This window comes from Streptomyces sp. NPDC002867 (genome assembly GCF_053591895.1).
Window position 1 is genome coordinate 226515 of record NZ_JBSFUR010000002.1, and the last position, 57671, is coordinate 284185.

Annotated in this window: 45 protein-coding genes and 1 pseudogene (1 of these 46 only partly in view); 28 read left to right on the top strand and 18 right to left on the bottom strand. The window is 72.3% G+C overall.

Annotated elements, in window-relative coordinates:
- Positions 1 to 307: 307 nt before the first annotated feature.
- The 5 genes from pdhA to ACWD0A_RS02630 all read left to right on the top strand — a co-directional run bounded on the left by pdhA (position 308) and on the right by ACWD0A_RS02630 (position 5931).
- Positions 308 to 1456: a pyruvate dehydrogenase (acetyl-transferring) E1 component subunit alpha gene (gene pdhA / locus ACWD0A_RS02610; RefSeq protein ID WP_451293861.1), complete on the top strand. Its 1149-nt coding sequence runs from the start codon at positions 308 to 310 to the stop codon at positions 1454 to 1456.
- A gap of 2 nt (positions 1457 to 1458) precedes the next feature.
- The gene (locus tag ACWD0A_RS02615) at positions 1459 to 2439 is read left to right on the top strand and encodes an alpha-ketoacid dehydrogenase subunit beta (RefSeq protein WP_451293863.1); all 981 of its coding nucleotides are present in this window, start codon (positions 1459 to 1461) and stop codon (positions 2437 to 2439) included.
- 14 nt (positions 2440 to 2453) lie between these two features.
- Complete coding sequence (locus tag ACWD0A_RS02620) at positions 2454 to 3854, top strand: dihydrolipoamide acetyltransferase family protein (RefSeq protein ID WP_451293865.1); 1401 nt, start codon at positions 2454 to 2456, stop codon at positions 3852 to 3854.
- Between the two features lie 110 nt (positions 3855 to 3964).
- Entirely contained in the window at positions 3965 to 4627 is a 663-nt protein-coding gene (locus ACWD0A_RS02625) for a GntR family transcriptional regulator (protein WP_451293867.1), read from the top strand.
- On the top strand, positions 4624 to 5931 hold the full coding sequence (locus ACWD0A_RS02630; RefSeq protein ID WP_451293869.1) for an MFS transporter: 1308 nt from the start codon (positions 4624 to 4626) through the stop codon (positions 5929 to 5931). The genes ACWD0A_RS02625 and ACWD0A_RS02630 overlap by 4 nt, the downstream gene beginning before the upstream one ends.
- A 58-nt stretch (positions 5932 to 5989) precedes the next feature.
- Here the strand turns inward: ACWD0A_RS02630 and ACWD0A_RS02635 are convergent, their stop codons facing one another.
- On the bottom strand, positions 5990 to 6814 hold the full coding sequence (locus ACWD0A_RS02635; protein WP_451293871.1) for a maleylpyruvate isomerase family mycothiol-dependent enzyme: 825 nt from the start codon (positions 6812 to 6814) through the stop codon (positions 5990 to 5992).
- A 169-nt stretch (positions 6815 to 6983) separates the two neighbouring features.
- Between ACWD0A_RS02635 and ACWD0A_RS02640 the strand changes: the two genes are divergently transcribed.
- A complete protein-coding gene (locus ACWD0A_RS02640; protein WP_451293873.1) occupies positions 6984 to 7790 on the top strand; it encodes a carbon-nitrogen family hydrolase in 807 nt (268 codons plus the stop codon).
- Position 7791: 1 nt separating this feature from the next.
- On the opposite strand, the gene ACWD0A_RS02645 is transcribed toward ACWD0A_RS02640, so the two are convergent.
- Positions 7792 to 8286 (bottom strand): LURP-one-related/scramblase family protein, encoded by a 495-nt coding sequence (locus ACWD0A_RS02645; RefSeq protein ID WP_451293875.1) that lies wholly within the window; start codon positions 8284 to 8286, stop codon positions 7792 to 7794.
- Positions 8287 to 8339: 53 nt separating this feature from the next.
- On the opposite strand from ACWD0A_RS02645, the gene ACWD0A_RS02650 reads away from it, so the two are divergent.
- Together ACWD0A_RS02650 and ACWD0A_RS02655 are read left to right on the top strand one after the other, a co-directional pair.
- Positions 8340 to 8648, top strand: a complete 309-nt coding sequence (locus ACWD0A_RS02650) for an antibiotic biosynthesis monooxygenase family protein (RefSeq protein ID WP_307714492.1) — start codon at positions 8340 to 8342, stop codon at positions 8646 to 8648.
- Between the two features lie 81 nt (positions 8649 to 8729).
- Complete coding sequence (locus ACWD0A_RS02655) at positions 8730 to 10544, top strand: NHL domain-containing thioredoxin family protein (RefSeq protein ID WP_451293877.1); 1815 nt, start codon at positions 8730 to 8732, stop codon at positions 10542 to 10544.
- 69 nt (positions 10545 to 10613) lie between these two features.
- Here the strand turns inward: ACWD0A_RS02655 and ACWD0A_RS02660 are convergent, their stop codons facing one another.
- Positions 10614 to 11909, bottom strand: a complete 1296-nt coding sequence (locus tag ACWD0A_RS02660) for a M18 family aminopeptidase (RefSeq protein WP_451293879.1) — start codon at positions 11907 to 11909, stop codon at positions 10614 to 10616.
- Positions 11910 to 12062: 153 nt separating this feature from the next.
- The gene (locus tag ACWD0A_RS02665; protein ID WP_451293881.1) at positions 12063 to 13889 is read right to left on the bottom strand and encodes an acyl-CoA dehydrogenase; all 1827 of its coding nucleotides are present in this window, start codon (positions 13887 to 13889) and stop codon (positions 12063 to 12065) included.
- Between the two features lie 131 nt (positions 13890 to 14020).
- On the opposite strand from ACWD0A_RS02665, the gene ACWD0A_RS02670 reads away from it, so the two are divergent.
- From ACWD0A_RS02670 to ACWD0A_RS02680, 3 genes are all read left to right on the top strand, one after another.
- On the top strand, positions 14021 to 14473 hold the full coding sequence (locus tag ACWD0A_RS02670; protein WP_177149390.1) for an SseB family protein: 453 nt from the start codon (positions 14021 to 14023) through the stop codon (positions 14471 to 14473).
- Between the two features lie 120 nt (positions 14474 to 14593).
- Entirely contained in the window at positions 14594 to 15577 is a 984-nt protein-coding gene (locus ACWD0A_RS02675; RefSeq protein ID WP_451293883.1) for a pirin family protein, read from the top strand.
- 90 nt (positions 15578 to 15667) lie between these two features.
- Entirely contained in the window at positions 15668 to 16768 is a 1101-nt protein-coding gene (locus tag ACWD0A_RS02680; RefSeq protein ID WP_451293885.1) for an AI-2E family transporter, read from the top strand.
- Here the strand turns inward: ACWD0A_RS02680 and ACWD0A_RS02685 are convergent.
- A complete protein-coding gene (locus tag ACWD0A_RS02685; protein WP_451293887.1) occupies positions 16702 to 18822 on the bottom strand; it encodes a SpoIIE family protein phosphatase in 2121 nt (706 codons plus the stop codon). The genes ACWD0A_RS02680 and ACWD0A_RS02685 overlap by 67 nt on opposite strands.
- A gap of 192 nt (positions 18823 to 19014) precedes the next feature.
- Between ACWD0A_RS02685 and aspS the strand changes: the two genes are divergently transcribed.
- Positions 19015 to 20793: an aspartate--tRNA ligase gene (gene aspS / locus ACWD0A_RS02690; RefSeq protein WP_451293889.1), complete on the top strand. Its 1779-nt coding sequence runs from the start codon at positions 19015 to 19017 to the stop codon at positions 20791 to 20793.
- Positions 20794 to 20906: 113 nt separating this feature from the next.
- Here aspS and metG read toward each other — a convergent pair whose 3' ends face one another.
- Positions 20907 to 22511, bottom strand: coding sequence for a methionine--tRNA ligase (gene metG, locus ACWD0A_RS02695; protein WP_451293891.1), 1605 nt, complete (start codon positions 22509 to 22511; stop codon positions 20907 to 20909).
- Positions 22512 to 22640: 129 nt separating this feature from the next.
- Complete coding sequence (locus ACWD0A_RS02700) at positions 22641 to 24203, bottom strand: VWA domain-containing protein (protein ID WP_451293893.1); 1563 nt, start codon at positions 24201 to 24203, stop codon at positions 22641 to 22643.
- A 284-nt stretch (positions 24204 to 24487) separates the two neighbouring features.
- Here ACWD0A_RS02700 and ACWD0A_RS02705 point away from each other — a divergent pair, with 284 nt between their 5' ends.
- On the top strand, positions 24488 to 26539 hold the full coding sequence (locus ACWD0A_RS02705; RefSeq protein ID WP_451293895.1) for a PhoX family protein: 2052 nt from the start codon (positions 24488 to 24490) through the stop codon (positions 26537 to 26539).
- Between the two features lie 13 nt (positions 26540 to 26552).
- Here the strand turns inward: ACWD0A_RS02705 and ACWD0A_RS02710 are convergent, their stop codons facing one another.
- Both ACWD0A_RS02710 and ACWD0A_RS02715 read right to left on the bottom strand, forming a co-directional pair.
- Positions 26553 to 27512 carry a hypothetical protein gene (locus ACWD0A_RS02710; RefSeq protein ID WP_451293897.1) on the bottom strand — a complete coding sequence of 320 codons (960 nt, stop codon included), beginning with the start codon at positions 27510 to 27512 and terminating at the stop codon, positions 26553 to 26555.
- A 142-nt stretch (positions 27513 to 27654) separates the two neighbouring features.
- On the bottom strand, positions 27655 to 29133 hold the full coding sequence (locus ACWD0A_RS02715; protein ID WP_451293899.1) for an APC family permease: 1479 nt from the start codon (positions 29131 to 29133) through the stop codon (positions 27655 to 27657).
- A 197-nt stretch (positions 29134 to 29330) separates the two neighbouring features.
- Between ACWD0A_RS02715 and ACWD0A_RS02720 the strand changes: the two genes are divergently transcribed.
- A complete protein-coding gene (locus tag ACWD0A_RS02720; protein ID WP_177149399.1) occupies positions 29331 to 29726 on the top strand; it encodes an RNA-binding S4 domain-containing protein in 396 nt (131 codons plus the stop codon).
- Here the strand turns inward: ACWD0A_RS02720 and ACWD0A_RS02725 are convergent.
- From ACWD0A_RS02725 to ACWD0A_RS02735, 3 genes are all read right to left on the bottom strand, one after another.
- Positions 29721 to 31709, bottom strand: a complete 1989-nt coding sequence (locus ACWD0A_RS02725; RefSeq protein WP_451293901.1) for an FUSC family protein — start codon at positions 31707 to 31709, stop codon at positions 29721 to 29723. The two genes, ACWD0A_RS02720 and ACWD0A_RS02725, sit on opposite strands and share 6 nt — an antisense overlap.
- 59 nt (positions 31710 to 31768) lie before the next feature.
- Entirely contained in the window at positions 31769 to 32014 is a 246-nt protein-coding gene (locus ACWD0A_RS02730; RefSeq protein ID WP_307717780.1) for a DUF2630 family protein, read from the bottom strand.
- A 470-nt stretch (positions 32015 to 32484) separates the two neighbouring features.
- Positions 32485 to 33510 (bottom strand): endonuclease/exonuclease/phosphatase family protein, encoded by a 1026-nt coding sequence (locus tag ACWD0A_RS02735; RefSeq protein WP_451293903.1) that lies wholly within the window; start codon positions 33508 to 33510, stop codon positions 32485 to 32487.
- Positions 33511 to 33694: 184 nt separating this feature from the next.
- Between ACWD0A_RS02735 and ACWD0A_RS02740 the strand changes: the two genes are divergently transcribed.
- The 5 genes from ACWD0A_RS02740 to ACWD0A_RS02760 all read left to right on the top strand — a co-directional run bounded on the left by ACWD0A_RS02740 (position 33695) and on the right by ACWD0A_RS02760 (position 37993).
- Positions 33695 to 34102, top strand: coding sequence for a hypothetical protein (locus tag ACWD0A_RS02740; RefSeq protein ID WP_451293905.1), 408 nt, complete (start codon positions 33695 to 33697; stop codon positions 34100 to 34102).
- Positions 34103 to 34354: 252 nt separating this feature from the next.
- On the top strand, positions 34355 to 34894 hold the full coding sequence (locus ACWD0A_RS02745; RefSeq protein WP_451294049.1) for an NADPH-dependent FMN reductase: 540 nt from the start codon (positions 34355 to 34357) through the stop codon (positions 34892 to 34894).
- A 98-nt stretch (positions 34895 to 34992) separates the two neighbouring features.
- Positions 34993 to 35964 carry an ATP-binding cassette domain-containing protein gene (locus ACWD0A_RS02750; protein WP_451293907.1) on the top strand — a complete coding sequence of 324 codons (972 nt, stop codon included), beginning with the start codon at positions 34993 to 34995 and terminating at the stop codon, positions 35962 to 35964.
- Positions 35961 to 36818 (top strand): ABC transporter permease, encoded by an 858-nt coding sequence (locus tag ACWD0A_RS02755; protein WP_451293909.1) that lies wholly within the window; start codon positions 35961 to 35963, stop codon positions 36816 to 36818. The genes ACWD0A_RS02750 and ACWD0A_RS02755 overlap by 4 nt, the downstream gene beginning before the upstream one ends.
- A 98-nt stretch (positions 36819 to 36916) precedes the next feature.
- A complete protein-coding gene (locus ACWD0A_RS02760) occupies positions 36917 to 37993 on the top strand; it encodes a MerR family transcriptional regulator (protein WP_451293911.1) in 1077 nt (358 codons plus the stop codon).
- 72 nt (positions 37994 to 38065) lie between these two features.
- Here the strand turns inward: ACWD0A_RS02760 and ACWD0A_RS02765 are convergent, their stop codons facing one another.
- The 4 genes from ACWD0A_RS02765 to ACWD0A_RS02780 form a co-directional block, all read right to left on the bottom strand.
- Positions 38066 to 41242: an ATP-binding protein gene (locus ACWD0A_RS02765; protein WP_451293913.1), complete on the bottom strand. Its 3177-nt coding sequence runs from the start codon at positions 41240 to 41242 to the stop codon at positions 38066 to 38068.
- A gap of 128 nt (positions 41243 to 41370) precedes the next feature.
- Positions 41371 to 41817, bottom strand: coding sequence for a universal stress protein (locus ACWD0A_RS02770; RefSeq protein WP_451293915.1), 447 nt, complete (start codon positions 41815 to 41817; stop codon positions 41371 to 41373).
- A 71-nt stretch (positions 41818 to 41888) separates the two neighbouring features.
- Positions 41889 to 42512, bottom strand: a complete 624-nt coding sequence (locus ACWD0A_RS02775; RefSeq protein ID WP_451293917.1) for an FMN reductase — start codon at positions 42510 to 42512, stop codon at positions 41889 to 41891.
- On the bottom strand, positions 42509 to 43636 hold the full coding sequence (locus ACWD0A_RS02780) for an LLM class flavin-dependent oxidoreductase (protein WP_451293919.1): 1128 nt from the start codon (positions 43634 to 43636) through the stop codon (positions 42509 to 42511). Before ACWD0A_RS02780 ends, ACWD0A_RS02775 begins: the two co-directional genes overlap by 4 nt.
- A gap of 148 nt (positions 43637 to 43784) precedes the next feature.
- Between ACWD0A_RS02780 and ACWD0A_RS02785 the strand changes: the two are divergent.
- Positions 43785 to 43916 (top strand): annotated as a pseudogene (locus ACWD0A_RS02785) (DUF6126 family protein); the annotation flags it as partial.
- Between the two features lie 39 nt (positions 43917 to 43955).
- On the opposite strand, the gene ACWD0A_RS02790 reads toward ACWD0A_RS02785, so the two are convergent.
- Together ACWD0A_RS02790 and ACWD0A_RS02795 are read right to left on the bottom strand one after the other, a co-directional pair.
- Positions 43956 to 44744, bottom strand: a complete 789-nt coding sequence (locus ACWD0A_RS02790; RefSeq protein WP_451293921.1) for a bestrophin-like domain — start codon at positions 44742 to 44744, stop codon at positions 43956 to 43958.
- Between the two features lie 46 nt (positions 44745 to 44790).
- Positions 44791 to 45432 carry a hypothetical protein gene (locus ACWD0A_RS02795; protein WP_451293923.1) on the bottom strand — a complete coding sequence of 214 codons (642 nt, stop codon included), beginning with the start codon at positions 45430 to 45432 and terminating at the stop codon, positions 44791 to 44793.
- Between the two features lie 192 nt (positions 45433 to 45624).
- Here ACWD0A_RS02795 and ACWD0A_RS02800 point away from each other — a divergent pair, with 192 nt between their 5' ends.
- From ACWD0A_RS02800 to ACWD0A_RS02835, 8 genes are all read left to right on the top strand, one after another.
- On the top strand, positions 45625 to 47667 hold the full coding sequence (locus ACWD0A_RS02800) for an FAD-dependent oxidoreductase (RefSeq protein ID WP_451293925.1): 2043 nt from the start codon (positions 45625 to 45627) through the stop codon (positions 47665 to 47667).
- 185 nt (positions 47668 to 47852) lie between these two features.
- Positions 47853 to 48734, top strand: a complete 882-nt coding sequence (locus ACWD0A_RS02805) for a septum formation family protein (protein ID WP_451293927.1) — start codon at positions 47853 to 47855, stop codon at positions 48732 to 48734.
- A gap of 75 nt (positions 48735 to 48809) precedes the next feature.
- The gene (locus ACWD0A_RS02810; RefSeq protein WP_451293929.1) at positions 48810 to 49367 is read left to right on the top strand and encodes a PadR family transcriptional regulator; all 558 of its coding nucleotides are present in this window, start codon (positions 48810 to 48812) and stop codon (positions 49365 to 49367) included.
- Positions 49368 to 49471: 104 nt separating this feature from the next.
- Complete coding sequence (locus ACWD0A_RS02815) at positions 49472 to 49804, top strand: hypothetical protein (protein ID WP_451293931.1); 333 nt, start codon at positions 49472 to 49474, stop codon at positions 49802 to 49804.
- Entirely contained in the window at positions 49798 to 51153 is a 1356-nt protein-coding gene (eccD, locus tag ACWD0A_RS02820) for a type VII secretion integral membrane protein EccD (RefSeq protein WP_451293933.1), read from the top strand. The genes ACWD0A_RS02815 and eccD overlap by 7 nt, the downstream gene beginning before the upstream one ends.
- Before the next feature lie 52 nt (positions 51154 to 51205).
- Positions 51206 to 52567, top strand: a complete 1362-nt coding sequence (locus ACWD0A_RS02825) for a MinD/ParA family protein (protein ID WP_451293935.1) — start codon at positions 51206 to 51208, stop codon at positions 52565 to 52567.
- 13 nt (positions 52568 to 52580) lie between these two features.
- On the top strand, positions 52581 to 56555 hold the full coding sequence (gene eccCa, locus ACWD0A_RS02830; protein ID WP_451293937.1) for a type VII secretion protein EccCa: 3975 nt from the start codon (positions 52581 to 52583) through the stop codon (positions 56553 to 56555).
- Positions 56556 to 56627: 72 nt separating this feature from the next.
- A protein-coding gene (locus tag ACWD0A_RS02835; RefSeq protein WP_451293938.1) for a DUF6177 family protein crosses the window boundary here: on the top strand, positions 56628 to 57671 show its 5' portion. Its footprint extends 375 nt past the window's final position; the window shows 1044 of its 1419 coding nt (coding positions 1-1044); it begins with the start codon at positions 56628 to 56630; its stop codon lies off the right edge, out of view.

The following is a 57671-nucleotide window of genomic DNA, read 5'->3' on the forward strand; positions in this document are numbered from 1 at the left end:
ACTCTTCCCGTGCCTGGGGTGTGCGGGATAACGTGCCTTCGTTCCGGCGGTCCGCACGGCCCTGACCAGTGGCGTTCCCGCATTTCCTCGATTTACTTGGAAATCCAAGCAAAATCGCAGGTCAAATGGGGTTTCGCAGGAGTACTGCGCACTGGGTAACGTGCCTTTGACAGGACGTTCGCCGGGGCACCTGTCACGCCCGAATCCGGCCGCGTCGCACCCACCCCGTGCACCGGTCCGGACGCGGGCGAGCCGCACTGGCCACACCGGCGGACCCCGGGGGCCGGACCGACGGAGGAGCACGCACGTGACCGTGGAGAGCACTGCCGCGCGCAAACCGCGACGCAGCAGCAAGCGCGTCAGCGCCGCGAAGAAGCCACAGAGTTCCGAGCCCCAGCTCGTACAGCTGCTGACGCCCGAGGGTGAGCGCGTCCAGCACCCGGACTACGACATCGACCTGAGCGCCGAGGAACTGCGCGGGCTGTACCGCGACATGGTCCTCACGCGCCGGTTCGACGCCGAGGCCACCGCCCTGCAGCGCCAGGGCGAGCTGGGCCTGTGGGCCTCGCTGCTGGGCCAGGAGGCCGCCCAGATCGGTTCGGGACGCGCCCTGCGCGACGACGACTACGTCTTCCCGACCTACCGCGAGCACGGCGTCGCCTGGTGCCGCGGGGTCGACCCGACGAACCTGCTGGGCATGTTCCGCGGTGTGAACCACGGCGGCTGGGACCCGAACAGCAACAACTTCCACCTGTACACGATCGTCATCGGCTCGCAGACGCTGCACGCCACCGGCTACGCGATGGGCGTGGCCAAGGACGGCGCCGACTCGGCCGTGATCGCGTACTTCGGCGACGGCGCGTCCAGCCAGGGCGACGTGGCCGAGTCCTTCACCTTCTCCGCGGTCTACAACGCCCCGGTCGTGTTCTTCTGCCAGAACAACCAGTGGGCGATCTCCGAGCCGACCGAGCGCCAGACCCGCGTCCCGCTCTACCAGCGTGCGCAGGGCTACGGCTTCCCCGGCGTCCGCGTCGACGGCAACGACGTCCTCGCCTGCCTCGCGGTCACCCGCTCCGCGCTGGAGCGCGCCCGCCGAGGCGAGGGCCCGACCCTGGTCGAGGCGTTCACCTACCGCATGGGCGCCCACACCACCTCCGACGACCCGACCCGGTACCGGCACGACGAGGACCGCGCTGCCTGGGAGGCCAAGGACCCGATCCAGCGCCTGCGGACGTACCTCGAGAACGAGGGCCACGCCGACGCGGCCTTCTTCGCCGCTCTGGACGAGGAGAGCGACGTGCTCGCCAAGCGGGTGCGCGAGGCGGTACGGGCCATGCCCGACCCCGACGACATGGCGATGTTCGACCACGTGTACGCGGACGGGCACGCGCTCGTCGACGAGGAGCGCGCGCAGTTCGCCGCCTACCAGGCGTCGTTCGTCGAGGAGGGCAAGTAGTCATGGCGGTACAGAAGCTCCCGCTCGCGAAGGCGCTCAACGAGTCGCTGCGCAAGGCCCTGGAGACCGACCCCAAGGTCCTGATCATGGGCGAGGACGTCGGCAAGCTCGGCGGCGTCTTCCGCATCACCGACGGGCTGCAGAAGGACTTCGGCGAGGACCGGGTCATCGACACCCCGCTCGCCGAGTCCGGCATCGTCGGCACCGCGATCGGCTTGGCCCTGCGCGGCTACCGCCCGATCGTGGAGATCCAGTTCGACGGCTTCGTCTTCCCGGCGTACGACCAGATCGTCACCCAGCTCGCGAAGATGCACGCCCGCGCACTCGGCAAGATCAAGCTGCCCGTCGTCGTCCGTATCCCCTACGGCGGCGGCATCGGCGCGGTCGAGCACCACTCCGAGTCACCCGAGGCGCTCTTCGCGCACGTCGCGGGCCTCAAGGTGGTCTCCCCGTCCAACGCCTCCGACGCCTACTGGATGCTCCAGCAGGCCGTCCAGAGCGACGACCCGGTGATCTTCTTCGAGCCGAAGCGGCGCTACTGGGACAAGGGCGAGGTCGACACCGAGGCGATCCCCGGCCCGCTGCACACGGCGCGCGTCGCCCGGGCCGGCACCGACATCACCCTCGCCGCCTACGGCCCGATGGTGAAGGTCTGCGTCGAGGCCGCGGCCGCGGCGGCCGAGGAGGGCAAGTCGGTCGAGGTCCTCGACCTGCGCTCCATGTCCCCGATCGACTTCGACACGATCCAGACGTCCGTCGAGAAGACCGGCCGGCTGGTCGTGGTCCACGAGGCCCCCGTCTTCTACGGCTCCGGCGCGGAGATCGCCGCCCGTATCACCGAGCGGTGCTTCTTCCACCTGGAGGCCCCGGTGCTGAGGGTCGGCGGCTTCCACGCCCCGTACCCGCCGGCCCGCCTGGAGGAGGATTACCTTCCGGGACTGGACCGGGTGCTGGACGCCGTCGACCGCTCGCTCGCGTACTGAGGAGTGCCGTGACCATGACCGCAGACACCTCCCTGCGCTTCCGCGAGTTCAAGATGCCCGACGTGGGCGAGGGACTCACCGAGGCCGAGATCCTCAAGTGGTACGTCCAGCCAGGTGACAGCGTCACCGACGGCCAGGTCGTGTGCGAGGTCGAGACGGCGAAGGCGGCCGTCGAGCTGCCGATCCCGTACGACGGCGTCGTCCACGAGCTGCGTTTCGAGGAGGGCACGACCGTCGACGTCGGCACGTCGATCATCACGATCGACGTGGCTCCCGGGTCGGGGCCGGCCGAGGAGCCGCCCCCGGCGGCCACCGAGCCGTCGCTCGCCGCCGCCGAGCCGCAGCCCGAGCCGGAGCCGGAGGCCAAGCCGCAGGGCCGCCAGCCGGTCCTCGTGGGCTACGGCGTCGCCGAGTCGTCGACCAAGCGCCGTCCGCGCAAGGCGCCGGCCGGAGCCGTCCCCGAGCAGGCCGCCGCGGCCGCGATCCAGGCCGAGATGAACGGGGCCGCCCCGGCTCGCCCGCGTCCGCTCGCCAAGCCGCCGGTGCGCAAGCTCGCCAAGGACCTGGGCATCGACCTGGAGGCGGTCACGCCCACCGGCCCCGACGGGATCATCACCCGCGAGGACGTGCACGCCGCCGCGGCACCCGCACCGGCCGCCGCCCCCGAGCCGGTGGCGGCCGAGGCTCCGGCTCCCGTGTCCGTCGCCGCCGGCGCTCGTGAGACCCGTGTCCCGATCAAGGGCGTACGGAAGGCGACCGCTGCCGCGATGGTCGGCAGCGCCTTCACCGCGCCCCATGTCACCGAGTTCGTCACGCTCGACGTGACGCGCACGATGAAGCTGGTCGAAGAGCTGAAGGCCGACAAGGACATGGCGGGGCTGCGGGTCAACCCGCTGCTGCTGATCGCCAAGGCCCTGCTCGTCGCCATCAAGCGGAACCCGGGCATCAACGCGGCCTGGGACGAGGCCAACCAGGAGATCGTCCAGAAGCACTACGTCAACCTGGGCATCGCCGCGGCCACCCCGCGCGGTCTGATCGTGCCGAACATCAAGGACGCGCACGACAAGACCCTGCCGGAACTGGCCGAGGCGCTGGGCGAACTCGTGGCCACCGCGCGCGAGGGCAAGACCACCCCGGCGGCCATGCAGGGCGGCACCGTGACCATCACCAACGTCGGCGTCTTCGGCGTAGACACCGGCACGCCGATCCTGAACCCCGGCGAGTCCGCGATCCTCGCGGTCGGCGCGATCAAGCTCCAGCCGTGGGTCCACAAGGGGAAGGTGAAGCCTCGCCAGGTCACCACGCTCGCGCTCTCCTTCGACCACCGACTGGTCGACGGCGAACTGGGCTCCAAGGTCCTCGCCGACGTCGCGGCGATCCTGGAGAACCCGAAGCGGCTCATCACCTGGGCCTGACAGGCCTGTTCCACGTGAAACATCCCCGGTGAAGCCGCCGGGCACGGAAACCCCGTCCGTATCGCGGACGGGGTTTTCTGGTTGAAGTCTGTTGTATCTATGCTGTGTGCATGCCTGCCGCCTCCGCGCCCCCCGTCAGACAGCCCCCGGCCGCCGACCGCGTCTACACCCACATCAAGCAGGCCGTCCTCGACCGTCAGTACGAGGGCGGGACGCTCCTCACGGAGGGCGAGCTGGCCGAGGCCGTCGGCGTCTCCCGCACCCCCGTGCGCGAGGCACTCCTCAAGCTCGAGGTCGAAGGGCTCATCAAGCTCTACCCGAAGAAGGGCGCGCTGGTCCTCGCCGTCTCCGCGCAGGAGATCGCGGACGTCGTCGAAACCCGGCTGCTGGTGGAGGAGTTCGCCGTGCGCAAGGCCGTGCCCGCGCCCGCCGCGCTCATCGCCCGCCTCCAGGAGATCCTCGACGAGCAGCAGCGGCACGCCGCCGCCGGTGACCTCGCCGCCTTCGCCGTCAGCGACCGCTGCTTCCACGCCGAGATCGTCCGCCACGCGGGCAACGAGATCCTCTCCAAGCTCTACGACCAGCTGCGCGACCGCCAGTTGCGCATGGGCGTCGCGATCATGCAGGCACTCCCCGACCGGGTCACCAGGAACCACACCGAGCACGCCGAGATCCTCGAGAGGATCCGGGCCGGTGACGTGGACGGCGCCGCCGCGTGCGTGCGCGCCCACCTCGGCCGCGTCAAGGTGCTGGTGCGGGGTGAGGAACGGTGAGCGCGTCCTCCTGCGAGGCGTCCCTCCCCAGTGATCCCCCCGGCGGCCGACGGGCCGCCGCCGTCTGGGGCATCGGCGTCGCGGTCTACTTCGTCGCCGTCATCTTCCGTACGTCCCTGGGCGTCGCCGGACTCGACGCCGCCGACCGCTTCGACGTCAACGCCTCGGCCCTGTCGGCCTTCTCCATCCTGCAGCTGCTCGTCTACGCGGGCATGCAGATACCCGTCGGCCTGATGGTCGACCGGCTTGGCACCAAGAAGGTCCTCACCATCGGCGTGGTGCTGTTCACCGTCGGCCAGCTCGGGTTCGCCCTCTCGCCCTCGTACGGCATGGCGCTCGCGTCCCGCGTGCTGCTCGGCTGCGGCGACGCCATGACGTTCATCAGCGTGCTGCGCCTCGGCACCCGCTGGTTCCCCGCCCGGCGCGGTCCCCTCATCGCGCAGATCGCCGCGCTGTTCGGCATGGCGGGCAACCTGGTCTCCACCCTCGTCATCGCCCGCATGCTGCACGGCGTGGGCTGGACCGCCACCTTCGCCGGCAGCGCCGCGGCCGGCCTCGTCGTGCTCGTCCTGATGCTGCTCTTCCTCAAGGACCACCCCCAGGGCCACGAGCCGCCACCCGTCCGGCACGCGGGCGCCGGGTTCGTACGGCGCCAGATCGCCGCGTCCTGGCGCGAGCCGGGTACCCGGCTCGGCATGTGGGTGCACTTCACCACCCAGTTCCCCGCCATGGTGTTCCTGCTGCTGTGGGGGATGCCGTTCCTCGTGGAGGCGCAGGGTCTGACGCGTGAGAGCGCCGGCGCTCTGCTGACTCTTGTCGTGGCGTCCAATATGGTCGTCGGCCTCGTCTACGGGCAGATCATCGCGCGCCACCATGCGGCACGCACCCCCCTGGCGCTCGGCACCATAGGCGCCAGCGCCCTGCTCTGGGCGGCCACCCTCGTGTACCCCGGCGACACCGCCCCCCTGTGGCTGCTCATCACCCTGTGCACCGTGCTGGGCGCCTGCGGCCCCGCCTCGATGATCGGCTTCGACTTCGCGCGGCCCGCCAATCCGCCCGAACGTCAGGGGACGGCGTCCGGCATCGTCAACATGGGCGGTTTCGTCGCCTCGATGACCACGCTGCTCGCGGTGGGCGTGCTGCTGGACGCGACCGGGGACGACTACCGGATCGCGTTCTCGTCCGTCTTCGTGCTCCAGGCCCTGGGGGTCGCCCAGATCCTGCGGCTGCGGGCGCGCACGGTGCGGCGCGAGCGCGAGCGCCTGGTGGCGAGCCGGGTGGAGGCCGTGCACGTGCCGGTCTGACGGTCGCCCGCCACGGGCGACGGCGGGGGCGGGTGTGCCCGCCCCCCTGGCGCCTTGGTCAGGGCGTGACCGCGATGACGCGCAGGATCGCCTCAGCCGCCTCCGCGTCGCCGTCGACCTTGACCCGGTCCGCCACGGCCGCGGGCCGCACCCGGCCGCATGCCAGCCGGTAGAACGTCTCCCAGTCCGTCGTGAACGTCACCAGCGGGCCCAGCGACGGCGAACCGTCCACCGAGCCGCGCCCGTCGGCGTCCACCCGCACGGTCCGCAGGAACTCCACCGGGCCGCTCACGTCGAAGACCACGGCCGAATTCGGCGGCGTGCCCGCGTCCTTGGCCACCACCTTGGGCAGGGCCTCGAGCAGGCAGTCCCGCGTCACGTAGGCACCCGGCGAGTCCAGGTTGCCCGGCTTGCCGAGCGCCACGCGCAGGTCCTGCTCGTGCACCCACGTGTCGAACGCGCGCATGCGGTAGGCGAGTTCGAGGGTCTGCTCGGCCCCCAGCGGGGCCCGGACCGGAGTGTCGGGGGCGCGGTTCTCGTTGCGCAGCTGACGGGCCCGGCGGATCATCGTGTACTCGAGCTCGGCCGTCATCTCCGGGGAGGTGTGGTGCCGGCGCACATCGACCTGCATCTCCATGTAGCGCGCGAAATCGCTCCGCACGTGGTAGAGATCGCGCGGCAGCGAGTGGATCGGGCGCGGGTCGCCGAGCATCTCGCACTCCATGCCGATGACGTGCGACACGATGTCCCGCACCGACCAGGCCGGGCACGGCGTGGCGCGGTTCCACTCCCCCTCGGGGAGCGGCTGCACCAGCTCGGCTATCGACTCGACTGCGTGGGTCCAGGCATCGGCGTAGTTCTGGAGGCTGGGATGGACGGTCACGGGACCCCTCGGCGGTCGTACGCGGGCAAACTGGACTGGCGGCGGTCTGTGGGGGTCCGGGGGTGGCCCCCGGATGAGCACAGTACGCTGCCCGAAGGCACCCCGGCAGTGCTTTCGTGTGACGATCGTAGGCCCGAGTTGACAGCTCGAATGCCAGGACGGTGGTAGTGTGCGCGCCTCGCTCGTGCAGATCGCAGTAGACCCGGACGAATCGGTCGATTCCCGCAGGCGCCGCGTCGCCGCGCTGGTACGCGAGCAACGGGACGCCGACCTGGTGATCCTTCCCGAGCTCTGGCCCGTCGGCGCCTTCGCCTACCAGCAGTTCGAGGCGGAGGCCGAGACGCCGGCCGGGCCGACGTACGCGGCGATGGCCGGAGCCGCGCGCGACGCGGGCGTCTGGCTGCACGCCGGCTCGATCGTCGAGAGGGCCGGTGACGGCACGCTCTACAACACCGCACTCGTCATCGCGCCCGACGGCCGGCCGGCCGCCGCCTACCGCAAGATCCACCGTTTCGGCTTCGACAAGGGCGAGGCCGTGATGATGGGCGCCGGCGAGGAACTGGTGACCGTGTCCGTGCCCGGTGCGCTCACCCTCGGCCTCGCCACCTGCTACGACCTGCGCTTCCCCGAGCTGTTCCGCGGCCTCGTCGACGCCGGCGCCCAGGCGCTCGTCGTCCCGGCCGGCTGGCCGGCCCGCCGCCGCGAGCACTGGACCCTGCTGGCCCGCGCCCGCGCCGTCGAGAACCAGGCGTACGTGCTCGCCTGCGGGACCGCGGGCACGCACGCCGACGTCGAACAGGCCGGGCACAGCATCGTCGTCGACCCCTGGGGCGAGGTCCTCGCCGAGGCCGGCCCGGACGAGGAGGTGCTGACCGTGGACCTCGACCCGTCGAAGGTGGAGAAGACCCGGGAGCTCTTCCCGGCGCTCAAGGACCGCCGCCTGGGCCTGCCGGTCCCGCCGGGCCGGTCCGGGTAGCTCACCCCTCCTCCCGCTCCTTCTCCGCCATCCGGATCACGCACACCGCGACGGCGATGAGCAGCGCGGCGTCCGCGTCCTCCCGCACGACGTCCACGCCGTACGTGTCCCGCGGCGTCAGCCACCGCCGCGAGATGTGCGCCAGCAGTTCGCCCTCGTACTCGACGGCGAACTCCCGGTCCAGGATCCGCCCGCTGACGTCCAGCCCGGTGCCGTCAGAGAGCGTGACCCGGTAGTGGTTGCGCAGCAGCGACAGCCGCTTCCTGCGGATCGTGGCGAGCGCGGCCCCGTCCCGCTCGATCGTCATGGCGTCCCGCAGGCCGAGCAGCTTCTGCCGCAGCGTGACGAGCACGTACCCGCTCGGGTCCTTGAGCTCCAGCGTGTCCCGCAGCCGCAGCGCCTTTCCGTCCACGAGGAAGGCGTGCCGTCCGTGCTCGTCGTCGATCCAGTAGTCGTCGCCGATCGCGAAGATCTTGTCCCGCACCAGGTAGGTCATGGGCGCACGGATTCCCGAATGAACTGACCGGTATGCCGGATTAGCCTGGTGGTATGAGAGAGGAACTCAAGCACTGGTCCTCGGGGAACTGGCACGTCACAGAAGGGAAGGCCGACGATTTCATCGACGCCTGGACGGAATTCCTGGCGTGGACCAAGGGCGCCAACGAAGGCTTCGTGAAGGCCCGCCTCATCCGCGACCTGTCCGACCCGAACCACTTCGTGTCCTTCGCGGCATGGCGGAGCCCTGAGGCGACGTCCGAGTGGCAGGGCAAGCCCGAGTTCGCGGACCTCTTCGGGAAGTGCCGGGCACTGTGCGACGACATGACGAGCGGGATCTACGAGTCCACGGTGACGCTCTGACGGCGCCGCGGGGTCACGATCCGGCACCCGGGGGCGCACGGCCGTGATCCGGCGTTCGCACCCGGATGGCAAGCTTGAACCATGAACGATGCCGCCCCGGCGCCCACCCCCGCGCCCGCGCCCCGCCGTGCCCGTGTCCGTGCTCCCGAGCTGATCGGCAAGGGCGGCTGGCTGAACACAGGTGACAGGCAGTACACCCTCGCGGACCTGCGAGGGCGCATTGTGATCCTCGATTTCTGGACCTTCTGCTGCATCAACTGCCTCCACGTCCTCGACGAGCTCCGCGAGCTCGAGGAGAAGCACCGCGACACCGTGGTGATCATCGGCGTGCACTCGCCGAAGTTCGTCCACGAGGCCGAGCACCAGGCCGTCGTCGACGCCGTCGAGCGGTACCAGGTCCACCACCCCGTCTTGGACGACCCCGAGCTCGCGACGTGGAAGCAGTACGCCGTACGGGCCTGGCCCACGCTCGTCGTCATCGACCCGGAGGGGTACGTCGTCGCCCAGCACGCGGGCGAGGGGCATGCGCACGCCATCGAGAAGCTCGTGGAGGAACTGGAGGCCGAGCACGCGGCCAAGGGAACGCTGCGGCGTGGTGACGGGCCCTACGTGGCGCCCGAGCCCGTGGCCACCGATCTGCGTTTCCCCGGCAAGGCGCTGCTGCTGCCGTCGGGCAACTTCCTCGTGTCCGACTCGACCCGGCACCAGCTCGTGGAACTGGAGCCGGACGGCGAGAGCGTCGTGCGGCGGATCGGGGAGGGCCAGTTCAATGAGCCGCAGGGGCTCGCGCTGCTTCCCGACGGCCGCGTCGCCGTCGCGGACACCGTGAACCACGCCATCCGCGCCTACGACCCCGAGACCGGTGCGATCGAGCTCCTCGCCGGGACCGGGAAGCAGTGGTGGCAGGGGTCGCCGACCTCGGGGCCCGCGCTGGAGGTCTCGCTGTCGTCGCCGTGGGACGTGGCCTGGTGGGACGGCAGGCTGTGGATCGCGATGGCCGGCGTGCACCAGCTGTGGACGTACGATCCCGAGGCGGGCACCGTGCAGGTCGCCGCGGGCACGACCAACGAGGGCCTGGTGGACGGCCCGGCGGCCGAGGCGTGGTTCGCGCAGCCGTCCGGGCTCGCCGCGACCGAGGACCGGCTGTGGATCGCCGACTCGGAGACCTCGGCGGTCCGCTTCATCGACCGGGACATGCAGGTCCGCACGGCCGTCGGCACCGGTCTGTTCGACTTCGGGCACCGCGACGGAGACGCCGGACAGGCGCTGCTCCAGCACCCGCTGGGCGTCACCGCGCTGCCCGACGGCTCGGTGGCGGTCAGCGACACGTACAACCACGCGCTGCGGCGCTTCGACCCGGCGACGAACGAGGTCACCACGCTGGCCACCGACCTGCGGGAGCCCAGCGGGGCCGTGCTCGTGGGCGACGACATCGTGGTCGTGGAGTCGGCCCGGCACCGGCTGACCCGGCTGCGGCTGCCGGAGGAGGCCGTGCGCGTGGAGGGCGTCGCCCACCGCACCCAGCGCGCCGCGACCGACGTCGCGCCGGGCGCGCTCCGGCTGGACGTCGTCTTCCAGGCCCCGGCCGGCCAGAAGCTCGACACCCGCTACGGGCCCTCGACCCGCCTGCTGGTCTCCTCCACCCCGCCCGAGCTGCTGCGCGCGGGCGAGGGCGCGGGGACGCATCTGAGCCGGGAGCTGGAGCTGAACCCGGAGATCACCGAGGGCGTCCTGCACGTCTCGGCCATGGCCGCGTCCTGCGACGACGATCCGGCGAACGAATACCCGGCCTGCCATGTGCACCAGCAGGACTGGGGCGTTCCGGTGCGCCTCACCGCCGGCGGTGCCGACCGGCTGCCGCTCGTCCTGGCGGGGATGGACCCGGCGGCCGGGTAGACCGAGACAGGTCCCGAGGCGGTCAGTGGGCCCTGGCCGCCTCGGCGAGGCCCTTCATCAGGTCGTCGCTCAGCCCTCCAGGAACGCCACCAGCGCGTTCGCCAGCAGGTACGGGTCGTCCGCGCCGCACAGTTCGCGGGCGCTGTGCATCGACAGGATCGCGACGCCGATGTCCACGGTCGCGATGCCGTGCCGGGCCGCGGTGATGGGGCCGATCGTGGTGCCGCACGGCATCGCGTTGTTCGACACGAACGTCTGCCACGGCACGCCGGCCTTCTCGCAGGCCGCGGCGAACACGGCCCGGCCGCTGCCGTCGGTGGCGTAGCGCTGGTTGACGTTGACCTTGAGGATGGGGCCGCCGTTGGCGCGGGGGTGGTGCGTGGGGTCGTGGCGCTCGCCGTAGTTGGGGTGGACGGCGTGGCCGGTGTCGGAGGAGAGACAGATGGTCCCGGCGAAGGCGCGGGCCCGGTCCTCCAGGGTGCCGCCGCGCGAGAACACCGAGCGCTCCAGCACCGAACCGAGCAGCGGTCCCTCGGCGCCGGTGTCGGACTGGGAGCCGTTCTCCTCGTGGTCGAAGGCGGCGAGGACGGGGATGTACGGCAGCTCGCCGGAGGCGGCGACCGCGGTCAGGGCGGCCGTGCCCGCGTGGACGGACAGGAGGTTGTCCATACGGGGGCCGGCCAGGAGCTCGCGGTCGCGGCCGAGGTAGGCGGGCGGTTCGATGGCGTGGACCATCAGGTCCCAGCCGGTGACCTCGCCCTCGCCGACGCCCGACTCCTCCTCCAGGAACCGGATCAGGTCGCCCTCCTCGACGTCGCCGAGGCCCCAGACGGGCTGCATGTGGCGCTGGCGGTCCAGCTTGAGGCCGTCGGTGTTGACCGAGCGGTCCAGGTGGACGGCGAGCTGGGGGACGCGGAGCAGCGGGCGGTCGACGTTGACGAGCCGGTGCGAGCCGTCGCGCAGGGTCAGCCGGCCGGCCAGGCCCAGGTCGCGGTCGAGCCAGGTGTTGAGGAGCGTCCCGCCGTAGATCTCGACGGCGACCTGCCGCCAGCCGTGGGAACCGGTGTCCGGCAGGGGCTTGACCCGCAGGTTGGGGGAGTCGGTGTGGGCGCCGACGATGCGGAAGGGGGTGTGGGCCGAGGCGCCTTCCGGTACGTACCAGGCGATCAGCGCGCCGCCGCGCAGAACGTACCGGCCGCCTGCGGAGCCGTCCCAGGAATCGGTCTCCAGCAGGTGGCGGAAGCCGGCCTTCTCCAGCCGCTCGGCGGCCTCGGCCACGGCGTGGTACGGCGAGGGTGCTGCCGTCAGGAAGGACATGAGGTCGTCGGTGTGACCGCGGTCGAAGCGGGGGGATGGGCTGCTCATGGGTTCACCTTAACGAGGGGTGTACGTGCGCCGGTTGCCGATGCGCGGCACCCCAGGTGGGCGGCCCTACGGGCTCCGCCGCGACGGTCTACGCGGCAGGGCCGCCGCCCGACGAGGTCGTGGCGGCGGCCCTGTGCGACGGTGCGGACGAGGTCAGAACGCGGCCTCGTCGAGGTCCATCAGCGAGCCGTCGACGGTCTCGGCGAGCGCGCGCTCGACGGAGACGCCCGGCAGGACGTTGGCGGCGAAGAACTTCGCGGCCGCGATCTTGCCCTGGTAGAACGGCACGTCCTTGGCGGACGCGGTCGGCAGCTTCTCGGCGGCCACGGCGGCGCCGCGCAGCAGCAGGTAGGCGACGACGACGTCACCGGAGGCCATCAGCAGGCGGGTGGTGTTGAGCCCGACCTTGTAGATGTTCTTGACGTCCTCGCCGGTGGCGATCAGGTCGTTCGTCATGGTGCCGACGATCGCCTCCAGGTCGACGGCCGCCTTGGCGAGCGCGTCGCGGGCCGGGGCGAGCTCGTCGCCGCCGGGGCCGACCGCGAGGAACTTCTTGATCTCCTCGGACAGCGCGTTCAGCGCCTGGCCCTGGTCGCGGACGATCTTCCGGAAGAAGTAGTCCTGGCCCTGGATGGCGGTGGTGCCCTCGTAGAGGGTGTCGATCTTGGCGTCGCGGATGTACTGCTCGACCGGGTACTCCTGGAGGTAGCCGGAGCCGCCGAAGGTCTGCAGCGACTGGGCCAGCTGCTCGTAGGACTTCTCCGAGCCGTAGCCCTTGACGATGGGCAGCAGCAGGTCGTTCAGCGCGACGAGGTTCTTGGCGTCCTCGCCGGCGGCCTCCTTGACGGCTATGTCGTCCTGGAGCGCGGCGGTGTAGAGCACCAGGGCGCGCATGCCCTCCGCGTAGGACTTCTGCGTCATGAGGGAGCGGCGCACGTCGGGATGGTGCGTGATGGTGACCTTGGGCGCGGTCTTGTCCGCGAAGTTCTTCAGGTCGGGGCCCTGGACGCGCTCCTTGGCGTACTCCAGCGCGTTCAGGTAGCCGGTGGAGAGGGTGGCGATGGCCTTCGTGCCGACCATCATCCGGGCGAACTCGATGATCATGAACATCTGGCGGATGCCGTCGTGCTTGTCGCCGATCAGCCAGCCCTTGGCGGGGTGCTGGTCGCCGAACGTCATCTCGCAGGTGTTGGAGGCCTTCAGGCCCATCTTGTGCTCGACGTTCGTCGCGTACACGCCGTTGCGCTCGCCCAGCTCGCCGGTCTCCCAGTCGAAGTGGTACTTCGGAACGAGGAAGAGGGACAGGCCCTTGGTGCCCGGACCGGCACCCTCGGGACGGGCGAGGACGTAGTGGAGGATGTTCTCCTCCATGTCGTGCTCACCGGAGGTGATGAAGCGCTTCACGCCCTCGATGTGCCAGGAGCCGTCCTCCTGCTGGATCGCCTTGGTGCGCCCGGCGCCGACGTCCGAGCCGGCGTCCGGCTCGGTGAGGACCATGGTGGAGCCCCAGCGCTTGTCGACCGCGATCTGGGCGACCTTCTTCTGCGCCTCGTTGCCCTCCGCGAAGAGGACGCCGGCGAAGGCGGGGCCCGAGGAGTACATCCAGACGGCCGGGTTGGAGCCGAGCAGCAGCTCCGCGTAGGACCAGATCAGGGAGCGGGGCGAGGTGGTGCCGCCGATCTCCTCCGGCAGGCCCAGGCGCCAGTACTCCGAGTCCATGAAGGCCTCGTAGCTCTTCTTGAAGGAGGCCGGGACCGGGGCGGTGTTGGTGGCCGGGTCGAACACCGGCGGGTTGCGGTCGGCGTCCGCGAAGGACTCGGCCAGCTCGTTCTCCGCGAGGCGGGCGATCTCCTCGAGGATCGACTTGGCCGTGTCGACGTCCATCTCCGCGAACGGGCCGGTGCCGTACAGCTTGTCGCGCCCGAGGACCTCGAAGAGGTTGAACTCGATGTCGCGGAGATTCGACTTGTAGTGCCCCATGGCGACGGCTCCGTAAGGATCGGAAGATGGACTTGTCGTCCACGTACCAGTAAGTAGCTTCGATGATGCTACCCGCCGGTAATAAGATGCAACCCCTATCGGGGCAACTGTGACTCGTTACTCTTGCGCTCATGTACGGCTACGACCAGACCCCGGGCGCACAGCAGCAGCAGTACGTGCCGCAGCAGCCCTCCTACGGAGAGCAGCCGCTGTACCCCGAGCCGTCGCCGCCGTCCCTGGCCGACGCGGTGCGGGCCTTCACGACGGGATCGATGTCGGCCGAGGACTTCCAGCAGATCTTCGCGACGTCGAAGGTCTACTGCCCGCGCGGCGACAACCCGGGCTTCCTGGCGCTGCACAACACCCAGCAGCCGGTCATCCCCATGTTCACGTCCCTCAAGGAGCTCCGCCGCTACGCGGGCAAGGACTCCAAGTACTTCGTCATCACCGGCGCCGAGGTGATCGACCTGCTGCCGACGGGGTACGGCTTCGTGCTCGACATGGAGGGTGACCACCGGATGGTCTTCGACGCGAAGGCCGTGGAGCAGATGGTCGACTTCGCCATGCGCCGGATGTACGGATAGCGGCCGGCGGTCAGGCTGTGGGACCGGGACGCCCGGGAGGAATTCCTCCCGGGCGTTCGTCGTTCCCGATGGCAAGAAGTTAAGTATTCAACTAAGCTGGTCGCACAAGGAGGTCCCGCCATGCCTGCAGTGACTGTCGAGAACCCGCTCACCCTGCCGCGCGTCGCCGCGCCCGCCGACGCCGTGTCCCGGCCGGTGCTCGCCGTGACCACGGCGCCCAGCGGCTTCGAGGGTGAGGGCTTCCCGGTGCGACGCGCGTTCGCCGGGATCAACTACCGCCACCTCGACCCGTTCATCATGATGGACCAGATGGGCGAGGTGGACTACGCGCCGGGTGAGCCGAAGGGGACTCCCTGGCACCCGCACCGCGGCTTCGAGACCGTCACGTACCTGATCGACGGGACCTTCGTCCACCAGGACAGCAACGGCGGCGGTGGCACCATCCAGAACGGTGACACCCAGTGGATGACCGCCGGCTCCGGCCTGCTGCACATCGAGGCCCCGCCTGAGCAGCTCGTCATGTCCGGCGGCCTGTTCCACGGGCTCCAGCTGTGGGTGAACCTGCCCGCCAGGGACAAGATGATGGACCCCCGCTACCAGGACATCCGCGGCGGCCAGGTCCGGCTGCTGACCTCGGCCGACGGCGGTGCGCTGCTGCGGGTCATCGCCGGTGAGCTGGACGGTCACGAGGGGCCGGGCATCACCCACACCCCGATCACGATGATCCACGCGACGCTGCGCCCGGGGGCGCAGATCCGGCTGCCGTGGCGCGAGGACTTCAACGGCCTGGCGTACGTCCTCGCCGGACGCGGCGCGGTCGGCGAGGAGCGGCGGCCGATCCACATCGGCCAGACCGCGGTGTTCGGCGCCGGCGGCGTCGTCACCGTCTGGGCGGACGACACCCAGAACGGCTCGCACACCGGCGACCTGGAGATCGTGCTGCTGGGCGGCGCGCCGATCCGCGAACCGATGGCGCACTACGGGCCGTTCGTGATGAACACCCGCGAGGAGCTCCAGCAGGCTTTCGAGGACTTCCAGAAGGGCCGGCTCGGTACGATCCCCGCCGTCCACGGCATGCAGGAGTCCGGGCCGACCGTCGCCTGACGGCGGACCGCCGCCAGGGGGCTGACGCCGCGTCACCCCCCTGGCCGCTCCGGCAGGACGCGGAACGGGGGGCGTGATCGGCTGGGCACCGTGCAGACCCCTCACGTCCGGCCCGTCCTCCCCGACCCCGTGCGCCGACTCGCGGCCTGGTGCGTGGTCGTGCTGCTGCTGACGGGGGTCGCGGCGGTCGGCGTCTGGCTGGTCATCACGTTCAAGACGGCCGTCACGCCGGTCCTGCTGGCGCTGCTCGGCACCGCACTGCTCGGACCGCTGTACCGGCGGCTCCTGCGCATGAAGGTGCGGCGCTCGCCGGCCGCCGGCTTGACGTGCGCGGCCGTGCTCGCGGTCGTCGGCGGCGCGGCCTACATCGTGGTCAACGCGCTGCTGGAGACCGGCGACCAGATCATCTCCTCGCTCCGGCGGGCCGCCCAGGACCTCGCCGAGCACTTCGGCGCGGCGGGCACCTCGCTCGACGACGTGGCGGCCAACGCGAAGGAGCTGCTGAGCAAGTTCGGCGGGACGGCCGCGTCCGGCGTGATCTCGGGACTGAGCGTGGTCGGCGAGATGATCGCCGTCGCCGTGCTGGCGCTGCTGCTCGTCTTCTTCTTCCTGCGCGACTCCGACCGCGCCGTCCTCACCCTGCGCTCCCTCGTCCCGCGCTCCACCGGCGACATCGCGGAGGCGATGGCCCGCCGCGCCTTCGAGGCGGTCGAGGGCTTCATGCGCGGAACCACCTTCATCGCGCTGATCGACGCCCTGTGCATCACCGTCGGGCTGCTGATCCTGCGCGTGCCCGGCGCGGTCGGGCTCGGGGCGCTGGTGTTCGTCGGCGCCTACATCCCGTACCTGGGCGCCTTCATCTCCGGCGCCGTCGCCGTACTCGTCGCGCTCGCCGACCGCGGATTCGTGATCGCGCTCTGGGTTCTGGGCATCGTGCTCGCCGTCCAGGTGCTCGAAGGCCACGTGCTCCAGCCGATGATCCAGAGCCGTACGGTCCAGATGCACCCGGCCGTGGTGATGCTGGCGATCACGGCCGGGGCGAGCCTCGCCGGCATCCTCGGGATGCTGCTCGCCGTGCCCGTCACCGCCGCCGCCTTCGGCGTGGTCGGCGAACTGCGGGCCCGTTACGCCCCGTCCGCCCCGTCCGCCCCGTCCGGCCCGTCCGGGCCCTCGCCCGCGGCCGGCTCGTAGAGCTCGAACCAGATCGACTTGCCCTCGCCTCTCGGGTCCACGCCCCAGACGTCCGCCAGCACCTCCATCAGCACCAGGCCGCGCCCGGACGACGCCATCTCGCCGGGGCGGCGCTTGTGGGGGAGCTCGTCGCTCGGATCGGTGACCTCCACGCGCAGCCTGCGGCCCTTCTCCCCGTGGGCGACCTCGGCGGCCAGCAGGGCGTTGCCGTCCGTGTGGACGAGCACGTTGGTGACCATCTCGGAGACCATCAGCACCGCGGAGTCGATCTGCTCCTCGTCCGACCAGTCGTGCAGCAGCTCGCGCACCTGCTGCCTCGCCGCCGCGATCCGCTCCGGCTGGGCCTGCGCGACGCTCATCGCCGTGCGACGGGTGGGCCGCCGGGCGGGCTCGGCCTCCCGGGTGAGCAGCAGGACCGCGATGTCGTCCTCGCGCCGGTCGGCCAGCGGGCCGGTCGTGTAGTGCGAGGTCGGTCCGTGGACGGCCTGGACGAGGGTGTCGGCGAGATCCTCCAGGGCCCGGCCCGCGTTCTCCTCCAGCACGGCCCGCAGCCGCGCCCAGCCGGTCTCCAGGTCGTGCCCGCCGGTCTCCAGGAGCCCGTCCGTGCAGATCATCAGCGTCACGCCGGCCTCCAGGACGAACCGGGTCGTCGGATAGTCCGTGTCCGCGTCGATGCCGAGCGGCAGTCCGCCCTCGGTGGCCCGGAGCAGCACGGTGCCGTCGGAGGTGATCACGGCGGGCTCGGGATGGCCCGCGCGGGCGATCTCGACCAGGCCGGTGGACGGCTCGACCTCCAGGTAGAGGCAGGTGGCGAACCTGGGGCCCGCGTGGTCGCCGGTCTCGTGCGCGTCCGTGACGCCGTGCAGGAAGCGGGAGGCACGGGAGAGGACCGCATCGGGCCGGTGGCCCTCGGAGGCGTACGCGCGCAGGGCGATCCGCAGCTGGCCCATGAGCCCTGCGGCGCGCACGTCATGGCCCTGCACGTCGCCGATGACCAGCGCCACCCGTCCCGACGGCAGCGGGATCATGTCGTACCAGTCGCCGCCGACCTGGAGTCCGCCGCCGGTGGGCACGTACCGGGCGGCCACGGTCATGCCCGGGATGCCGGGGCCGAGCGTCGGCATCATCGTGCGCTGGAGGCCGAGCGAGAGTTCCCGTTCGGATTCGGCGGCCCCGGCGCGGGCGAGCGCCTGGGCGAGCATGCGGGCCACGGTGGTCAGCACCGAGCGCTCGTCAGGGGTGAAGGCGACCGGGTGGCGGAAGGCGGCCATCCACGCGCCGATGGTGCGCCCGGCGACGATCAGCGGCAGGAAGGCCCACGACCGGCGGCCGAAGCGCCGGGCGAGCGGCCAGGTGACGGGATAGCGGCGGCGGTAGTCGTCCGGCGTCGGCAGGTAGATCGCGCGGCCGGTACGGACGACCTCGGAGGCCGGGTAGTCGGTGTCCAGCGGCAGGTCGCTGAAGGGCTCGTCGTCGCCCTCGCCGTGCCCGTGGTGGCCGATGATCGTCAGCCGGTCGCCGCGGACGCCGAAGACGGCGAGTCCGTCGGGCGAGAAGCCCGGCATGGACAGGGACGCGGCGACGCGCAGGACCTCGGCCGTGGAGCGGGCCTCCGCCAGCGCGCGGCCCGCGTCCAGCAGGAACGCCTCGCGGGAGCGCCGCCAGTCGCCGGTGATCGACGTCTGAGCGGCCGTGGCGCTCGGCCTGGGCTCGGTGACCTCCTGGATCGTGCCGATCAGCCGGTAGTGCGCGCCGTCGAGGACGGGCTTGCTGCGGCTGCGGACGGTGCGCAGGACCCGGCCCGCCCCGTCGACGATGCGCAGCCGCGCCTCGGCGAGGGTGCCCTCGGCGGCCGCGAGGGCGACGATCCCGTTCACCTCGTTCCAGTCGACCGGGTGGAAGCGGGAGCGCACGGCGGCCTCCGAGTGCTCGCCGGGTTCCGCGGGCAGCCCCAGCAGCCGGGCGGCCTCCGCGTCGAGCGTGACCGTCCCCGACGCGTCGTCCCAGCGCCACAGGCCCGTCGCGATGGCGGCCAGAACGTCCTCCGTACGCATGGCCCTCACCCTATTCCGGCCCCGAAGGTCATGACGCGCCGGACGGTGCCACGGGGCAGCGGCCGGGCCGCCGGGCGTGGCGGGCCGGCCGATGTGACGCTGTCGCGTCTATGCCAATGAGCTGCGGCGGGGCCGGGCGGTAACCTTGCAAAGGTTGCCCGACCCCGACACTCCAAGACTGGATGAACGACGATGCATCGGTACAGGTCCCACACCTGCGGCGAGCTCCGCGCCTCTGACGTCAACGCGGACGTCCGGCTGAGCGGCTGGCTGCACAATCGCCGAGACCTGGGCGGCATCCTCTTCATCGATCTGCGTGACCACTACGGCATCACGCAGCTCGTCGCCCGCCCGGGCACCGCGGCCTACGAGGCCCTGGACAAGGTGAACAAGGAGTCTGTCGTCCGCGTCGACGGCAAGGTCGTCTCCCGCGGCGCCGAGAACGTCAACCCCGACCTGCCGACCGGCGAGATCGAGGTCGAGGTGTCGGCGGTCGAGCTCCTGGGCGCGGCGCAGCAGCTGCCGTTCCAGATCAACACCGACGACGGCGTGGGCGAGGAGCGACGCCTGGAGTACCGCTTCCTCGACCTGCGCCGCGAGCGCATGCATCGCAACATCATGCTGCGCACGGCCGTGATCTCCGCGATCCGGCACAAGATGACGGCCCTCGGCTTCAACGAGATGGCCACCCCGATCCTGACCGCCACCTCCCCCGAGGGCGCGCGGGACTTCGTGGTGCCGTCCCGGCTGAACCCCGGCAAGTTCTACGCGCTGCCGCAGGCGCCGCAGCAGTTCAAGCAGCTGTTCATGATCTCCGGCTTCGACCGCTACTTCCAGATCGCGCCCTGCTTCCGCGACGAGGACGCCCGCGCCGACCGCTCGCCGGGCGAGTTCTACCAGCTCGACGTCGAGATGAGCTTCGTCGAGCAGGAGGACGTCTTCCAGCCGATCGAGAAGCTGATGACCGAGCTCTTCGAGGAGTTCGGCGGCGGCCGCCACGTCACCTCGCCGTTCCCGCGCATCCCGTTCCGCGAGGCCATGCTGAAGTACGGCAACGACAAGCCGGACCTGCGGGCGCAGCTGGAGCTCGTCGACATCACCGACGTCTTCGCGGGCTCGGAGTTCAAGGCGTTCGCCGGCAAGCACGTCCGCGCCCTGCCCGTGCCGGACACGGCCGCCCAGCCGCGGAAGTTCTTCGACGGCCTCGGCGAGTTCGCCGTCGAGCACGGGGCGAAGGGCCTCGCCTGGGTGCGGGTCGGCGACAACGGCGCCCTGACCGGCCCGATCGCCAAGTTCCTCACCGAGGAGGACGTCAAGGTCCTCACCGAGCGCCTGTCCCTCGCCCCCGGCCACGCGGTCTTCTTCGGCGCGGGCGAGTTCGACGAGGTCTCCAAGATCATGGGCGCGGTCCGCGTCGAGGCCGCCAAGCGGGCCGGCCACTTCGAGGAGAACGTCTTCCGGTTCTGCTGGATCGTGGACTTCCCGATGTACGAGAAGGACGAGGAGACCGGCAAGATCGACTTCTCGCACAACCCCTTCTCGATGCCGCAGGGCGGCCTGGAGGCCCTGGAGACGCAGGACCCGCTGGACATCCTGGGCTGGCAGTACGACATCGTCTGCAACGGTGTCGAGCTGTCCTCCGGAGCCATCCGGAACCACGAGCCCGAGATCATGTTCAAGGCGTTCGAGATCGCGGGGTACTCGCGGGAGACCGTCGAGCGCGAGTTCGCCGGCATGCTGCGGGCCTTCCAGTACGGCGCCCCGCCGCACGGCGGCATCGCCCCGGGCGTCGACCGCATCGTCATGCTGCTCGCCGACGAGCCGAACATCCGCGAGACCATCGCGTTCCCGCTCAACGGCAACGCGCAGGACCTGATGATGGGCGCCCCGACGGAGCTGGAGGAGGCCCGCCTGCGCGAGCTGAACATCGCGCTGCGCAAGCCGGTCGCCAAGTCCGGCGACGACAAGTAACCACTTCCGTTCCGCAGAGCGCCCCCGGCCACAGGCCGGGGGCGCTCTGCGTTGCAGGCACGCGAAAGGGGCCGGACTCCCGGTCCGGCCCCCTCGTCGCGTGGACGGCGTCCTTACGCCGGCTTCTCCTCCAGGCGCGGGAACAGCACCGCGCCCTTCGTCACCGTCGCGCCGGCGGGGAGCCTGCCCCACTCGCCCGCGTCCTGGACCCGCTGGTCGGCCAGCGTGCCGAGGACCGGCTCGGCGCCGAGCGACTCCCAGAGCTTCTGGGACGTCTCCGGCATCACCGGGTTCAGCAGGACCGCGACCGCGCGCAGGGACTCCGCGGCGGTGTAGAGGATCGTGGCCAGGCGGGCACGCCCCTCGTCCGAGTCGTCCTTGGCGACCTTCCAGGGCTCCTGCTCCGTGATGTAGCCGTTGACCTGCTTCACGAAGTCGAAGATCGCCAGGATGCCGCCCTGGAAGTCCAGCTCCTCGCCGATCTTCCGGTCGGCCTCGGCGACCGCCTTGGCCAGTCCGTCCTGGACGGCCTTCTCGGCGTCCCCGGCGGCCGTGGCCTCCGGCAGCTCGCCGCCGAAGTACTTGCCGACCATCGCCGCGACGCGCGAGGCGAGGTTGCCGTAGTCGTTCGCGAGCTCGGAGGTGTAGCGGGCGGTGAAGTCCTCCCAGGAGAACGAGCCGTCGCTGCCGAAGGCGATCGCGCGCAGGAAGTACCAGCGGTAGGCGTCCACGCCGAAGTGCGAGGTCAGGTCCTGCGGCTTGATGCCGGTCAGGTTCGACTTCGACATCTTCTCGCCGCCGACCATCAGCCAGCCGTTGGCCGCGACCTTGCCGGGCACCGGCAGGCCCTGCGCCATCAGCATGGCGGGCCAGATCACCGCGTGGAAGCGGAGGATGTCCTTGCCGACCAGGTGCACGTTCGCCGGGAAGGTCTCCTCGAACTTCGCCGGGTTCTCGTTGTAGCCGACCGCGGTCGCGTAGTTGAGCAGCGCGTCGACCCACACGTAGATGACGTGCTTCTCGTCCCACGGGACCGGGACGCCCCAGTCGAAGGTGGAGCGCGAGATCGACAGGTCCTGGAGGCCCTGCTTGACGAAGTTCACGACCTCGTTGCGGGCGGACTCGGGCTGGATGAAGTCAGGGTTCGCCGAGTAGAGGTCGAGCAGCTTCGGGCCGTACTCGGAGAGCTTGAAGAAGTAGTTCTCCTCCTTGAGGATCTCCACCGGCTTCTTGTGGATCGGGCACAGCTTGGTGCCGTCCTCGGCCTCGATGAGATCGCCGGGGAGCTTGTACTCCTCGCAGCCCACGCAGTACGGGCCCTCGTACCCGCCCTTGTAGATCTCGCCCTTGTCGTAGAGGTCCTGCACGAACTCCTGCACACGGTCCGTGTGCCGCTTCTCCGTGGTGCGGATGAAGTCGTCGTTCGCGATGTTCAGGTGCTCCCAGAGGGGCTTCCACGCCTCCTCGACGAGCTTGTCGCACCATGCCTGGGGCGTGACGTTGTTCGCCTCGGCCGTGCGCATGATCTTCTGACCGTGCTCGTCCGTGCCGGTGAGGTACCACACCTTCTCGCCGCGCTGACGGTGCCAGCGGGTGAGCACGTCGCCTGCGACGGTCGTATAGGCGTGGCCCAGGTGAGGAGCGTCGTTGACGTAGTAGATGGGGGTCGAGACGTAGTACGCCTTCGCCCCCTGCTTCTCGGATCCAGTGGCCGCCATGGTCGAAATCCTATCGGCCCGGCGGAGATCAACTCACACGCATGAGGCCGGACCGGCCCCACGATGCCCGACGGCCGGGCCGCGCTGTGTGCGCGGCCCGGCCCGTCGGGGTGTCGTTCGCCGGCCCGGTCAGGGGCGCCAGGTCCCGAGGAGGCCCTGGAACACCTCGGCGTCCGGCAGCTCGGCGGGCGCGGGACCGGCGTGGAAGAACGCGGCGTTGGCGGCCTGGAGCTTGCGGAGGTAGTCGAACGCCTTGGCGTCGTGCTCGCCGAACGCCACGAACTGCCAGAAGACCGGCCGGTCGGCGGCGGCCGTGAGGGCGGCGGTGGCGGCGGTCTTGGACTCGGGCGCGCCGTCGGTCTGGAAGATCACGAACGCGGGGGCGTCCGTGGCCGCCTTGGCGTGCAGGGCGAGGACCTCCTCGACGGCGAGGTGGTAGTTCGTCCGGCCCATCCGGCCGAGCCCGGCGTGCAGCTCGTCGACGCGGCCCTCGTGGGCGTCGAGGGTGAGCTCCCCGGTGCCGTCGATCTCGGTAGAGAAGAAGACGACGTCGACGGTGGCGCGCTCGTCGAGGTGCGCGGCGAGGGCGAGCGCCTGCTCGCCGAGGCGCTGGGCGCTGCCGTCCTTGAAGAAGGGGCGCATGGACCCGGACCGGTCGAGCACGAGGTAGACCCGCGCGCGTGCGCCGGTGAGCCCGGCCTTCTTGAGGGCGGCGCCCGCTGCCTTGTAGGCGTCGACGATCCGGGGCGCCCGCGACTTGAGGCGCGCGAGCGGGACGGCGGCCTTGCCCTCGGCCGTGACGGCCTCGGGCTCGGCCTCGGTCGGCTCCGCGGGCGCGGCGGCCTCGGGCTCGACGTCCGGGGTGTCCTCGGTGGGGGCCACCTCCGCGGCTGTGGCGTTGTCGGTGAGGGCGTTGTCCTGCGGCTCGGCCGCGTCGGCCTCGGGCTCGGGGGTGGTCTCGGGCGCGGCGGCCTCGGGCTCTGCCGCGAGCGGCTTGGGCTCGATGTCCTCGACAGGTGCGACGGCCTCGGGCTCGGCCTCGGTGGGGGCCACCTCCGCGGCTGTGGCGTTGTCGGTGGGGGCGTTGTCCTGCGGCTCGGCCGCGTCGGCCTCCGGCTCGGGGGTGGTCTCGGGCGCGGCGGTGACGGGCTCGGGGGTGATGGTCTCTGCCGCGACGGTCGCGGGTTCGACGTCCTCGACAGGCGCGGCGGCCTCCGGCTCTGCCGCGACGGTCTCGGGCTCGACGTCCTCGGCAGGCGTGACGGCCTCGGGCTCGGCCTCGGTCGGCTCCGCGGGCGCGGCGGTCTCGGGCGCGGCGGCCTCCGGCTCGGCCGCGGCGGCCTCGACCTCGGTCGACTCCGCAGGCGCGGCGGGCTCCGGGGTGACGGACTCCGCAGGCGCGGAGGGCTCCTGTGCGGGCGCCGTCGTCGACGGCTTCGGCTGGGTGGGGAAGCGCGGGGTCGGGTTGTCGAACGCCGCCGAGACCAGGTCCGACGCCCGGTCCACCGCGGCCTGGGCCGGCACCGTGGCCGGTTCCTTGGCCGGTTCCTTGGCCGTCTCCGTGGCTGTCTCCGTGGCCGGTTCCGTGCGCTCCGTCTGGGCGGGAACGGAGGCCGCCGCCGACTCCTCGCGCCCGGCGCCGTCAGCGCGATCGCGGCCGAACACCTTGCGCAGCAAGCTCCGAATACCCATGGGCGGGGCCTTTCGCATGAGTTGGGTGCGGTGACTGTCCGCTCTGGCAGACGTTCCCCCCGGGCAATGCAGGCCAGGGCGGACACGTAAGGTTAGCGGCCGCCCGTCGCGGCTTCCGGGAGGGCACCCGCATGCCCGCCCACACACGCCTACCGCGCCCCGTGCGCGCCCCATTCATTCCTCGTTCACCTCGTGTCCGCCGCCGGGCAGAGGAGCGCACCTAACGTCACCGCCGGAATCATTCCGACACCATGTCGGCGCAGGATGCGCCGGAGGAGGATGACGTGCGCAAACTGCTGCCGCTGTTGAACACCGCCCCGCACGCGGGAGGACGTTCCGCGCTGACCTGCCGCTACCGCTGCGGCGACGCCTGCTTCCACGAGGTCCCCAACACCAGCGACAACGAGTACGCAGGTGACGTCATAGCGAGCGCGCTGTCGCGCCGTTCGATGATGCGTGCCGCCGCCGTCGTCACCGTCGCCGCTGCCGCCGGCGGTGCGGCCGTCGTGCAGGGCGCCACCCCCGCCGCGGCGGCGGGAACCGGCCAGCAGAAGCCGGGCACGGCCGACGGCGCCCGCGGTCTGCGCTTCGCCCCCGTCGCCCCCAACAAGGACGACAAGGTCACCGTCCCCGCCGGCTACGAGCAGAGCGTCGTCATCCGCTGGGGCGAGCCCATCCTGCGCGGCGCGCCGGCCTTCGACCCGGACAAGCAGACCGCCAAGGCCCAGGCCGGTCAGTTCGGTTACAACAACGACTTCCTCTCCCTGCTCCCCCTCAAGGGCGAGTACGGCCGCCAGGTCCTCGTCGCGAACCACGAGTACACGGACGAAGTCCTGATGTTCAAGGGCTACGACCCCGAGAACCCGACCCGCGACCAGGTGGAGATCGCCTGGGCCGCGCACGGTCTGTCCGTCGTCGTGGTCCAGGAGGAGCACCGCAGCGGCAAGCTGACCCCGGTCACCCGCCACCCGCTCAACCGCCGCCTCACCGCCACGAGCGAGTTCGAGCTCACCGGTCCGGCCGCGGGCTCCGCCCTGCTGCGTACGTCCGCCGACCCGTCCGGCACCAAGGTGCTGGGCACGCTCAACAACTGCGCCGGCGGCACCACTCCGTGGGGCACCACGCTCCACGGCGAGGAGAACTTCAACCAGTACTTCGCCAACGGGTCGAGTGCGACCGACAAGCGGTACGGGATCGGCACCGGCGCCACCGAGCGCAAGTGGGAGCGTTTCGACAAGCGCTTCGACGCCAAGCAGGAGCCCAACGAGTCGCACCGCCACGGCTGGGTCGTCGAACTGGACCCGTACGACCCGGAGTCGACGCCCCGCAAGCGCACCGCCCTCGGCCGCTTCAAGCACGAGGCCGCGCAGCCGCGTCTCACCGACGACGGCCGTCCGGTCGTCTACATGGGCGACGACGAGCGGTTCGACTACTTCTACAAGTTCGTCTCCAGCAAGCGCATGATGAAGGGCAGCTCCCGGCGCGCCCGCGAGCACAACCTCACGCTCCTCGACGAGGGCACCCTCTACGTCGCCAAGCTGACGGGCGACAGCCCGGCCGCCGAGGTCGACGGCACCGGCAAGCTCCCGAACGACGGCGAGTTCGACGGCAGCGGCGTGTGGATCCCGCTCGCCACCAACGACGTCTCGCACGTCCCCGGCATGACCGCCGAGGAGGTGTACGTCTTCACGCGCCTCGCCGGTGACAAGGTCGGCGCCACCAAGATGGACCGCCCCGAGGATGTCGAGCCGAGCCCCCGCACCGGCCGGGTCTACGTCGCGCTCACCAACAACAAGGACCGCGGCGCCGCCGGCAAGGCGGGTGCGGACGAGGCCAACCCGCGCAACAACAACAAGCACGGCCAGGTCCTGGAGCTGGCCGAGCACTGGGACGACCCGGCGAGCGACGGCTTCGCATGGCGCCTCTTCCTGGTCGCGGGCGACCCGAACGACCCGGCCACCTACTTCGCCGGCTTCCCCAAGGAAAAGGTCAGCCCCATCTCCTGCCCGGACAACGTCGCCTTCGACCCGTACGGCAACCTGTGGCTCTCCACGGACGGCAACGCGCTCGGCTCCCACGACGGCCTGTTCGGTGTCGCGACCCACGGTGAGCGCCGCGGTGAGCTCAAGCAGTTCCTGACCGTGCCGACCGGCGCGGAGACCTGCGGTCCGATCATCCAGGACCGCCGCGTGCTGGTCGCGGTCCAGCACCCGGGCGAGGTCGACGGCGCCTCCGTCGAGAAGCCCGCAAGCTCCTGGCCCGACGGTCCGGGCACGCTCGTGCGCCCGTCGGTCGTCGCGGTCTACCGCATGGACGGCGGCAACATCGGCGCCTGATCCCGGAGTCGGTTCACGAGGTGACGCCGACCTGTGTGCGCCACCTCGTGAACTGCTCGGCCGCGTCTCCCGTGTACGTCCACGGGAGATGCGCGGCCCGCGTCCCCAGCAGCTGGAAGAGGCCGCGGGCCTCCTGCTTCAGCCCCGCGTGACAGGCGGCGTGCGTCAGGTAGTTGAGCTCCCCGATCTCCTGCGGCGCGACCGGTCCGTCCGCGCGCCACAGGATCCACCGGTCCCACGTCCGCCGTATCTCCACGACCGCCAGCTCGTGCTTCCAGTGCTGGTCGAGACCGCGCACCACCCGCCCCTGGGCCGTGTCGAAGACATGGCGGTACTCCTCCGCCCGCGCGATCTGCACCAGCACCGGCAGCGGCGACCCGGGAGGCGACGCCCCCGCCGCGTCCCGCGCGAAGTCGTACATCCTGCCGTGCGTGCCGTGCCAGCGCGCCGAGTGGTAGCGCAGCAGCTGCACGTGACCCTCGACGTTGTACGGGTCGCGCCCGCGCATCTCGTCCCACCAGCGCCGCAGTTCCCTGCGGGGCACCCCGTCCTCGTACAGCCGCGCCACCGTCAGCAGCGACACCCACGGCATGGGGTCGGCGGGGTGCAGGTCGGCGGCGTCGAGGCAGGCCCGCACGGCGAGGTCCAGCCGGTCGCGGTCGACCCCGCCGCCGCGTCCCGCGGCGATGGCCCGGTGGAAGACCCGCACGACCTCGGTCGCCGCCGCGAGGACCGCCGCGTCGGGGCTGGCCGGCTCGGCGGCCCGCCAGATCCCCGTGGCGGACGAGCCGGCCGCGGCGTGGGCGAGCAGCCGGATCCGGTGCGTGCGCAGCCCCCAGTCGTCGCCGGTGTCGCGCAGCAGGTCGCGTACGCCCTGCCAGCGCCCGATGACGATGTCGTCGAGGGCGTCGGACAGCGCCCGGTCCCCGTACGCGGGATCGAAGTCGGGGACGAAGCGGCGGCGAGCGGCCATGGGCGGCACTTCCCTCGGCGGTTCAGGTACGTTCTGGCGATCCGACGATCCTCGGAGGGATCCACGGCGGCTGCGGGGATCTACAGGCTCTACGGGGGACGCCTGCCGGTCCGGCGCGGGGATCGGACGACGTGCGCGGCGGTCAGTAGTCGGTGGCCAGCGCCTTCCCGGTGTAGTCGGGACGGCGGCCGGACCGCCGGTCGCCGTAGTCGTCGTCCGTGTCGACCGGGCGCGTGGCGTCGAGGGGAGCGGGCCGGTAGTAGGAACTGCCCTTGCGCCAGTAGTGGATCATCGGCACGAGACCGGCGGCGAGCCCGCCGAGACCGATCGCGACCGACGCCCCGCTCAGCTCGCCCAGCGACTCGATGAAGATCCACAGCATGAACAGCGCCCCGAACAGCGGCCAGGCGCCGCCGAGGACGAAGTCGCGCACGGAGCGGAGCAGCATCCTGCGGTACGCGACGACGGCGGCGATGCCCGCGAGACCGTAGTAGAACGCGATCTGCAGCCCTAGCGCGGAGACCCCGGCGGCGAGCACGTCACCGACCGAGCCGAGCGCGACCGACGCCGCGAACATCGTGAGCGCGACGGCGCCGACGGCGGCGACCGCGCCCCACGGGGTGTGCCACCGGCGGTGCACCCGCCCCAGCACCGCGGGCATCGTGCGGTCCCGGCCCATCGCGAACAGCGAGCGGGTCACCTGGATGAGCGTCGTCTCCAGGGTGGCGACGGTGGACAGCAGCACGGCCAGCACGAGGAGCCTGCCGCCCACTCCGGGCCAGACCGCCTCACCGAGCGCACCGAGCACGTGGGAGCCGGACGCCCGGATCTCCTCGGCCGTCAGGAACATGTTGACGGTCACGGTGAACGCCTCGAAGACGAGGAAGACGACGCCGACGCCGATGAGGGCGGCGAGCCCCGCGGTGCGCCGGCTGTCGCGGGTCTCCTCGCTCAGGTTGCTGGTCACGTCCCAGCCCCAGAAGTAGAACGTGGCGACCAGCGCGCCCGAGGCGAATCCGGAGGGTCCGTCGAAGTGCGCGAAGCCGAACCAGGACCAGTCGAAGGCGACACGGCTGCCGCCGCGGACGAGTGCGACGGCGACGAACAGCGCCAGGACGGCCAGTTCGACGCCGGACAGGACGAGTTGGGCGCGCACGGTCAGCCGCGCGCCGCCGAGCACGACCAGCAGCATCGCGACGAACCAGGCGGCGCCGACGGCCGTGGCCGGCGCCCTGTCGCCGGCGAGATCCGGATCGACGAGGGCGAGCGTCATCGCACCGGCGGGCAGGGAACCGGCCACCATGAAAAGGGTCGCGGAGACGACCAGAGCCCATCCCGACAGGAAGCCGAGGAAGGGGTGCAGGGTGCGGCCCACCCACGAGTACCCCGCCCCGGCGTTGACGTCGAGGCGGCCGAGCCGGCCGAAGGCCAGGACGATGCCGAGCATGGGAATCGCGCAGTACAGCAGGGCCGCCGGTCCCGCGAGACCCACGGTGGCGACGAGGACGGCGGTGGTCGCCGCGATCGAGTAGGCCGGGGCGCTGCCCGCGACCGCCATGACGACGGTGTCCCACGTCCCCAGGACCCCTGGCCGAAGCCCTCTGCCGGAGCTGCTGCGCATGGAAGTCTCCGAATGCCCTTGTGCCGCGCGGGAGGTGCGGGCACGTCAGAAGCGAACACCCGCGTTCGGAGGAGACGCCTCCGTCAAGGGGAGATCGTGCGCATCGTAGTCGGATGTGTGCGCTGTGGTGAGGGGGCGGGGTGCCGTCCCGCCCGTACGCATGCTCCCCGGGTCCCCGGAGCCGTACAGTCGGTGACATGGCTGCAGAGGTATCGGACGAGGGGACCGTACGGGTCGACGCCTGGGTCTGGTCGGTTCGGCTCACCAAGACCCGCTCGCAGGCCGCGGCGGCGTGCCGGGCGGGCCACGTGCGCGTCAACGGCGAGCGGGTCAAGCCCGCGCAGTCCGTGCGCGTCGGCGACCAGGTGCGGGTGTTCCACGCGGGGCGGGAGCGGCTGGTGGTCGTCTCGAAGATCGTGCGGAAGCGGGTCGGACCGCCGGTCGCCACGACGTGCTACGTCGACAACAGCCCGCCGCCCCCGCCGAAGGAGTTCACCGCTCCGGCGGCGGTACGGGACCGAGGCGCCGGCCGCCCGACCAAGCGGGACCGCCGTGAGCTGGAGCGCCTGCAGGGGCTCCGGCCGGGGTCATGAGCGGGGCGCGGGCGAGGCGATCGCCCGCGCGGCCCTGACTTCCTGACGCAGCGGCTCCAGGACGCCCTTCTCGTCGCCCGGCAGGTCGGCACGCACCTCCACCAGCTCCTCGCTGGAGCGCAGCCCCTCGGCGAGTTCGCGCAGCTGCTCCTCGATGCCGGTGATCTCCGTGTCGCGCGGCGGCTCGGCCCCGTGGTCGACGCGGACCCGGGCCGCCGTCGTGGCGTCCACGATCCGCTCGACGGCCACGACGAGCGGCCACCAGGCGGCGGCCCGTGCGCCGGTCGGCGGCGGCTCGGTCAACGCCCGCTGGAACTCGGACCGCACGGACGACAGGTCCCGGTACAGCCGCCTGCGCCGCCGCACCCGTTCGCCCTGGTCGGTGCCGCCCGCCGCGCCCACCGGGCCGAAGGCGCACGCCACGTAGTCCGCCGCGTCCTCCACGGCCTTCGCCAGCCGGTCGCCGATCCGGGTGTGCCAGCTCTCCGGCCACAGCAGGTATCCCGCCACCAGCGCGATCGCGCAGCCGATGAGGCTGTCCACGAGCCGGGGCAGCACGAGGTGGAACCCCTGGTGGTTGAGGACGTCCGACAGCATGAGGATCACCGGGGTGATCGCCGCGGTCTGGAAGGCGTACCCCTTCGCCGAGAACGCCGGGATCAGCGCGGCGAGCACCATCATCACCGGCACGTCCGCCCAGCCGCGCGGCACGGCCGCCAGGACCGCGGCCGCGACGAGCAGGCCCGCGGCCGTGCCCAGCGCACGCAGCACCGCGCGCGAGAACACCGAGCCGAAGTCGGGCTTGAGGACGAACGTGACGGTGAGCGCGACCCAGTACGACCGGGTCACCGGCACCAGGGAGACGAACACCTGGGCGATGCCGATGCACAGCGCGAGACGGAGCCCGTACCGCCAGGACGGCTCGGACGTCAGCACGCTGCGCGCCGCCCGCCGGACGCGGACGCCGAGCGCCGCCGGCCTGCCGAGCCGGTCGTGGGACAGCGCGGCGTCGGCGTCCGGCCGGTGGACGACCGCCGACGCGTGGCGCAGGGCGCGGTCGACGGCGCGGTCCGCCGGGCCCTCCGGCTCGGGCAGCACCAGCTCGGGGGCCGTGCGGCGACCGCTCTCCACCGCGACCGCCAAGTCCCGTACGGCGGCCGCGATCTCGGGCCGGCGGGAGGCACGGCCGTAGCGGTGCGCCGCCGCGGCGGCCTCGACGAGGGGGATGACCACGTTCAGCTGGGCGAGCAGCCGCACCAGCGGCCCGCGCCGTCCGTGGTCGTGGGCGCGCCGGGCGAGGACCAGGTCGTAGGAGGTGTTGAGGGACTGCGTGACGTCCTGGCGCCGGGCGTCGTAGTCGCCCGTGCCCGCCGCGGCGAGCAGCTCGGCGACGCTGCGGTAGGTCGCGGCGACCGCGGCCACTTCCGGCGCGCGGCCGCGCAGCGGCCAGCCCAGCAGGGTCAGCACGAGCACGAGGAGGCCGCCGAGGCTGAGCAGCAGCGGCGGCGTCCACCACGGTCCCGGCATCGGCAGACCGGCGCCCACAACGGCGTTCAGCAGGAGCAGCAGGCCGGACACCGAGGCGACCGCGCCGATCGTCGAGATCATGCCCGAGACGAGCGCCACGAGCGTGAGCGCGCCGACCGCGGCCCAGCCCTGCCCGTACACGAGCGTGCCGAGCGTGACGCCGACCGCGCCGAAGAGCTGCGGGACGGCGATGTTCAGGAGGCGCATCCGGTAGGCGTCGGCGGTGTCGCCGATGACGCCGGACAGCGCGCCCATCGACGCCAGCGCCCCGTACGCGGGCTGTCCGGACGCGAGCCCGGCGGCCAGCGGCGCGGAGAGGGCGACGGCCGCGCGGGCGACGGCGGCCCACGGAACGGGCGCGTCCTGCGGACGCAGGCCGCGGATCAGCCATTCGGGCGGGGAGAGCCGCCCCGCGCGCCCGCCCGCCGCTGCCGACCCGCCCTGGAGATCCGCCATGGTGTCAACAGACCCCGAAAGGCTCGCCCCGCGCAAGTACGGCGTCCGAAGCGGACGCGTCAGCTCTCGTAGTTCTCGACCTCGTCGGCGGGCTGCACCTGTGCCGTGTCGGGGTCGCCGCCGAACTCCGACTTCGCCCGCCGCCTGCGCAACAGGTCCCAGCACTGGTCGAGGCGGATCTCCACCTCCTTGAGCCTGGCCTGCCGGTCCGGGTCGAGTCCGCCCTGGCGGATCGAGTGGTCGCGCAAAGCGCGCTCCTCCTCGACGAGTGCGCCGATGTCGTCGATGATCTGCTCGTCTTTCATGACAGCTCCCTGGTCGGAGGACGAAGACCGTCTTGCCGCGGGCTCCTCCCAGCACGGCTCCGGGCGAGCGCGTCGGGCGCCTTCCGCAGCGGGAACGCGGCCTCCGGCGTCTGCAGCGAACCGCCCCCGCGGCGAGGGCGTCGAGCAGCGTCGACGAGGCGTGCAGTGCAGCCGGAAGCCGACGCTCTCCCACCACGCCGGGCAGCGCGACCGCCCCCGCTCCGGGCCGACAGGGCGAGGCCGCCGGGCCGGGCGAGCGCCGCGTACCCGGCGAAGGAGCCCGGTTCGTGCGGGACGAGGCCGGCGACGGCGTCGACGCCGTCCGGGCAGGCCGTGCGCACCGCCCGCGTCCGGTCGGCGGTGGCGTCCACGGTGACCGTCGCGCCGAGGCCGCTCGTCATCCGTCTCGCCTCCCGACCGCCCGCCCGCGTGGCCTCGCACCACGTCCCCACTCTGACCCCACCGCCAGATCAGCGCACGTCGTGCAGTTCCAGCGAGACGAGGAGCGCCCGGTGGTCGGTGGCCCCCAGGTCGAGGAAGCGGGCGGAGCGCACCGAGAAGTCCTCGCTGACCAGCACGTGGTCGATCTGCGCGCCGAGCGGGCGCGGCAGGGCGGCCGGCCAGGAGGGGGTGCGGGACGCGCCCGCGAGCCGGGCGCTGTCGCGCAGGCCGCCCGCCTCCAGGAGGTCCCGGAAGGCTGCGTGGTCCTGGGTGGCGTTGAAGTCGCCCGCGACGATGGACGGGCGGTCCGCGGCCGCGGCGGCACGGTCGCGCAGCCGGGCCAGCTCCCCGCGCCAGTCGGTCACGACGCCGGGGACGGGCGGCAAAGGGTGGGCGAGCTGGAGGTTCACCGGCCGGTCCGCGATGCGGGCGCCGGCGGCCGGCATGCCGAGCACGGAGCGGACACCGGTGGCGGGGGCCAGCGGATACCGGCTGAGGATCGCCGAGCCCGCCGCGCCGCCGGCCTCGACGACACGGCGGTACGGGTAGTCGGCGCGGAGGGCCTCGGACGCGAGCGCTTCGGAGCACACGGCCGGGCATTCCTGGACGAAGACGAGGCCCGGACGCTCGCGGGCGATCGCCGCGATCAGCGCGTCGGTGGCCCCGCCGAACTCGAGGTTCGCCGTGAGGACCTCGACGCGGGCGACGGCCGGCCCGGGCGGGTCGTCGGTCAGCCCGGTGTCGTACGGCCTGACGAACCAGCCGGTCAGAGCCAGCACCGCCACGGCCCACGCCGCGAGCAGGCGGCGGCGGGCGAACAGCGCCACCAGCAGCGCGACCGCGGCCGGGGCCAGCATCCACGGCAGGAAGGCGAGCAGCTGCGGCACGGGCGTGACGGCGTCGGTGTCCGCGGCGCGGCACACGACGACGGCGGTCGGCACGACGAGCAGCAGCCCGGCGGGCCACGTGCCGCGTCGCCGCCCGGCAGCGGGCGCGCGCCCGGCGTCGTACGGCCCGGCCGCCGGGTACCTGCCGTCCCTGGTCTCCTGGTCCACGCAGGCCTCCGAGCCGTGAGTCGTCGTGTGCGCGTGCAGTCCGTCTGCCCTGAGGACGCCGGTGGCACCGGATCCGTTGCCGCTGCCTCGGCGGTGGTACGGGTGCGGCGGCCTGACTTGCCGCCGGGCGCGCGCGGGTGTGCCCTGAGAGGGGACGGGGGGCGGAGGGAAGGAGTTCTGCGCCATGGCCACACAAGCAGCGACGCCGCGGCACCGGCGTCGGCGCCGGACGCCCGCACGAGAGCACCACCCGCTCGGTCTGGTACTGCCCGCCCTGCTCGCCGTGACCGTCGGCGTCTGGGCCGCGTCCATCCTGCGCTTCCAGAACGACGGTGTCGCCACCGGCGGCCAGTGGGTCCTCGGCGTGGTCTGCGCGGTGGTGTTCGGCGCGCTCGCGTTCGGGCTCCGCCGTATCCGGCACTCCCTGCCGCGCGAGATGCGCGCCCTGGCCTACGGGGCGCTGACCGCGGCGACCATCGGGTTCCTGACCAGCCTGGCCGACGGCAGCGTGCTCAGGTCGGCGGGCATCGGTGTCGCTGTCGGCGCGGGTGTCGGGCTCGTGACGTTCTACTACGCCTACACGCATGAGTGAGGGTCACCGGACCTGTGGATGAGCGCGTCACCGGACCCGTTCGTACGGGTCCGGCCCGCTGCTCGCGGTGAGGTCGCCGGTGGTGAAGCCCAGCACGTGTCCCCGCCCCAGAGCTGAGCCCCCGGCCCGCCGGGCCGGACCCTGCCTCGCGCGGTCGCCGGATCCGATCCGGCGGCCGCGCGTTGCCGTCTCGCGCCTCCTGGGTGAGGGCCGCGGACAGGTGGAGGGAGGCGCACCGTGCGGGACGAGGACATGCCGCCGCTGCGCGTCGCAGTGATCATCGGCAGCACACGCGAGGGGCGCGTCGGCGACGAGCTGGGGCACTGGTTCGCGCAGTACGCCGCGCAGCGGGACGACCTGGAGCCGGCGGTCGTCGACCTGGCCGGCTTCGACTTCCCGGCCCGCTACCCGGGCCGCGCCACCGCGCCCATGCGCGACTTCGCCGCTCAGGTCGGCCGGGCCGACGCCTTCGTCGTCGTGACCCCGGAGTACAACCGCTCCTTCCCCGCATCCCTCAAGCAGGCCATCGACTGCGCCTACGACGAGTGGCACACCAAACCGGTCGCCTTCGTCAGCTACGGCCACGGCTCACGCGGCCTCTACGCCGTCGAGCAGCTGCGGTCGGTGTTCACCGAGCTGCACACGGTGACCCTGCGCAACGGGGTCGGCGTCGACCTGCTCGCCGAGTCGCCTGAGGACCGCGCCGCAGCCGTGACGCCGATGCTCGACCAGCTGCGGTGGTGGGGCCTCGCGCTGCGCGAGGCCCGCGCCCTGCGTCCCTACGCCTCATGACGGCGCCGCCCGGACCGCCGATGAACCGGACCGCCGATGAATTCGCGCCCCCGCCCGAGTCCTGTCTCCACGGACGAAAAGGAACCGAAGGACTGACGATGAGTACAGATCTGGCAATCGAGACCACCGGCCTGGTGAAGGTCTTCGGTGAGAACCGCGCCGTCGACGGCGTCGACCTCCGGGTGCCGACCGGCACGGTCTACGGAGTCCTCGGCCCCAACGGCGCGGGCAAGACGACCACCGTCCGCATGCTGGCCACCCTGCTCAGGCCGGACGGCGGCGAGGCCCGCGTCTTCGGCAAGGACGTGCAGCGGGAAGCGGACGCGGTCCGCAGCCGGGTCAGCCTCACCGGTCAGTACGCCTCCGTCGACGAGGACCTCACCGGCACCGAGAACCTGGTGCTGCTCGCCCGTCTGCTCGGTCACTCCAAGCCCGCCGCACGCGAGCGCGCGGCGCAGCTGCTGGAGGCCTTCGGCCTGCGGGAGGCGTCCGACAAGCAGGTGAAGAACTACTCGGGAGGCATGCGGCGCCGTATCGACATCGCCGCCTCCATCCTCAACACACCGGACCTGCTGTTCCTCGACGAGCCCACCACCGGGCTCGACCCGCGCAGCCGCAACCAGGTCTGGGACATCGTGCGCGCCGTCGTCGGCCAGGGCACGACCGTGCTGCTGACGACGCAGTACCTGGACGAGGCGGACCAGCTCGCGTCCCGCATCGCCGTGATCGACCACGGCAGGGTGATCGCCGAGGGCACGAAGGGCGAGCTGAAGGCGTCCGTCGGATCCGGGGCCGTCCATCTGCGGCTGCGTGAGGCCGGGCAGCGGCCCGAGGCCGAGCGGGTGCTGGCCGCCGCACTCGGCGCCGAGGTCGTGCTGGACCCGGACCCGGTCGCCCTCACCGCCCGGGTCGACGGCAGCGGCAGCGACCGGGGCGCGGCCGAGCAGGCCGCGCACGCCCTGGCCGAGCTGGCAAGGAACGGCATCACCGTGGACAACTTCGCGCTGGGGCAGCCCAGCCTGGACGAGGTCTTCCTCGCCCTGACCGACAAGAAGGGGGAGGCGGCATGAGCACCGCGACCACCACCAAGGACCTCGGCGACATCGAACTCCGGGCGCCGAGGGCGGAGGACCTGGCCGCCCTGCTGGTCGCCGGGGAGCGGCCGCCGCGTCCGAGCGCCTGGTCGGCGTCGCTGACGTTCGGCTGGCGCGCGATGCTCAAGATCAAGCATGTGCCGGAGCAGCTGTTCGACGTGACGGCGTTCCCGATCATGATGGTGCTGATGTACACGTACCTCTTCGGAGGCGCGATCGCCGGCTCGGTCTCGGCGTACATCCAGTTCCTGTTGCCCGGCATCCTCACCATGAGCGTCGTGATGATCACGATGTACACGGGTGTCGCGGTCAACAACGACATCTCCAAGGGCGTCTTCGACCGCTTCCGTACGCTGCCGATCTGGCGGCCCGCCCCGATGGTCGGCTACCTCCTCGGCGACGTCGTGCGCTATCTGATCGCCTCCGTGGTCATGCTCGCCGTCGGCCTGGTCATCGGCTACCGTCCGGACGGCGGACCGGTCGGCATCGCGCTCGGCGTCGCGCTGCTGATGGTCTTCTCGTTCTCGTTCTCCTGGATCTGGACGATGTTCGGACTGCTGCTGCGCACCGAGAAGTCGGTGATGGGCGTCAGCATGATGGTCATCTTCCCGATGACGTTCCTGAGCAACGTGTTCGTCGATCCGAAGACCATGCCGGGCTGGCTCCAGGCATTCGTCAACAACAGCCCGGTCACCCATGTGGCCACCGCCGTACGCGAACTGATGGCGGGCAACTGGCCGGCCGCGGACATCGGCTGGTCCCTGGGCTGGTCCGCGGTGCTCGTGATCGTGTTCGGCTCGGTGACGATGCGGCTCTACAACCGCAAGTAGGGCCTTGCCGCCCGGCCTTGACCTTCCTCGCGGGGGAGACTCCAGCATCGGGTCCGCCGGGCATCCCCGCCCGGCACGAGGAGGAAGGCCGGGCAGGCATGGGGTTGCTGACCATAGGCGCGTTCGCCCGCGCGTCGCGGCTGTCCGCGAAGGCGCTGCGGCGCTACGACGAGCTGGGCCTGCTGCCGCCCGCACGCGTCGACCCGTTCACCGGCTACCGGTACTACGACGACGCCCAGGTGGAGCGGGCCCGGCTCGTGGCGTGGCTGCGGCGGATCGGGATGCCGCTCGCCGGTGTCGGCCGGGTCTGCGACCTGGCGGAGACGGACACGGACGCCGCGGCCCGTGAGATCCGGGCGTACTGGATGCAGGTCGAGTCGGAGACCTCGGCGCGCCGGAGCCTGGCGGACCTCCTCGTGGACCAGCTGTCAGGGAAGGACACCGACATGACGGACCGGATCACGATGCCCCTGGGGATGCGCTGCGCGGCCCGCACGGACCGCGGCCTCGTCAGGGAGACCGACCAGGACGCCGTGTACGCCGGGACCCGGCTGCTCGCCGTCGCGGACGGCTTCGGCGGCGCGGGGGCCGCGGCGAGCGCGGCGGCGATCGGCGCACTGCAGCCGCTGGAGACCGCCGCACAGGCGTCCTCGCGGGCGGGCGATCTGCTCAACACCCTGGAGGACGCGGTGCACCGCGCCGGCACGGCGGTGCGGGCCTTTCCCGAGTCCGGCACCACGCTGACCGCGCTGCTGTGGACCGGCTCGCAACTTGCCCTGGCGCACATCGGCGACAGCCGCGCGTACCTGCTGCGCGACGGGGTGCTCCACCGCCTCACGCACGACCACACGGTGGTGCAGTCGATGATCGACGAGGGCGACCTCGACGAGGCGGAGGCGGCGGCGCACCCGCAGCGGGCGATGCTGCTGCGCGCGCTGGACGCCGGCGACGGTCCGGCCCGGCCGGACCTGCGGCTGCACGAGGCGAAGGCGGGCGACCGCTTCCTGCTCTGCTCGGACGGCCTGTCCACGACGGTGCCGCAGGCTGCCGTACGGGACTGCCTCGCGTCGGCCGCCGACCCGGAGGCGGCCGTCGACGTCCTGATCGGGCTGGCCCACGACGGGGGCGGCGCGGACAACATCGCGGTGGTGGTGGCGGACGTGGTCAGGAACTGACACGGGGGCGCACGGCGTCGGGCCGGTCCCCGGGGCCGCACAGCCCGTGCGCCCGTGCGCGGCGCCCCGCCGTCACAGGCGCCAGGTGACCGGCCGTGGCGGGCGGTAGGCGCACGAGGCACCCGTGGAGACCGATTCCCTCAGGTGCGCGGACAGTTCGGGGTGGAGGCCGTCGAGGCGGCGCAGGGTGTCGCGGATGCGGGCCGTGACGGTCTTGCGGGCGCGTTCGGCCTCGTCGCCCAGGCGCCGGGTCCGGCCGCCGAGCCCGGCGGCGGCGCGCAACTCCAGGAGAAGCACGGTGCGTTCGCGCCCGTACTCCTCGGCGCGGCGCTCGTCGCCACGGGCCGCCGCCCGGTCGATCTCCTCGTCGAGGCGCGCGAGGCGCTGCCGGTAGCGGTTCTTCGCCTCGTCGTCGAGCACCGGGTCCCCGCCGAGGGCGCGCGCGGCGACCACGGCCTCGCCGCCCTCGGGGGCGAGCAGCACCACGGCGGACAGGTCGTCCCCGGGGCGGGAGAGCAGGGTGTGCAGGTCCCGCAGCCCCTTGGCGTCGGGCACGTGCACGGCACGCCCCGCGAACGACAGCGCCCACACGGCCCCGTCCCGCCGGAACTCCCCCGCGGACGCGGGCCCGGCCCCGGCGGCCGGCCGGGGCGCGGCCCGCTCGGACGGGGACGCGGCCCGGCCCTGCGGCTCGCGCAGGAGATGCGTCAGCCCCAGCTCCCGCGCCTCCCGCTCCACGTCCGCCCTCAACGACCGTGCGGCCGCCTCCCCTTCCGACGCCTCCAGCACATCGGCCAGTGCCGCACGGGCCCGCACCGACCAGGGCCGCGCCCGCAGCCGGTCCGCCGACGCGTACGCCGCCGTCAGCGCCCGGACCGCGTCCGCCGTCCGGCCCTGGGCCGCGTCCAGCAGCCCCCGCCACTGGTCGACCGGGCCGCTGATGTCGCACCCGTACAGCGAGACCACCCACTGCCCGGCGTACGGCTCCAGTGCCGCGCGGGCCCGCTCGATGGCGTCCTCGTCGCCCGAGGCCGCCGCCGTCTGCGCCCGCAGCCGCATCAGCAGCGGCGCGAACGCCCTCGGCAGTGACTCGGCACGCTCCTCGATCCCGTCCAGCAGCCGTCGCGCGAGAGGGGCGTCGCCCCGCTCGACGGCCGTGATCCCCTCCAGCAGCTGCGGATACGGGTGCCCCACCTCCTCGAGACCCGCCACGGCCTCGGCCGCCTCCTCCAGACGACCCGTCAGCAGCTTGAGGCCCCAGTCCATGTGGGACGTCATGAAGGCGAAGGCAGGGTGCTCGCGCCGGGTGCCGATCACCTGGTCCAGGAGCTGCCTGGCCTCGTCGAAGCGGCCCGCGAGGGCGGCGATCAACGAGCGGTCGACGGCGACGCCCAGCTCGAAGCGGCGCAGACCGGTCCGCTCGGCCAGGCCGACGAAGGTGTGCAGCTGCGCGAGATATCCCGGGTCGCCCAGCTCCAGCAGCGAGACCCAGCGCATCGCGGTGGCGTGCAGCTCCATCTCGGCGTTGTCCGTGCGGCGGGCGACTTCGGCCATCTCGTCCGTCAGGTCCAGCCGCTCGGCGGAGGTGCCGAGCCCCCAGATCGCGTCGTGCCGCGCCCACAGCGAGAACGACAGCGCGTCGTCGTCGCCCTCGCTGCGCGCCAGAGCGGTGCAGCGCACGGCCAGGTCCTGCGCGATCCGCTCGTGCGACAGGCCCGCGAGCTCCTCGCCGCCCCGGTCGACCAGCGCGCGGTAGGCGTCGCGCAGGAGTCGCCCGGTCCGCTCCCGCTGTCTGCCGCCCTGCACGTCGCTCTGGTTGTGGAGGGTGATCGCGACGCGTGCCAGCAGCTCGGGGGCGCCGAGCTCCTCCGCCAGGTCGGCGGCCCGGTCGAAGTGGCGCCACGCGTCGATCTCGTCGCCGCTGTGGCGCAGCTCCGTGCCGAGGTCGAGGCAGACGAGCGCGGCCCGGCGCGCATCGGGCCCGGCGGCCTGGAGCGCGCGGCGGTAGTGGCCGACGGCCTCCTCGCCGGCGAGCCGTCCGGACGCGTCGCGGGCTGCCGCCATCAGCAGCTCGACACGGCGCTCGCGCTCCAGCTCGTCGCCCGCGAGATGGGCGTGCCGTGCGAGGTCCGCGGGGAGGACCTTCTCGCTCAGGTCGGGCGCGGCCGCGACGGCCCGTACGACGGCCGCGTGCCGGGCGCGCGCGTCGGGCTCGTCCAGCGCCTCGTACAACGTCTCCCGCACGAGGTCGTGGGCGAAGGCGAACCGGCCGCCCGTCCGCGGGGCCACCAGCCGCGCGGCGACGGCCCGCTCCAGCAGCCGGTCCACCTGCGGCACGGGCGCCGCCGCTGCCGCCGCGAGCATCTGCCGGTGGAACTCCCGCCCCAGCACGGCCGCGGTGACGAGCAGCGCGCCGACCGGCCCGGGCAGCAGCGCGAGCCGCCGCCGGACCGCCTCGCGCACACCGGGGGCGACGGTGGTGACGGGCTGGCCGCTGTGCCAGATCCGGGCGGTCTGCTCGACGAAGAACGGATTGCCGCCGGTGCGCCGGTGGACCTCGTCGACGAGGCCGGGCCCGGCCTCGACACCGGCCGTCAGCTCGATGAGCGCGCCGACCTCGTCGCGCTCCAGGCCGGTGAGCGTGACCGTGGCGGCGGCCCGGGCGGCCAGCGGCAGGATCAGCTCCTGGAGCGGATGGTCGGCCGCCTCGACCTCCGCGTCCCGGTACGTGCCGATGAGCAGCAGCCGCTCGAACCAGGTGTGCTGGGCGGCGAATTCCAGCAGGCGCAGGGACGCCGGGTCGGCCCAGTGCAGATCGTCCAGGACGACGACCACGGGGCGCTGCTGCGAGACGGTGACCAGCGCCGTCGTCACCGCGTCGTACATCGGGAAGCTCTCGCCGCCGGCCTCCGCGTCGCCCGGCGTCTCCCCGAGCAGGACCGCGAGCAGCCCGCCCGCCGCCTTCTCGGCCTGTGCCCAGGCGTCCGCACCGGCTCCCCGCCGCAGCCCGCGGACGACCTGGACCCAGGGCCAGTAGCCCGGTGCGCTGTCCGAGTCCCAGCAGGAGCCGCCGAGCACGAGGGCGCCGCGCCGCCGGGCCTCGTCGGCCGCGGCGGTGACGAGGGTCGTCTTGCCGATGCCGGCCTCGCCGGTGACCAGCACCAGGCCCCCGTGGCTGTCCGTCGCCCGGCCGATCTCGGTCCGGAGGACGCCCGCGGGGTGGTCACGCCCGATCAGTGCAGGGCTCATGCCGAAACCATAGGCGGCGTCACCGACAACGCCCGCCGAACCGGGAAACGCCCGCGGAAGGGCGAGCCCCCGCCGGGCCCGCCCGACCGGGAAGCCCGTCAGGTGGGCCCGTGCACCGGGAGCTCCCGTCAGGGCGTGTCCGCCTCGCCCCGCACCACCACGACCGGGCAGGGGGCGTGCTGGGTGAGATGGAGCCCGACGGAGCCGAGCAGCGCCGCCTTGAACCCGCTGTACCCGCGGTCCCCCACGACCAGCAGTGTCGCCCCTTCGGCGCGCTCCATCAGGGCCTGCGCCGGGTTGCCGATGAGAACCTTCCGCGTGATCGCGGCCGCGGCCTCGGCGCCGATGGTCTGCTCCAGCGTGTCGTCGAGGATCCTGCCCGCCATCGCCTCCGGGTCGAAGTCGGCGGGCAGGGCGGGCACCATGGCCGCCCAGCCCGCCGCCGGGTACTCCCAGCTGATGACGGCTTCCAGGGGCTCACCCGTGAGCCCGGCCTGTCGCACCGCCCAGCGCAGTGCCCGGACGGACGGCTCGGAGCCGTCCACCCCTACGACGATCCTGCCCGCCTTCGCCATTCCGCCACCTCCGTGGTTCATGAGCCCGAACTCGGTTCAAGCCTACGGATAACCACCGAAGGAGCCCAGAACTATGCAAACAGGTCGGCGGTGACCGCCTCCTCCGGCGCGCCCTGGGCCGGGACGCCGGCCGCCGGAGCCAGCATGCGGGCCAGCTCGCGCCCGGCCCGCGCGATGCGGTCCGGCAGCGTGGCGGTGAGCGCGTCGCCCGTGCCGCCCCAGTCCTCCGACGCCGCGTACACCGCCGTCGGCGCGACCACGGTCCGCAGGTAGGCGAACAGCGGACGCAGGGCGTGCTCCAGCACCAGCGAGTGCCGGGCCGTCCCTCCGGTCGCCGCGATCAGGACGGGCTTGCCGCCGAGGGCGTCGGGCTCGATCAGGTCGAAGAAGGACTTGAACAGCCCGCTGTACGAGGCCGTGAACACCGGCGTGACGGCTATCAGGGCGTCGGCCCCCGTCACCGCCTCGATCGCCTCCTCGAGCGCGGGCGCGGGGAAGCCCGTCACGAAGTTGTTGGCGATCGGCACGGCCAGGTCGCGCAGCTCCACCACGCGGACCTCCACCGGACGTCCGCTGCCCGCGAGTTCGCGGCGTACGGACTCGGTGAGCCGGTCGGCGAGCAGCCGCGTGGACGACGGCACGCTCAGCCCGGCGGAGACGACGACGAGGTTCAGCGGCTCGGCAGTGTGCGTCATGACGACTCCTTCGTGTCCCGGACGTCCGCGCTGCGGGCGTCCGTTTCCTGGGCGTCGCGGGCGGCGACGGCGGGGTGCAGCGGCGCGGTCTCGGGCACTCCGGCCGGCCGCAGGCGGGCGAACTCCTTGCGCAGCACCGGCACGACTTCCTCGCCGAGGATGTCGAGCTGCTCCAGCACCGTCTTCAGCGGAAGCCCGGCGTGGTCCATCAGGAACAGCTGGCGCTGGTAGTCGCCGACCGCGTCGCGGAAGCCGAGCGTGCGCTCGATGACCTGCTGCGGGGAGCCGACGGTCAGCGGCGTCTGCTCGGTGAAGTCCTCCAGCGACGGGCCGTGGCCGTAGACCGGCGCGTTGTCGAAGTAGGGGCGGAACTCCCTGACAGCCTCCTGCGAGTTGCGGCGCATGAACACCTGGCCGCCGAGCCCGACGATCGCCTGCTCGGGCGTGCCGTGCCCGTAGTGCGCGTAGCGCTCGCGGTAGAGCGCGACCATCTTCCTGGTGTGGGACATGGGCCAGAAGATGTTGTTGTGGAAGAAGCCGTCGCCGTAGTACGCGGCCTGCTCGGCGATCTCGGGGGAGCGGATCGAGCCGTGCCAGACGAACGGCGGCACGCCGTCCAGCGGGCGCGGGGTCGCGGTGAAGCCCTGCAGCGGCGTGCGGAACTTCCCCTCCCAGTCGACCACGTCCTCCCTCCACAGCCTGTGGAGGAGCGCGTAGTTCTCGAGGGCGAGCGGGATGCCCTGGCGGATGTCCTGCCCGAACCACGGATAGACCGGGCCGGTGTTGCCGCGGCCCATCATGAGGTCGACGCGCCCGTCGGCGATGTGCTGGAGGTAGGCGTAGTCCTCGGCGATCTTCACCGGGTCGTTGGTGGTGATCAGCGTGGTCGAGGTGGACAGGACCAGCCGGTCGGTCCTGGCCGCGAGGTGCCCGAGGAGGGTGGTGGGGGACGACGGCACGAAGGGCGGGTTGTGGTGCTCTCCTGTCGCGAAGACGTCCAGGCCGACCTCCTCCGCCTTCTCGGCGATGGCGATCGTGGCCTTGATCCGCTCGTGCTCGCTCGGCGTACGGCCGGTGGTCGGGTCGGTCGTGACGTCCCCGACCGTGAAGATGCCGAACTGCATGGGGGCTCACCTCTCGGGCTGGTGGTTGAATGTTTAACTATAGCCCCTCAACCAAGGCCCTCCGGTCCGTATTCCGCCCCGGCCGCCCCACCCCCGTAGCCTGTCCCGTGGCCCCGCCCGGGACCGGACCCGAGGACCGGAGGCTGCCGTGGGCGGGCACGAGAGCGAGGAGTGGAAGGAGCGCGGCGTGGCGCTGCGCGTCTTCGTGTACGTGTTCGCGACCCACCTCTTCGCGGGTTTCGTGTGGCTCCTCTTCTACGTCGGCGAGCACGCGCAGAAGTGGCCACGCCGCCGGGCCCGCGGCGCGACGCCTGCCGGGTCAGCCGGTGCCGGCCGCGCCCGGGAAGAGCTGGCGGAAGGCGTCCGCCGATTCGGTGCCGGACCGCCCGAACGGCGCGTCGAAGTCCCACACCAGGAACAGCAGGAACGCGATCAGCGCGCTGAAGACCCCCGCCAGCAGCAGTTCACGGAACGAGCGGCCGATCTGCATCGTGAAGATCAGCCCGACGGTGACGACGGCCCCGCTGATCAGGCCGAACCAGACGATGCCCGGCAGCGTCTCCTCGGCGCCCGAGGCCCGGGCGTTGCGCGCGTCCTCTGCGGCGGCCACCTGGTCGAGCATCGGCTGGTACGCCTGCGCCTCCAGCTCGTTCGCCGGCTCGCGCTCCGCGACCCCGGTGCGCACGGTGGCCAGCAGCTCCGTCCCGCGCGGCGACAGCTCCTCCTCGTCGATCATCCGCGGCCACTCCTCCCGCACCACCTCCGAGACGTAGGCGTCGACGTTCGTCCGCAGCCGCTCCCGGAAGTCGGCCGGGTACACCTGGGCGCGCTGGGTGACCTCGTGCAGCGCCTGGGCCTCGGCGCGCACGGCGTCCTGGGCCGCCCCGCGGGCCTCCCAGACCCCGGCGATGGCGAGGCCGAGCACGATCGCGTACACGACGCCGACCATCATCACCATGTACTCGAGGACGTCGGGCGTCTGCTGCGTCCCGGCCTCCTCCATGCCGTCCGCGGCGTCCCGCGTCCCGCGCCGGCCGAGGAGCGTGACGACGAGGACGACGGCGCATGCGGCCGCCGTCACGGTGGCGAGGACCAGCCATTCGGACATGGGGATCTCCCGGGGGGTGTGGTGAGGGCGTGGGGCGGAAGCGAACTCAGGCGCGGCCGCGCCGTGCGCCGGAACCGGAACGGGGGCGCAGCATGGCCGCGGCGAGCACGGCCGGGGTCGTGGTCACCAGCATCAGCACGGTGAGGGGGGTGCCGTCGGCCTCGGGGCCCCGGGAGGCGGGCCGGTAGGTGCGGATGGCGGCCGCCGGAGCCCGCGGCGGGGCGGAGGCGGGCGGTTCGGCCGCGGGCGGCGGGTCGTCGGGCGGCGGGGCCGGTTGGGCAGGGGGTGGCGACGACGGCTCAGGCGCAGGCGCAGGCGGGGGTGCGGACGGGGGTGCGGGCACGGGCGGTTCGGGGGCCGGCGGTTCCGGTGCGGAGGGCGGCTCGGGCGGCTCGTGAGCAGGGGGCTGCGGGGGCGGTGGCACGGGAGGGGCGGTCGATGGCGGGAGGCAGACCCCGACGTCGATCGTCACGCCGAGGCCGATCCCCACCGGTCCCGGAAGGGACACGGACACCGAGAGGGCCGGTGGCGGCCGATCCGCTTGCGCCTGCCGTTCGGGCGCGGACGCCGATACCCCGGCCCGCTCCGATCCGCTGGGGTCCTCGGACGCGGAGGTGCCGATGCCGACCCCCTGCGTGCCGAGAACCGCGACGATCCCGAGTGCGCTCACCTGCTGCCAACCCGCCACGGCGGACACGGTAGAGGCCGGAACGCGGTCGTATGCCCCAGATCACCCGTATGGCTGATGAAAGCACTTTTTCGACCGCGGGGATGATCGCGTTCGGCCGAGCGTGACCGAGTTCATTTTGCACTTTGTTGCAAAAGACTCCGGAGGGCGGCTAGAACTTGAACCGACCAGCCCGCGCGAGGAGGCGCCCCGATGAGTACGAGCACTGCACGGCCGACCCCGTACCCGCATCTGCTGAGCCCGCTCGACCTCGGGTTCACGACGCTGCCCAACCGGGTACTGATGGGCTCCATGCACGTCGGCCTCGAAGAGGCCGAGAACGGCTTCGAGCGCATGGCCGCCTTCTACGCCGAGCGCGCCCGCGGCGGCGTCGGCCTGATCGTCACCGGCGGCATCGCGCCGAACGACCGCGGCCGCCCCTACGAGGGCGGTGCCAAGCTCACCACCGAGGACGAGGCCGCCCGGCACCGGGTCGTCACCGACGCCGTGCACGCCGAGGGCGGCCGGATCGCCATGCAGATCCTGCACTTCGGCCGGTACGCCTACCACCAGGACCTCGTCGCCCCGAGCGCGATCCAGGCCCCGATCAGCCCGTTCGTCCCGCACGAACTCACCGACGCGGAGATCGAGGAGACGATCGAGGACTTCGTCCGCGCGGCCGTCCTCGCCAGGTCCGCCGGGTACGACGGCGTCGAGATCATGGGCTCCGAGGGCTACTTCATCAACGAGTTCATCGCGAGCGCCACCAACCACCGCACCGACCGCTGGGGCGGCTCGTACGAGAACCGCGTCCGGCTGCCCCTGGAGATCATCCGCCGCACCCGCGAGGCCGTCGGCGCCGACTTCATCCTGATCTACCGGCTCTCCATGCTCGACCTGGTGCCCGGCGGCTCCTCGCTCGACGAGGTGATCACGCTCGCCAAGGCCGTGGAGGCCGCCGGTGTCACGATCATCAACACCGGCATCGGCTGGCACGAGGCCCGTATCCCCACCATCGCGACCTCGGTGCCGCGCGGCGCCTACACCTGGGTCACCAAGAAGCTGATGGGCGCGGTGTCCGTCCCGCTGGTGACCAGCAACCGCATCAACACCCCCGAGGTGGCCGAGCAGTTGCTCGCCGACGGGCGCGCGGACATGGTCTCGATGGCACGGCCGTTCCTCGCCGACCCCGCGTTCGTGGCCAAGGCGCAGGCCGGCCGGCCCGAGACCATCAACACCTGCATCGGCTGCAATCAGGCCTGCCTCGACCACACGTTCAGCCTGAAGATCACCTCCTGCCTGGTGAATCCGCGCGCGTGCCACGAGACCGAACTCGTCCTCGCCCCCACCCGGCTGAAGAAGCGCGTCGCCGTCGTCGGGGCCGGACCCGCCGGACTGGCCTGCGCCGTCTCCGCCGCCGAACGCGGCCACGCCGTCACCCTGTTCGACGCGGCCGACGAGATCGGCGGCCAGCTGAACATCGCCAAGCGCGTCCCGGGCAAGCAGGAGTTCGACGAGACCCTGCGCTACTTCCGCACCCAGCTGGCCGAGCGCGGTGTCGAGGTGCGCCTCGGCGCCCGTGTCGCCGCCGCCGACCTGTCGGCCGACGACTACGACGAGGTCGTGGTCGCCACCGGAGTGACCCCGCGCGTCCCCGAGATCGCGGGCATCGACCACCCGAGCGTCGTCAGCTACCTCGATGTGCTGCGCGACGGCGCGCCGGTCGGCGAGCGCGTCGCGGTCGTCGGCGCGGGCGGCATCGGCTTCGACGTGGCCGAGTACCTCACCGACGGCGGCGAGGGCGCGAGCCTGGACGCGGAGACGTACTTCCGCCAGTGGGGCGTCGACACCGCGTACGCCGGGCCCGGTGGCCTCACCGCGCCGAAGCGCCCCGCGCCGCCGCGCACGGTGCACCTGCTCCAGCGCAAGACGAGCAAGGTCGGCGCCGGACTCGGCAAGACGACCGGCTGGATCCACCGCACCGAGCTCAAGCACCGCGGGGTGACGATGACGGCCGGCGTGACGTACGAGCGGATCGACGACGAGGGCCTGCACATCACGGTCGACGGCGCATCCTCCGTGCTGCCGGTCGACACGGTGGTGCTGTGCACCGGACAGGAGCCCCAGCGTTCGCTGTACGACGAGCTGACCGCCGCCGGCCGTACGGTCCACCTCATCGGCGGCGCGGACGTGGCGGCCGAGCTGGACGCGAAGCGCGCCATCGACCAGGGCACCCGGCTCGCCGCCGCCCTGTGACAACGGGTCCCCGTCGGCCTCGGCGAGGGGCCGACGGGGAGTCATGACCTCGGTGCGGCGACCGGGAGGCGAGACGTTCGCGGACGCCTCCCGGGCCGCCCGCACTCGTGCCCACAGCCCGGTCACAGGGGTGGCATACGATGCGCACGACATTCATAAGACTTCCGTAAGAGGATGTACGCGTCATGGCAGTCCGCACCCCCTCCCGTTCCCTGCGCGGCATATCCGCCGTCGTCGCCCTGCTCGCGGCCGGCGCCGTGGGGTGCTCGGACGTCGTCGAGAGCGCCAAGGAGGGCGCCGAGAAGGTGGCGCGCCAGCGGTCGGTGTTCCAGCTCAACCCCGGGGACTGCTACAACCCGAACAGCAAGGCGGTCGAGGGCGAGGCGGTCACCATCGAGATGGTGCCCTGCGGCGAGCCGCACCAGGGGCAGGTCGTCGGCGAGTTCACGCTCGACGACGAGAAGGCGTTCCCCGGCAACGAGGCGATCTGGGCGATCGCCGACGAGCGGTGCCCGGCCGTGGCGGCGAAGTTCGCCCCGGACACCTGGGCGCTCCCCAAGGGCGTCGAGATCTTCTACTACACGCCCACGCAGGAGAGCTGGTCGACCGGCGACCGCGCCGTGAGCTGCTCCTACACCAAGGAGAAGGGCACCTTGACCGGCTCGCTGAAGACCGCGGGCACCGCAGGGTCCGAGCAGGCCGCGTACCTCAAGGGTGCGAACGCCGTCTACGACGCGCTGTGGAACAACCAGCCCGAGGCGGAGAGCGTCGAGGACGACCTCGCCGGCTACAAGGCGCAGGCCAAGGCCGTCGCCGCCGCCCTCGACGCGCACGTCAAGGGCCTTCAGGGCATCGAGGGCGCGGAGACCGGCAAGCTCCGCGCGCAGCTGGAGAAGACCGCCGGCCACTGGAGCAAGGCCGCGAACGCCGCCGACTCCGACGCGTTCTACCTCTCCTACGACCCTGCCTTCACCGGTCTCGACCCGAACAAGACGGTCGCCGCCCGCAAGGAACTGGGCCTGGCCACCACCGTCCCGGCCGACGAGGCCGAGGTCTGGGCGGGCTGACGCCCCGCGGAGCGCGCCCGGCCCGGGGCCGGGCGCGCGGCATTCCCCGGGCGGGGCGCGTCCTACGATGCGGCCATGTCCCTGCCCCACGCGATCCTCACGGCCCTGCTCGAAAAGCCCTCGTCGGGCCTGGAGCTGACGCGCCGGTTCGACCGGTCGATCGGCTACTTCTGGTCGGCGACCCACCAGCAGATCTATCGCGAGCTGGGAAAACTGGAGCAGGCCGGCCACATCAGGGCACTGCCCTCGGCGCAGCCGACCCGCGGCCAGAAGAAGGAGTACGAGGTCCTGCCCGCGGGCCGCGAGGAACTGGCCGCCTGGACGGCCCGCCCCGAGGACCCGAAGACCGTACGAGACCCCCTGCTGCTGCGCCTGCGCGCGGCGGCGGTGGTCGGCGGCGCGGGCCTGGAGGAGGAACTCGTCCGCCACCGGGAGCTGCACCGGGCCCAGTTGGCCGCCTACGAGGAGATCGAGGCGCGCGACTTCCCGCCGGAGCGCCGGATCACCCAGGAGGACCGGCTGCGTCATGTCGTCCTGCGGGCGGGCATCGAGCTGGAGACGTTCTGGACGAAGTGGCTGACGGACACGCTGACCGAGCTCGCGCCGGACCGGCACCGGCCCGGGCGGCCGTAACTGCGGGGACAGACCCGGTTGGTGGGGTGGCGGAGGACCGCCCCTGGCGCGTACCGCCTGTCGAGCCATGCTTTATGTTGCAGAGGCGAGACAAGGGGGATGCGATGTCGCGGGACTACGACAGCCAGCTGCTGGAGTCGGTGGCGGTACGCCGACGCAGAATGCGGGACGCGCTGCTGTTCGGTGCGGGGCGGGCGCGGCGTACGGCGGACGAGCGGCTCGGGAAGATGTTCGCCGGCATCGCCATAGCGGCTGTCCTGTGCGCGGGGTGCATCGGATGGTCCTTCCTGCAGCACACTCTGGCGAAGCAGAAGGCCGAGCAGCAAAAGCAGCAACTCCAGGAGCAGCAGTACCAGCGACCGGCGACCTCGACGGAAACAGCGGAACCGGAGAAGTCCGCCGAATCCGCCGCGATGATAGGTTCACACAAGTGGTGAGCACCGCAGCGAGCTCCCGGGTGCAGTTGAGCAGGGTGACCCTGGTCGGCGAGCGGCGCCGGGCCGACATCGTCCTGCCGTCCGACACCCCGATCGGTCAACTGCTCCCGGACATTCTGCAGTTGCTCGATGATCGAGCAGCATCGCGCCCGCTCACACGGCAGTTGATCACCCCCGACGGCTCGGCGCTGCCGCACGACAGCACGCTCGCTTCGGCGGAGGTTGCCGACGGCGCCGTGCTCCGGCTCGTCCGTGCCCACTCCGCGCCACCTGCGTCCGTGGTGCACGACGTCACCGACCAGGTGGCCGACGACCTCGACCTCCAGGCATGGCGCTGGCGTCCTGCGGCGCGGCGCGTGGCAGCGGGCGTGGCGACCGTCGCCTTCGCCGTGATCGCCGCGGTGCTCGCCCGTCGTGAGTTCCCGCTCGACGGCCTGGCCGGTGCTCTCATCGCCACCACGCTCGTCCTTTCTGCCGCCGGTGCGCTCGTCGCCCGGATCGGTCAGGGCAATCGGGGCCTGGCGACAGCGCTCCTGCTCGCCGCAGGCGGGCTCGGCATCCTCACCGCGTGGACCGCCGCCGACGCCTACGCCTGGCCGGGGACCGCACGTCTCGCCGCAGTGGCGGGTGCGCTCGTCCTGATGCTGGCGCTGCTCGGCTACTTCTCGCCGCTCGGCCGCGGCGGTCTCATCGGCGCCATGGCCACGGCCGCGATCACCGGAGTGTGGGAGGCCGTTGCCGTCGTCCAGGGCGACCCGGCCCGGCTCGGAGCGGTCATGGCCGTCTTCTCCGTGGTGCTGCTCGGCATGCTTCCGCGGCTCGCCCTGATGGCATCGGGGCTCACCGCACTCGACGACCGCCGCTCGGGCGGCGCCTCCGTCAGTCGCCACCAGGTCGGCAACGCGCTCGCGGCCACACACCGCGGCCTTGCCCTCGCCACGATGGCCACCGCGGTCTCGGCGGCTGCCGGCGGCTGGCTGCTGACCCTGGCCGAGAGGCCGACAGTATGGACGGTGTCGCTGGCGTCGGTCGTCGCCGTGGTGCTCCTGTCGAGAGCGCGGGCCTTTCCGCTGGTCGCGGAGGTCGTGGCGCTCTTCGCAGCTGCAGCGGCCCTGGCCGTACGTCTCGTGATGCTGTGGTTGCAGCATGCCGGTGGTGCAGGGCCGCTCGTCGTGCTGTGCGCGGCCGCGGTGCTGCCGCTGCTCGTCCTGGCGGTCCAGCCACCCGAGCACGTGCGGGTCAGGCTGCGGCGCATGGCCGATCTGGTCGAATCCATCGGTGTGGTGGGCCTTTTCCCGCTCGCCGTCGGCGTGTTCGGTGTGTACGGGCAGCTGCTCAACAAGTTCTGAGTGACACGCAGGCGCTCCGCGCGGGGCAGTACGGCGGACAAGAAGGGCAGGCATGCCGAACGGAGACAACTGGCAGGGCGATGTGCTGCGCGACCTCAGGGGCGGCGCACCGCAGAGTGCGCCGGCCGCAGGTGGGCAGGCGGCCCCCGGCACCCCTGGGGGTACCGCCTCGCAGCAGGGTGCCCCCGTGCAGAGCCCCGCCCCCGGGGTCCCGCCGCAGGGCGCGCCCGTGCCCGGCCCGGCCGCCGCCGCGCAGGGCGCCCAGGCGCCGTATGCAGTCCCTGGCGCAGGTGCGCCTCAGCAGGCCGGTCCCGCGTACCCGCCGGGCCGGCAGGCTGGTCCCGCGTACTCGCCGGGTCCGCAGGCCGGACCCCAGGGGCAGGGACCGCCGGCAGGCCACCAGGGCGGCGGGCCGCACCAGCCCGGCCATCACGCCCCGGCGCAGCCGGCCCCAGCCCCCACCCGGTACGCCCCGGCCGGCCAAGGCCCCCGTACCCCCGACTCGCGCCCCGTCGTCGACAGAGACCTGGCCGCTGCCGGACGGGGGCCCCGCCGAGGCGAGTCCTTCGCCGCCCGCGCCGTCCGCGCCGTACGCCGGACCGTCACGTCGTCGGCCGCCCGCGAGGTCGCGGAGATCACGCGTACCGCGGAGATGCTCCAGCAGCCGGTGACGACCGGCCGGCAGATAGCCGTCGTCTCCATACGCGGCGGTGCCGGCAAGTCGACCGTCACCGCCCTGCTCGGCACCACCTACGCCCATTACCGGCAGGACCCCGTTCTCATCGTCGAGGCCGATCCCGCGCTCGGCTCGCTGCCGCTGCGGCTCGGTGCGGAGACGCTGCGCTGGACCACCGGTGACCTCGCGGGCATCGTCGAACCCCAGATGTCGCTGCTCGACGTCACCGGCTACCTCGTCCAACTCCCCGACAACGCCTGGCTGCTGCCCGGCAGTCAGGGCCAGATCGGTGCGATGCTCGACACGCGGGCGTACGAGCGGGTCATGGTCGCGCTGCGACGCTACTTCGGTGTGACGGTCGTCGACTGCGAGACGCTGCCCGCCGAGGTCGCCCGCGTCGCCCTGTCCGCCGCCCAGGCCCGCGTCCTGACCGCGCCCGCCACCCTGGAAGGCGTCACCAGCACCTATTCGGTGCTCCAGTGGATGCAGGGGCTGCCCCCGCATCTGATCGCCGGCACGGTCGTGGTGCTGACCGAACTGGTGCCGCACCCCGGGCTCGACGTCGACAAGGCCGCCCGGAAGCTCGAGTCCACCGGCGCGCGCGTCCATGTCCTGCCCTACGACCGGCACTTGGCGGCCGGCGGCAGGATCCGTACCGACATGCTCGCCCGTGGGACACGGCAGGCAGCCACACGTCTGGCCGCCGCCGTCTTCCAGCTCTCCCAGAAGCGTCATTGAACGACGGACGACGATGAGTACCCGACTGATACACCGCCCGGCCCGGACCACCCGGCCCCCGGCCGCCTCCACGGCGCGCACCATCGAAGCCCCGCCCAACCTTCCCGAGGGGAAGGCCGGCAACATCGCGATGTCACTGCTGCCTGTCGCCGGTGTCATGTCGTCCGTCGTGATGATGACGGTCGTCCGCAACAGCCAGTTCGCCGCGCTCGGCGCGATCATCCTGGTCGTCACCATCGTCGGTTCCGTGGTGCTTGTCTTCTCCCAGCGCGGCAAGGCCCAGCGCACCCGCCGCACCCAGCGTGAGGCGTACCTCGCCTATCTGGAGGAACTGCGCGAGGAGCTGTCCGCGGAGGAACGCGAGCGCCGCGAGCGCGCCGACGTGCTCAACCCGCCGCCGCACGCGCTGTACGACATCCTCCGCGACCCGGCGCGCCTGTGGGAGCGCCGCCGTGCCGACGGCGACTTCCTGCGGGTGCGCGTCGGCACCGGGGAGATGCCGGTTCGCGATCTGCAGATCGCCGAACAGGGCTCGTCCGTCCTCACACCGCCCGACCGCTTCATGCTCAACGAGGCGTCCGCACTCACCACCCGTTTCCGCACCGGCACCGAACTCCCGCTCACCGTCCCCCTCGACCGTGTCGGCAACGTCACCGTCATCGGCCCCCGCGAGGACTGCCTGCGCGTCGCCCGTGCCCTGCTCGTCCAGACCGCCGCGATGCACGCTCCCGACGACGTGGCCATCGCGATCGCCGCACCCGGCGATCGGCTCGGCGACTGGGAGTGGGCCAAGTGGATGCCGCATCTGCTGGACACCGAGCAGTTCGACGGTCCCGTCGCCGCCCGCCGCATCGCCCCCTCCACGCCCCAGCTCGCCCGGCAGATCGGACCCGAGCTGCGCCGCCGCGCCTCCTACGCAGCAGAGGTGCGGCGCGGCCTGGCGGGCAAGGATGCCCTGACCATGAACTCCCGGCTGCTGGTCGTCACCGACGGGCACGGCGAGGACGCCGTCGACCTGCCGCGCCCCGACGAGGCGGTCGGCCTGCGCGAGATGGGCGTCACCGTCCTCCATCTGCTCGAGCAGCGGATCCAGGAGCCGGGTCACGTCGGCGTACGGATCACCGTCGACGGCGACCAGGTGTTCATCGAGGATCTGCGCGGAGAGGAACCGATCAGCGCCCACGGGACCGTGGACGAGGTCGGCATCGCCTTCGCCGAGGGCCTGGCGCGGATGCTGGCGCCGCTGCGGCTCTCCGCCGAGTCCCTCGTGGACGCCCCGCTGTCCGGGCCCGTCGACTTCGCCGACCTGCTCGGCATCGACGACGTGGCCCGGCTCGACCTGGAGCACCTGTGGGCGCCGCGCGGCGAGCGTGCCTTCCTGCGCGTCCCCATCGGCATCAGCGACGCCCGCGAGCCGGTGCTCCTGGACCTGAAGGAGTCGTCCGAGCTCGGCATGGGCCCCCACGGACTGTGCGTCGGCGCCACCGGATCCGGAAAATCGGAACTGCTGCGCACCCTCGTCCTCGCGCTGGTGGCCACCCACCCGCCGGAGGACCTGGCCCTCGTCCTCGTCGACTACAAGGGCGGCGCCACCTTCGCCCCCTTCGCCGATCTCCCGCACGTCGCCGGTGTCATCACCAACCTGGAGAACCAGGCCGGCCTCGTCGAACGCGTCCACGCCTCCCTCGCCGGCGAGGTCAAGCGCCGCCAGCAGGTCCTCAAGGACGCCGGTAACGTGGCGGACATCGGAGACTACGCGGCGCTGCGCGCCGAGAAGCGCCCCGACCTCGACCCGTTGCCGCACCTGTTCGTCGTCATCGACGAGTTCGGCGAACTCCTCACCGCCAAGCCGGACTTCATCGACCTGTTCCTGTCCATCGGCCGGATCGGCCGCTCCATCGGTGTGCACCTGCTGCTGTCCAGCCAGCGCATCGAGGGCGGCAAGCTCAAGGGGCTGGACACCTATCTCTCGTACCGGCTCGGCCTGCGCACCTTCTCCGCCGACGAGTCCCGTACCGTCCTCGACACCGCGGACGCCTTCCATCTGCCGCCGCTGCCCGGTTTCGGCTACCTCAAGGTCGACACCAGCCACTACGAACGCTTCAAGGCGAGCTACGTCTCCGGCGCCTACCGCGGACCGGTGCGGCGCGTCGAGGACGAGGACACCGGGCCCCTCGCCCTCGAGTACGAGGCGTACAACACGCTCGGGGCACCGGACAGTTCGGCGCCCCAGGAGCAGACGACGCGCCGCCGCGAGACCGGCCCCACCGAGATGGGCGTCATGGTCGACCAGCTGACGGGTGCAGCCGCTCCGGTGCGCCGCATCTGGCTCCCCCCGCTGCCCACCGCGATCGCCCTGGACCAGGTCGCCGGCCCGCTCGACGTCGGCGCGCGCGGCATGCAGCTCGCCAAGCGCAAGGGCGCGCTGTCGGTGCCGCTCGGACTGCTCGACGACCCGACCAAGCAGTGGCAGGGCGAGTGGTTCCTCGACCTCACCGTGGCGGGCGGACACGCGGCCGTCATCGGCGGCCCGCAGTCCGGCAAGACGACCCTCCTGCGCACCCTCGTCCTGTCCCTGGCGCTGACCCACACCCCGCAGGAGGTCGGCATCTACGGCCTCGACCTGGTCGGCGGCGGACTCCAGGCCCTCGCGGGCCTGCCGCACGTCGGCGGCATCGCGGGCCGCGCCGACCGCGAACGCGCGGCACGGACCGTGGAAGAGGTACGGAACATGCTCGCCCTGCGCGAGGACCTCTTCCGGGAGCACGGCATCGACTCCGTCGACCAGCTGCGCACCCTGCACGCGGCCGGCCGGCTGCCCGAACTGGCATCGGCCGAGATCATCCTCGTCATCGACGGCTTCGGTGCGCTGCGCGACGACTTCGACGAACTCGACGACGCCGTCGTCGACATCCTCAAGCGCGGCGGCGGCTACGGCATCCACGTCGTCGCCGGCATGCTCCGCTGGAACGACGTCCGTATCGCCGCTCAGTCGAACTTCGGCACCCGTGTCGAACTGCGCCTGAACGACCCGAGCGAGTCGAGCATCGACCGCAAGCTCGCCGAGACCCTGTCACCGGACGAGCCCGGCCGGGTACTCACCGACGGCAAGCTCTTCGCACAGGTCGCGCTGCCCCGCACCGACACCCTGGCCGATGCCTCGGAGCTCGGCGCCGTCCTGGAACGCACCGCACGCTCCGTCCGCGCCACCTGGAACGGCGACGTCGCCCAGCCCGTACGGGTTCTGCCGCACGTCCTGGAGCCGCACGTGCTGCCCGGCCCGGCTGCTGAGCCGCGCAAGGTGCCGATCGGCCTCGACCAGACCGCGCTCGAGCCCGTCATGCTCGATCTGTTCGGGCACGACCAGCACCTACTGGTCATGGGTGACAGCGAATGCGGCAAGACGAATCTGCTGCGGACGATCGCCGACGGACTCATCGACCGGTACGGCGAGGACGAGCTGGTCTTCGCCATCATGGACCCGAGGCGCAGCCTGCGCGGCGCGATCCCCGAGGAGTTCAACGGCGGCTACGCGTACAACGCCAAGCTGTGCGCGGGCCTCTCCGCGGGCATCGCCGGCGAACTGGACAAGCGGCTGCCCGACGAGAGCGCACGCCTGGAGGACCTGGAGCCGGGCAGCTGGGGCAGCGGTCCGCGGATCGTGGTCCTCGTCGACGACTACGACGTGCTGACCACGGCGGGCCAGTCGCCGCTCAGCCCCTTCCTGCCGTACATTCCGTCCGCGGTCGACATCGGTCTCCACTTCGTGCTGACCCGCCGCGTCGCGGGCGCGTCGCGCGGCATGTACGAGCCGCTGGTGCAGGGCCTGCGCGAATCGGGGGCCTCTGCTGTGCTGATGGCGGGCGACCGCAGCGAGGGCCAGCTGTTCCCCGGTGTGTACGCCTCCCAGCAGCCCGCGGGACGCGGCGTTTTCCTTCGAAGGGGCCAGCCGAACCGCCTGATCCAGACCGTGTACACCGGCCGGTGACTGCACCTGTTGTCGAAAAGCGGCACAAGGCCCTGAAGGATCACCCATGACGAGGAACCGGACGAGCACCCCATGACCAAGGACGTCATAGCCCTCACCCAGCGGATGCCCGACCCCGCCGCCATGCTCGCGGGACTGCTCGCGGGAGGCCCCGACAAGCTCGTGGGCGCTCGGGGCGACGGTGCCGTCGTCCAGCTCTGCGACGCGGAGGGAAGGCCCTTCGTCTCCGTCGAGTCCCCGATGCTCGTGCAGGTCCCGGGCGAGGCGGAGCGCCTGCTCGGGGCCACGGCGCCGGAGGTCCCGTACTGGTGGACCGAGGCCCGGGCCACCACGGGCATCGCCGAGGCCGAACGGCTGGCAGGCACCTTCGCGGCCCGGCTCGTCTCGCTGCTCGGCGGCTCCGCCCATCCGCCGGAGGCCGCGCGCTCCCTCGCGGTGGTGGAAAGCGACGGCGCGGGTCTGGTGCCCGTACCGGCCGCGGCGCAGCCCGCCGTCGACGTGCTGACGGACAGGGTCGCCGTGGTCATCCAGGACCGCCCGGTGGTCGCGATGACGGCTTGGCTGGCCGACGCGTTCCGTGCCGCGGCCGACGCGGGTCTCGGCCTGCAGATCGTCAGTCCCGCGGGGACCACCCTCTCGCCGGCTGTGCGCAACGCTCTGCCCGGCTGGCCGTCGCGCTGGGTCGTGCAGGACGAGCGGGACGGCTACTACGACGGCCTGTCCGGCGCCGTACTGCGCTGGCAGGACGGACTGTTCGCGCCGGTCGAGGCGGCCGACTCGACCCCCGACGACCGGCGGGCAGAGGTGGCCGACGCCTACGAGGAGGTCACGGAGACCGGCGAGCGCCAGCTGGCTCTGTCGTTCCGCACGGTTCACCCCGCCGACGACCGCCTGGTGCTCGGCGGCGCGCTGGAGACGGTGTGGCGGGAGCTCACCGGCGAACCGCCCGCCGGCTGGGGCACCGCGGAGCCCGCGAACCTGCCGTGGTCACCGCGCCGGCTCACCGATGTGGCCTACGAACGGGCGCCCGAGCCGACCTGGGTCGTGGTGGTCGGAAGCCCGTCCCGGCCTGCCCTGGCCACGGTTCGGATCAGCCGCACGACGGCGGGCGTCGAA

Excerpts from the sequence above, each read along its gene's own strand:
- ACWD0A_RS02615 (WP_451293863.1), top strand. The coding sequence starts at position 1,459 with ATGGCGGTACAGAAGCTCCCGCTCGCGAAGGCGCTCAACGAGTCGCTG.
- ACWD0A_RS02620 (WP_451293865.1), top strand. The coding sequence starts at position 2,454 with ATGACCGCAGACACCTCCCTGCGCTTCCGCGAGTTCAAGATGCCCGAC.
- ACWD0A_RS02625 (WP_451293867.1), top strand. The coding sequence starts at position 3,965 with ATGCCTGCCGCCTCCGCGCCCCCCGTCAGACAGCCCCCGGCCGCCGAC.
- ACWD0A_RS02645 (WP_451293875.1), bottom strand. The coding sequence starts at position 8,286 with ATGACCTACCTGGTGCGGGACAAGATCTTCGCGATCGGCGACGACTAC.
- ACWD0A_RS02650 (WP_307714492.1), top strand. The coding sequence starts at position 8,340 with ATGAGAGAGGAACTCAAGCACTGGTCCTCGGGGAACTGGCACGTCACA.
- ACWD0A_RS02655 (WP_451293877.1), top strand. The coding sequence starts at position 8,730 with ATGAACGATGCCGCCCCGGCGCCCACCCCCGCGCCCGCGCCCCGCCGT.
- ACWD0A_RS02660 (WP_451293879.1), bottom strand. The coding sequence starts at position 11,909 with ATGAGCAGCCCATCCCCCCGCTTCGACCGCGGTCACACCGACGACCTC.
- ACWD0A_RS02665 (WP_451293881.1), bottom strand. The coding sequence starts at position 13,889 with ATGGGGCACTACAAGTCGAATCTCCGCGACATCGAGTTCAACCTCTTC.
- ACWD0A_RS02670 (WP_177149390.1), top strand. The coding sequence starts at position 14,021 with ATGTACGGCTACGACCAGACCCCGGGCGCACAGCAGCAGCAGTACGTG.
- ACWD0A_RS02675 (WP_451293883.1), top strand. The coding sequence starts at position 14,594 with ATGCCTGCAGTGACTGTCGAGAACCCGCTCACCCTGCCGCGCGTCGCC.
- ACWD0A_RS02685 (WP_451293887.1), bottom strand. The coding sequence starts at position 18,822 with ATGCGTACGGAGGACGTTCTGGCCGCCATCGCGACGGGCCTGTGGCGC.
- aspS (WP_451293889.1), top strand. The coding sequence starts at position 19,015 with ATGCATCGGTACAGGTCCCACACCTGCGGCGAGCTCCGCGCCTCTGAC.
- metG (WP_451293891.1), bottom strand. The coding sequence starts at position 22,511 with ATGGCGGCCACTGGATCCGAGAAGCAGGGGGCGAAGGCGTACTACGTC.
- ACWD0A_RS02700 (WP_451293893.1), bottom strand. The coding sequence starts at position 24,203 with ATGGGTATTCGGAGCTTGCTGCGCAAGGTGTTCGGCCGCGATCGCGCT.
- ACWD0A_RS02710 (WP_451293897.1), bottom strand. The coding sequence starts at position 27,512 with ATGGCCGCTCGCCGCCGCTTCGTCCCCGACTTCGATCCCGCGTACGGG.
- ACWD0A_RS02715 (WP_451293899.1), bottom strand. The coding sequence starts at position 29,133 with ATGCGCAGCAGCTCCGGCAGAGGGCTTCGGCCAGGGGTCCTGGGGACG.
- ACWD0A_RS02720 (WP_177149399.1), top strand. The coding sequence starts at position 29,331 with ATGGCTGCAGAGGTATCGGACGAGGGGACCGTACGGGTCGACGCCTGG.
- ACWD0A_RS02725 (WP_451293901.1), bottom strand. The coding sequence starts at position 31,709 with ATGGCGGATCTCCAGGGCGGGTCGGCAGCGGCGGGCGGGCGCGCGGGG.
- ACWD0A_RS02730 (WP_307717780.1), bottom strand. The coding sequence starts at position 32,014 with ATGAAAGACGAGCAGATCATCGACGACATCGGCGCACTCGTCGAGGAG.
- ACWD0A_RS02740 (WP_451293905.1), top strand. The coding sequence starts at position 33,695 with ATGGCCACACAAGCAGCGACGCCGCGGCACCGGCGTCGGCGCCGGACG.
- ACWD0A_RS02745 (WP_451294049.1), top strand. The coding sequence starts at position 34,355 with ATGCCGCCGCTGCGCGTCGCAGTGATCATCGGCAGCACACGCGAGGGG.
- ACWD0A_RS02750 (WP_451293907.1), top strand. The coding sequence starts at position 34,993 with ATGAGTACAGATCTGGCAATCGAGACCACCGGCCTGGTGAAGGTCTTC.
- ACWD0A_RS02755 (WP_451293909.1), top strand. The coding sequence starts at position 35,961 with ATGAGCACCGCGACCACCACCAAGGACCTCGGCGACATCGAACTCCGG.
- ACWD0A_RS02760 (WP_451293911.1), top strand. The coding sequence starts at position 36,917 with ATGGGGTTGCTGACCATAGGCGCGTTCGCCCGCGCGTCGCGGCTGTCC.
- ACWD0A_RS02765 (WP_451293913.1), bottom strand. The coding sequence starts at position 41,242 with ATGAGCCCTGCACTGATCGGGCGTGACCACCCCGCGGGCGTCCTCCGG.
- ACWD0A_RS02770 (WP_451293915.1), bottom strand. The coding sequence starts at position 41,817 with ATGGCGAAGGCGGGCAGGATCGTCGTAGGGGTGGACGGCTCCGAGCCG.
- ACWD0A_RS02775 (WP_451293917.1), bottom strand. The coding sequence starts at position 42,512 with ATGACGCACACTGCCGAGCCGCTGAACCTCGTCGTCGTCTCCGCCGGG.
- ACWD0A_RS02780 (WP_451293919.1), bottom strand. The coding sequence starts at position 43,636 with ATGCAGTTCGGCATCTTCACGGTCGGGGACGTCACGACCGACCCGACC.
- ACWD0A_RS02790 (WP_451293921.1), bottom strand. The coding sequence starts at position 44,744 with ATGTCCGAATGGCTGGTCCTCGCCACCGTGACGGCGGCCGCATGCGCC.
- ACWD0A_RS02800 (WP_451293925.1), top strand. The coding sequence starts at position 45,625 with ATGAGTACGAGCACTGCACGGCCGACCCCGTACCCGCATCTGCTGAGC.
- ACWD0A_RS02805 (WP_451293927.1), top strand. The coding sequence starts at position 47,853 with ATGGCAGTCCGCACCCCCTCCCGTTCCCTGCGCGGCATATCCGCCGTC.
- ACWD0A_RS02810 (WP_451293929.1), top strand. The coding sequence starts at position 48,810 with ATGTCCCTGCCCCACGCGATCCTCACGGCCCTGCTCGAAAAGCCCTCG.
- ACWD0A_RS02815 (WP_451293931.1), top strand. The coding sequence starts at position 49,472 with ATGTCGCGGGACTACGACAGCCAGCTGCTGGAGTCGGTGGCGGTACGC.
- ACWD0A_RS02825 (WP_451293935.1), top strand. The coding sequence starts at position 51,206 with ATGCCGAACGGAGACAACTGGCAGGGCGATGTGCTGCGCGACCTCAGG.
- eccCa (WP_451293937.1), top strand. The coding sequence starts at position 52,581 with ATGAGTACCCGACTGATACACCGCCCGGCCCGGACCACCCGGCCCCCG.